Raw genomic sequence first — 56,358 nt, 5'->3', positions numbered from 1 at the left:
CTTGGCCATCGCCACGACCATCTTGCGCACGGTCTCCGACTGGGCCGCGTCGCCGAACTGCACCTTGTCCAGCTTGGTGACGCCGTCGACCAGCATCGCGATTTCGGGACCGAACTCCGCCTTCAGGTCGGCGAGCGTGTACTCGGTGTCTTCGACCGTGTCGTGCAGCAGGGCGGCAGCCAGCGTGGTGCCGGTCATGCCCAGTTCCGCAAGGATCGTGGCCACGGCGACCGGGTGCGTGATGTACGGGTCGCCGCTCTTGCGTTTCTGCCCGCGGTGGCTGCGCTCGGCCACCACGAAGGCGCGGTGGATCAGGTCGAAGTCCTCGCGCGGGTTGTTGGCGCGGACGGTGCGCAGCAGCGGCTCCAGGATGGGCGAATAGCTGGTGCCGCCCCGTCCGGCCAGCCGGGCCAGCCGGGACATCGTCCGTTCCCGGCGGCCCGGGAAGGCATGGCGGACCGGTGCGGTACCGGGGACTTCGGCGGCCGCGGGCACGACGGAAGGACCAGGATCCGGTGTCACGCCGGCATCACTGGCCTGGTCCGTCGACCTAAGGTGTTCGGCCAACCTTTCCCGCCTTCCCGATTGGTCCTGGAACCGACGCTACAGCCTCTTGAGCCGCCGGCGGGCGGCGCACGGCCCAGCACTGTTCCGGAAAAACCATTCTATGCCCGTCCGGCGGCCCCGGCGCCCCGCTGCAGCGTCATACGGCGGGGGCGGCCTCGGTGCGGCGCCGTTCTTCCACCTTCTTGGCCTGCTTGAGCAGCGCCGGTTCCTTGGCCCGGAGCCGCGCGTACATCGGCGCCGCAATGAAGATGGTCGTGGCGGTGCCGATGATGATGCCGATGAACAGCGCCAGCGAGACGTCCTTCAACGTGCCGGCGCCGAGCAGGAAAGCGCCGATGAACAAGATCGCGGCGACCGGCAGGACGGCGACCACGGAGGTGTTGATGGACCGGACCAGGGTCTGGTTCACGGCGAGATTGACCTCTTCCGCGAAGGTCCTCTTGGTGGACTTGTCCAGGTCCTCCGTGTTCTCGCGGATCTTGTCGAAGACCACCACCGTGTCGTACAGCGAGTACCCCAAAATGGTCAGGAAGCCGATGATGGCCGAGGGCGTCACCTCGAAGTCGCTCAGCGAATAGATGCCGGCGGTCACAATGAGCACCACCACCAGGCCGCTGAGCGCGGCGACGGACATCTTCCAGGTCCGGAAGTACAGCGCCATCATGATCGCCGCCAGCACAACGAACACCACGAGGCCCCAGATCGCCTGCCGGGTCACGTCGGCACCCCAGGTAGGACCGACGAACGAGGACGTCACCTGGTCGGTATTGACGTCGTAGGCTTCGACCAGGGCGTCGCGCAGTTCCAGGGTCTGGTCGTCGTCCAGCCGCTCGGTCTGGATCCGCATGGTCCCCGGGGCGATGTTGGTCACGCGGGGATCTGCATCCGCCGCGACCTGGGCCACGGCAGCCTCGCCGGGACCGACGTCCGTGTTTTCCACGTTGGAAACGGTGAACTCGGAACCGCCGCGGAAATCGATGCCCAGGTTGAACCCGCCCTTGACGAACGGCACCACGATGGACAGGAGGATCGCGGCGGCGGCAATGCCGAACCAGAGCCTGTACTTGGAGACAAAGTCGTAGGAGCGCTTGCCCGTGTAGAGATCGTTGCCCCACTTAGCAAAGTTGGCCATTTAGTTGCTCTCCTTGTCGGACCCGCGGCCCGCGCCGCTGGTGGCGCGCTGCTTCTCGGCCGCCCGGCGTTCGGCGATGGTCTGGCGGCGGTCGGCTTCGGCAGCCGCCGCGGCGTTCTTGGCCCGCACAGGCACCTTGCGTTCGCCGGGCTGGCGGATCCGCCCTGCCCCGCGGTACAGCGGCACTGCATCCAGCAAGCGCGGATCCAGGCCGGAGAACCGGTGGCCCTCGCCGAAGAACTTGGTGCGCGCCAGCAGCTGCATGGTCGGGTGCGTGAACATGAAGACCACCAGGAGGTCGGCCACCGCGGTCAGGCCCAGCGTGAACGCAAAACCGCGCACGTTGCCCACCGCCACGAAGTAGAGCACGACGGCGGCCAGCAAGTTGACTGCCTTGGAAGCCAGCACGGTTTGCCGTGCACGCTTCCAGCCGTTATCCACGGCCGAGACCAGGCCCCGGCCCTCGCGCAGTTCGTCGCGGATACGTTCGAAGTAGACGATGAACGAGTCGGCCGTCTGGCCGATCGCCACGATCAGGCCGGCGACGCCGGCCAACGACAGCCGGTAGTTTTCGGTCCAACCCAGGATTGCAATCGCCAGGTAGGTGATGATGCCGGCCACCACCAGTGACGCGATGGTCACGAGGCCGAGCATGCGGTACTGGAAGATCGAGTAGGCGGCGACCAGCACCAGGCCGATGAGTCCGGCGAACAGGCCCATCCGCAACTGGTCGGCGCCCAAGGTGGCGGAGATCTGCTGTTCGCTCTGGATCTCGAAGCTGATCGGCAGCGCGCCGTACTTCAGCTGTTCGGAGAGGACACGGGCAGATTCTTCCGTGAAGTTGCCGGTGATCTGCGGCTTGCCGTCCGGGATGACAGCGTTGGTTGTCGGGGCGGAAATTACCTCGCCGTCCAACACGATGGCGAACTGGTTTTGGGCGCCGGGGAGCCCGAACAGCCGCTCGGTCACGGCCTTGAAGGTTTCGGTCCCCTCGCCGTTGAACTCGATGTTCACTGCCCACTGGTTCAGCGTCTGTCCCTGGGTGCCGCGCACCTGGCCAAAGCTGGAGTCGACGATATCCGTGCCGGGCACCTCCACCGGGCCCAGGATGTACTTCATGCCGGTGTCCGGTTCGCAGGCGACCATCGGCTTGGCCGGGTCGGCAGGCCCGGTCTCCTCGTCCGCTGCAGCCGGATCCAGGCATTCGAGCGCCTCGAACTCCTGGTAGAGCTCCGGGGTGATCCAGTTCATGTCGCTGGCGTTCTCCGGGGCGGCAGCCGGTTCCGGAAGGTCAGCTTCCGGCGTCCGCTCTTCTTCCGGGACGGCGGAACCGGGCGCAACGGTGAGTACCGGCCGGAATTCCATGGCGGCCGAAGCCTGGATCAGTTCGCGGGTCCGCTGGTCCGGGACACCGGGCAGGCTGACCACCACGTTGCGGCCGGACTGGGTGGTGATCTCCGCTTCCGCCACGCCGGAACCGTCGACGCGCTGGCGGATGATCTCCACGGCCTGGTTGAGTTGCTCGGCGGTGATCTCGCCCCCGCCGCCCTGGACCTGCGGAGCCAGGATCATCTGGGTGCCGCCCTCGAGGTCGAGCGCCAGCTTGGGCGCCCAGCTCGCCTGGCCGGTGAACACACCGCTGCCCAGGATGACGGTGCCGGCGGCAAGGAGCACACCGAGCCAGATAAGTGTCCGCCGCGCGATGCTGGTGGAACCGGTTCGTGCCATGGAAGATCTTTCTCTCATCGGCTCAGTCGGCCGGCGGTACCGGCCGGTACATGGCGAAGTGGCGGGGCATGCCCCGCCACTGCACGCCTATACGGCTAAGCCGTCGCTGGCCTACTTGGTGTCTTTGTTCTGCTCTTCGTTCAGCCGCTTGAGGGTGTCCTCGGCGGATTCCTCCGGGCGGGTGGCGCTTTCCGCGGTGAGGGACGAGGCGTCGTCGGGAACCTCGGGGGTCTCCGGGGTCACCACTTCGTTCACCGCCTGGGTGTGCACAGTGGCGGTGTTGCCCGGCGACAGTTCAAGGACCACCTTGTTGTTGTCGGGGTCGAGGGAAACGACGGTGCCGAAGAGACCGAACTGCGTCATCACCTCGGTGCCCGGCACCATCTGCTCCTTGATGCGCTCAGCCTTCTCGCGCATCTGGGCCTGGACCTTCTTCTGCTTGCGGAACATGAAAAAGATCAACAGCGCGAAAACGGCGAACAGGCCGATCGTCATCACGTCGATGCCGCCCGACTGCTGCTGGGGAGTGGTGCCGGTGAAGAGATTTACGAACACAGGAAAGTTCCGTCCTAGAAGTCTGGAGCGGACCGGTAGGAAAATCCGGACCGTGTACGCAGCCTGCCGCGTCCCGCGAGGAACGGCGCACTCCGCACGTTCCTACCATTCTACGCGGTGACGGCCCTTACACGGTCAAGCTTCAGTTTTCGGCGAAACCCGTGTCCGGCTCCAGCAGTTCCGAGAGCAGGTCTTCGGTCTGTCCTGCGGCCAGATGATCCGGCACCGCCAGCCCCAGGTGTTGCCAGGCGGCGGCGGTGGCGATCCGTCCGCGCGGCGTCCTGCCCAGCAGCCCTTCGCGGACCAGGTAGGGCTCGGCCACCGTCTCCACCGTCTCGGTTTCCTCGCCGACGGCGATGGCCAGGGTGGACAGGCCGACGGGCCCGCCGCCGAACTTGGTAATCAGGGCGGTCAGCACCGCCCGGTCCAGGCGGTCCAGTCCCCGTTCGTCGACTTCGTACATATCCAGCGCAGCCGCCGCCGCACGCGCATCAATCTCCTCGATCTTGTGCACGAGAGCCCAGTCCCGCACGCGGCGCAGCAAACGATTGGCGATGCGGGGAGTGCCGCGGGAGCGTCCGGCGATCTCGGCGAAGCCCGCCGAACTCACCTTGAGGTCCAGCAGCATGGCCGAGCGGCGGAGCACCAGTTCAAGCTCCGCGACGGCGTAGAACTCCAGGTGCCCGGTGAAGCCGAAACGGTCACGCAGCGGACCCGGCAGCAGCCCGGCCCGGGTCGTGGCCCCGACGAGGGTGAACGGCGGCAGGTCAAGCGGGATGGCGGTGGCGCCGGCGCCCTTGCCCACCACGATGTCCACCCGGAAGTCCTCCATCGCCATGTAGAGCATTTCCTCCGCCGGCCGCGACATCCGGTGGATCTCATCCAGGAAAAAGATCTCCCCTTCGGTCAGCGACGACAGGATCGCTGCCAGGTCGCCCGCGTGCTGAATCGCCGGTCCGGAGCTGATCCGCAGCGGCGCGTTCATTTCCGCGGCGATGATCATGGCCAGCGTGGTCTTGCCCAGCCCGGGCGGGCCGGACAGCAGGACGTGGTCGGCCGTGCGTTCGCGGATCCGGGAAGCTTCCAGCACCAGCGACAGCTGTTGGCGGACCCTGGCCTGGCCCACGAAATCGTCCAGGTTCTTGGGCCGCAGCGCCGATTCGATCGCCCTTTCTTCGGTTTCCGACGTGTTGGCGACCAGCCGGTTGTTCTCGGAATCCTCTGCCACGCTAGTTCACTCCCGCGGTCCGCCGGGCCGAGCCAGTCCGGGCACCGTCCTGGCCCAGCCTGCGCAGGGTCAGCCGCAGCAAGTCGCCCACATTGCCCGCCGCTGCCGCCTCCGGATTTTCCTCCGCGGTGGTGTCCACGGCCGCGGCGGCGTCCTTCTCCGACCAGCCCAGGCCCGCCAGGGCCTCCTGCACCTGTCCCTTCCAGCCGCCCGCCTGTTGGGGGGCCTGCTCGCCGGTGGGGATCAGCTTCCCGGCCAGCTCCAGCACGATCCGGCCGGCGAGCTTCGGCCCGATACCCGGAACCTTGGTGAATGCCTTGCTGTCCCCCTCCGCGGCGGCAACCCTCAGGGCCTCGGGCGAGTGCACCGACAGCGCCGCCAGGCCGAGCCTCGGACCGACCCCGCTGACCGAGATGAGGGTTTCGAAGACTTCCCGTTGCGCCGCGTCCTCGAAGCCGAACAGCGTCATGGAGTCTTCGCGGACAATCATGGTGGTGGCCAGTTCGGCCTCCCGCCCCACGAACAGCGTGCCCAGGGTCTGCGGCGTCGCCTGGACGAGCATGCCGAATCCGTTGACCTCGATCACGGCCGATTGCAATCCCACGTGGGCGACGACGCCGCGCAACGAGCTAATCATGAACTCAACTCCCAATTCCGGCACTGCGGCCCGGAGTCCACCCGCAGCAGCACGGCGGGCGGATTGTCCGAACATATCTACGAATAGCTTACGGGGCAGCGCAGACATTACCGGCGACCGCCACACCGTGGCACCGTTTGCCTTCAGCCGCCGGCGGCGGGTCAGCGGCGCGTCCGCTTGGCCTTTGCTTCGGCCTCCGCCCAGAGCCTCTGGGCCGTCGTCATCCCGCCGCCGGCAGCCGGTTTCGCTGCTCCGCCGCGCCAGGCATGGGTGATTGCCAACGCCAAGGCGTCAGCGGCGTCGGCCGGGCGCGGCGGGGTGTCCAGCCGCAGGATCCGGGTCACCATCTTGGTCACCGCGGCTTTGTCCGCCTGCCCGTTGCCGGTGACCGCCGCTTTCACTTCGGTAGGGGTGTGCAGCGCGACGGCGATCCCCCGCCGTGCTGCCGCCGCGATGACCACGCCGGACGCCTGGGCCGTGCCCATCACCGTGCTGACATTGGTCTGGCTGAAAACGCGTTCGACGGCGAGCACGTCGGGCGTGTGCGCGTCGAGCCATTCGTCGATGGCGTCGGCGATCTTGAGCAGGCGCAGCTCCAGCGGCATGTCCGGGGTGGTCCCGACCACCCCGACGTCCACCAGCGAGGAGCGGCGGTTTGGTTCAATATCGACCACACCCAGGCCGCAGCGGGTCAGGCCCGGGTCCACTCCCAGCACGCGCATGGCTGGTGCCGACGGCCGGACCGGTGTCAGTCGTTCTCGATTTCGGCGAGGACATCCGCGCTGATGTCGGCGTTGGAGTAGACGTTCTGGACGTCGTCCAGGTCCTCGAGCGCATCCACCAGTTTCATAAACTTCCGGGCTGCGTCCGCGTCGAGTTCCACGGCCATCGAGGAGACGAACTCGATCTCATCGGTTTCGTACTCGATGCCGGCCTCTTCCAGCGCGGCGACGACGGCGCGAAGGTCCGCGGGATCGGTGTGGACCTCGAAGTTGTCGCCCTGCTCCTTGACTTCCTCAGCGCCGGCTTCCAGCACCGCCATCAGGAGGTCGTCTTCCGTGAGCCCGTTGGCGGGCAGGGACACCACGCCCTTGCGGGAGAACATGTAGGACACCGACCCCGGGTCGGCCACGGTGCCGCCGTTGCGGGTGATCGCCAAACGAACCTCGGAGGCGGCCCGGTTCTTGTTGTCGGTGAGGCACTCGATCAGCACGGCGGAGCCCTGCGGGCCACGGGCCTCGTAGATGATTTCGCTGTAGTCCACCGTTTCGCCGGTCAGGCCGGCGCCGCGCTTGACCGCGCGGTCAATGTTGTCGTTGGGGACCGACGTCTTCTTGGCCTTTTGGACGGCCAGCTCCAGCGCGGGGTTGCCGGACATGTCCGCTCCCCCGTTGCGGGCCGCCACTTCGATGTTCTTGATCAGCTTCGCGAACGACTTGGCACGCCTGGCGTCGATCACGGCCTTCTTGTGCTTGGTGGTTGCCCACTTGGAGTGTCCGGCCATGCTTACGCCTCTCCTCTGACGATGCGGATGAAAAGTTCGTGGATGCGGCGCTCCCCCGTAATCTCCGGGTGGAAGGATGTCGCCAGCAAATGCCGCGAACGCACTGCCACTATTCTAGCTGTCCCGTGCAAAGTATCGGTGTGGGAGGCCGCCTCCGGCTCGACGATGGCAAGGACCTCCACGTCCTTGCCCACGCGTTCCACCCAGGGCGCCCGGATGAACACGGCGTGCACCGGCGCCGGGTCCTGGCCGGGAGACGCCGCACTGAACTCCAGGCCCTGGAAGTCCAGGTTTGACTCGAACGATTCGCGCTGCCGGCCGAAGGCGTTCCGCCGCACCGTAATGTCCAGGCCGCCCAGCGTCTGCTGGGGCTCGCCCTTCAGGTCCGTGGCCGGATCCGCAATCTCACGGGCCAGCATGATCATGCCCGCGCAGGAACCGTAGACCGGCATGCCCGCCTCGATCCGCCTCTTGAGCGGCTCGGCCAGCTCGAAAATGCGGGTGAGCTTGTCGATCGTGGTGGATTCACCGCCGGGGATGACCAGGCCGTCCACGGCATCCAATTCCCGCGGCCGGCGCACCGGCACCGCCTTGGCACCGCTGTGTTCCAGGACGGATAGATGTTCGCGGACATCGCCCTGCAGGGCAAGCACACCAATCGTGACCACGGTGACGGTTCCTCGGAGTTCGGCATCGGGCCGCCCGACGTGGCGACCGTACGGAAAAACAGTAGTGCCATCCGGTCCGGCAGTGTTAAACGGTGCCCGCCGGCACTGTGGGACCCGACACCATTCACGCGGAGCCGACGGTGCCCCGACCCCGTCGGCTTGTATAGTCTCTACTCATGCGACACCTCCTTGCGACCGTTGCCGGAAAGGCCGTAAAGGCGGTAGCCAGGCTCCGCGGCGGCGGTTCCGCACTGCCCGGCCTGGTGGCCGAAAAAATCGATCCGCAGTTCCTGCCGCGCACGCTCGGCACGCTGCCGCGCGGCGTCGTGGTGATCAGCGGAACGAACGGCAAAACCACCACCACCAAGATGGTGGTGGAGCTGCTCCAGGGCCAGGGCCTGAAGGTGTTCACGAACCGCACGGGCAGCAACTTCACCCGCGGCGTGGTTGCGTCCGTGCTGGGCGACTCGGACGCCCGGGGCCGGCTGGATGCGGACATCGCCGTGTTGGAGCTGGACGAGGCCCACGCGGTTCACTTCGTCAAACTGGTGGCCCCGCGCTACAGCCTGCTGCTCAACGTCATGCGCGACCAGTTGGACCGCTTCGGCGAAATCGAAACGACTGCGGGATTCCTCCGGCAGATCGCGGCCGCCACGACCGAGGCGGTGGTACTGAACCGTGAGGACCCGCGCATTGCGGCCCTGGCCGGCGCCGTGGCGGCGCCGCGGATTGAATACTTCGGCCTGGCACCGCAGCTGCGCCACATGTTCCCGCACGACGACGAAATGCGGACCGCGTCTGCCGGCCCCTCCGCCGACACCGCCGCCGAAGCCGACCGGCCGAGCGCCGACGTCGTGCTGTCGGCCTGTGAAGGGGCCGCCGCAACCTTCCAGCTGGACGGACGCGCGATCGAGCTCGAGCTGAAGCTGACCGGCGTCTACAACGTGTTCAATGCCGCCGCGGCGATGGTGCTGGCGCGGACCGTGTTGGGCCCCGCCGTGGACGAGCCGGCGCTGCTGGCCTCGCTGGAGAACGTCACCCCGGCTTTCGGCCGAGGCGAATCGCTGACCGTCAACGGCCAGCCGCTGGACCTGGTGCTGGTGAAGAACCCGTCCGGCTTCCGGCTGGCACTGAAGTCCTTCCCCGCCGCCGGCTTCCGGACCATGATCGCCATTAACGACAACTACGCCGACGGGCGGGACATGTCCTGGCTGTGGGACGTCGACTTCGATTCGCTGCGGGACACCGGCGTGGCCGAGGTCTCCGGGGTCCGGGCGCACGACATGGGCCTGCGCCTCTTCTATGAGGACGTTCCGGTGGGCCGGGTGGACACGGACCTGAATGCCTCGCTGCAACGGTTTATCGCGGGCGGTCCGGATACGCCGAAGCGCATCTACTGCACCTACACCGCCATGCTGGCGCTGCGCCGCGAGCTGGGCAAACTGACCGAAGTGGAAGTGGTCTCCTGATGGACGCGCCTGTTATCGACCTGCTCCAGCTGTACCCGCGGGACATGAACATCTACGGCGACTGGGGCAATGTCCTGGTGCTGCGCAGGCGCCTTCAGCTGCGCGGCTACGACGTCCGGCTGCATGAGTACAACCCCGGCGACACGTTCCCGGAGCAGGTGGACCTGATCGTGGGCGGCGGCGGCCAGGACTCCGGCCAGAACAAGATCCAGACCGACCTGCTGGCCCAGGGCAGCCGCCTGCGGGAGCTGGCCGAGGACGGCCTGCCGATGCTGGCCGTCTGCGGCCTGTACCAACTGTTCGGCCACCGGTTCACCACCCACACCGGCGAGGTCATCACCGGCATCGAGCTGCTGGATGCCGAAACCGTGGGCGGGCCCGTCCGGCTGATCGGCAACACCGTGCTCGAAAGCGGCGAGTTCGGCACCATCATCGGGTACGAGAACCACAGCGGCCTGACCACCCTCGGCAGCGATGTCCGGCCGTTCGGACGGGTGGCCAAGGGCCAGGGCAACAACGGCACCGACGGCACCGAAGGAGCCCGCTACCACAACGTCATTGCCACCTACCTGCATGGTTCGCTGCTGCCCAAGAACCCGGCCGTGGCCGACTACCTGATCCGCCACGCCGTCGAGCGGCGCTACGGCAGCTTCAACGACGTGGCGCTGGACATCCCGCACGAGGCCGAAGCCCGCGCCGACGCAGCGGCCCGCCCGCGCTGACGCAGCCGGTCGGCGCCACGGCGGTTCAGCCGCCGGGGGGCGGCGTCATTCGCCGCTGAGCAGCCACTCACGGGCGATGTCCGTCGGGGCACCCATCGACTCGACGGTCGCCTTGGTCCGGTGCCGGCTGGCCGCGTCCGCCTGTTCGGACACGCACCATTCGCCGGTCTTCGCGGCCGCTGCCAGCGCATCCGCCGCCACCGGGCACCAGCGGTGCCCGGGTCCGTCGAACGTGGCCGGCAGCCAGTCCAGCCGCGCCACGTCCCAGGCACCGCCGTCGTCGGCCTGGCTGAACTGGGCCCGGACCATCAAGCCCTCGGTGTTGAGGATGTTCGGCGTTGCATGCGCGGCGATGGTGTTGCCCAGCCCGTAGACGATCCACGTGCCGTTGTGGCGCTCCATCGGCTGGACCGAGTGGCTGTGGTGCCCGTACACCAGGGAGAACTCGCCGCTGTCGGCCAGCGCGTGTGCGGCCTCCTGCTGTTGCGGGCTGGCGTAGTCGGTGTATTCGTCTCCGGCATGGACCGCTCCCAGGACGATGTCCGCGCCCTGCGCCCGGGCCTTCCTGGCCTTGGCGATCATGGCCGCCGGATCCAGCATGTCCACCTGCCACGGCCGGTCCGGCACCAGCCCGTTCAGGGAGAACGTGCCGGTGATGACCGCGATCCGTGCGGCCGGGGTGTCCAGGACCAGCACGTCCTCCGCCTCCGCCGCGCTGCGGTAGGAGCCGGTGTGTTCCAGGCCGCGCGCGTCCAGCGCGTCCAGGGTCCGTTCCAGGCCGGCGGTGCCGTGGTCGAACGCGTGATTGCTGGCCGTGGTGCAGGCGTCGTAGCCCACGGCGGTGGCGGCGTCGAGGATCTGCGGCGGCGCATTGAACGCCGGGTAGCCGGAGTACGGTCCGTCGGCCCCGGCCAGCGGGGTTTCCAGCTGGCAGACGGCGAGGTCCGCGGTGTCCAGGTACTGCTCCTGGGCGGCCAGCATCGGCTCGAAGTCCAAGGACCCTTTCCCGGTCTGCCGGGCGTCCGCGCCCGCCTGCTCCCAGAGCGGCTCATGCAGCAGCAGGTCGCCGGTGAGGGCCACGGTCGCGCAGCGGATTCCCGGACAGTCCGGGCCCGCTCCGGCTGTCACCGCCGGCGCCGGGGCGGGCTTCGGCGTGGAGGACGACGGCGGAGCCTCTCCCGCGCCACCGCTCCCCGGCAGGCCGGAGACGGAGGGCACCGCAGCCGGCGCGGTTCCGGGCGGGCCGCCGGCCTCCGGTCCCGGGCTGCAGCCGGCCAGGAGCAGGGCCGCGATGGCCACTGCCGCCGCCGCCGTGACGGGCGCCCTCGTCCCGGCTGGGCGATGTTCCCGCGGGTACGGTGCCCGGCGCCCTTCGCGCGGGCCGGTTTGCGCCGACGGCATGCCGGCCACGCTAGTGGTCCTGTTCCCGGCTGATCAGCAGTTCGTGGGCGCCGTGCCCGGCAGCGCCCATCGATTCCACCGTGGTCTTGGTTCGTTCACGCGACGCTGCATCCGCACCCTGGGATGCACAGACGCCCTGCGGCCTGTCCGCGGCCACCGAGCACCAGCGCAACGGGCTGGCGGTGATCAGGCTGGGCGCCCACGCCAGGTCGCTGACCAGCCATCCGCCGTCGATGCCTTCACTGAACTGGGCGCGCAGCACCAAACCTTCGTTGTTCACCTCGTACCACGGCGACAGTTCGGTGACGCCATTGCCCAGGCCATAGGCGATCCACGTGCCGCGGTACTTCTCGATCGGCAGCACCGAGTGGGTGTGGTGGCCGTAGATGAGGGTGAACTCGCCGCTGTCCGCCAGGGCGTGGGCCACCTCTTCCTGCTGCGCACTGGGGACGGACGCATACTCGTCCCCGGCATGCATGGCGCCCAGCACGATGTCTGCGCCGCGCCCGCGGGCTTCCCTGGCCTTGCCGATCATCGCGTCGGCGTCCAGCTTGTCCACCTGCCAGGGATGTTCGGGCGCCAGCCCGTTGTGCCCGTACGTGCCGGTGATCACGGCGATGTCCGCGCCGCCGGCCGCCAGGATCAGCGGCTCGCCCGCATCCGACCGGTTTCGGTAGGACCCGGTGTGCGCCAGCCCCCGGTCGTCCAGGGCCTCCAGCGTGCGCTCCAGCCCGGCCGTTCCCTGGTCGAGGGTGTGGTTGCTGGCCGTGGTGCAGGCGTCGTATCCCACCGCCTTGGCGGCATCCAGGATGTGCGGCGGCACGTTAAAGGACGGATAGCCGGAGTACGGCCCGTTCTCGTGGGCGACCGGTGTCTCCAGGTGGCAGACCGCCAGATCGCTGCGTTCGAGGTAGGCGCGCTGTCCCTCGAGCAGGGGTTCGAAGTCCATCGGCCCGTTGCCGGTCTCCGCCGCGTCGGCCGCGGCCTGTTCCCACAGTCCCACGTGCACCAGCATGTCCCCGGTCACCAGCACCGACGCGCAGCGCAGCGTGGGGCAGCCGGCCACGGCGCCGTGGGTCGGTTCCTCCGCGGGTGTCGCGGTGGCGGTGGCGGGCCTGCCGGCAGCGTCCCGCGACGGACCCGGCGCGCCCCGGCCGGAGGGCGTGGACTGGCCGGAGGGCACCCCGGACCGGCCCGCGCCGTCGGCCACTACCCCGCAGCCGGTGGCCAGCGCGAGGACCGCGGTTGCCGCCCCCAGCGCAACCGCGGCCCGCCTGGTCCGCACCGGGAGCCCCGTCCCCTCGGGCGGCTGCCTGTTCATGCCGCAAGTGTAAGTCCGGATGTGGCGTGGCTCACGGCGGCGCGTCGGCGTGCCCTCGGCCAATACGGCAAAGACGCCGGGCACCCGTGGCACAGTGGTGGCATGGCCAACCCCTTCCTGGAACCCAGTCTCCTCCCCTATGAGCTGCCCGATTTCGCCGCGATCCGCCCGGAACACTATCCGGCGGCGTTCGAGGCCGGCTTCCGCGAGCAGCTGGCGGAAATCGAGGCGATCGCGGCCAACCCGGCACCGGCAACCTTCGAGAACACCGCCGTCGCCTTCGAGCGGTCCGGCCGCACGCTGTACCGGGTGAGCGCCGTGCTGGACAACTTCGCCGCCGCGGACGCCACCGACGACGTGATGGAGCTGCAGCGGCAGATGGCCCCGCAGCGGGCCGCCCACCGGGACAACATCTACCTGCATGCGTCTCTCTACCGGCGGGTCTCGGCGGTCGACGAAACCGCAGAAGGCCTCGAGGGCGAAGACCTGCGCCTGCTCACGGAGCTGCGCAAGAAGTTCCGCCGGGCCGGCGCCCAGCTTCCGCCGGCGGACCAGGAGCGGCTGCGGGTGATGAACGTGGAACTGTCGGAACTGGACGCGGCGTACTCGCGGGAGCTGCTCGCCGCAGGCAATGCCGCCGCGGTGCATGTCACCGACCCCGGGCAACTGGCCGGGCTCGCCGACGACGACCTGGCCGCCGCGGAGCTGGCGGCGCGGGACGCCGGTTACGGGGACGGATGGCTGCTGGCGCTGACCCTGCCGACCGCCCAGCCGTCGCTGGAAACGCTCACCGACCGCGGCACCCGCCGTCGCCTGCACGAGGCATCGGTGGGCCGCAGCGAAGCCGGCAACAGGACGCTGGAGCTGGCGGCCCGCACGGCGGAGCTGCGGGCCGAGCGGGCCGCACTGCTGAGCTATGCCAATCACGCCGAGTATGTGCTGGACGGGCAGACGGCGCCCTCGCTCGCGGCGGTGCAGGACATGCTGGCGCGCTTGGTCCCGCCCGCCGTCGCCAACGCCCGCGCCGAGGCGGAGATCCTCGCCGAGGCGGCCGGCCACCCCCTCGAACCGTGGGACTGGGCCTTCTATTCGGAGGCGGTGCGCCGCCGCGACTACAGCGTGGACCTGGCCGGGCTGCGGCAGTACTTCGAGCTCGAACACGTGCTCGCCGACGGCGTCTTCTTCGCCGCGAACCGGCTGTACGGACTGCGGTTCGAAGCACGCCCGGACCTCACCGCCTACCATGAGCAGGCGCGGATCTGGGAAGTGCTGGACGACGACGGCGCCCGGCTGGGCCTGTTCATCGGCGACTTCCATACCCGGGACACGAAGAACGGCGGAGCCTGGATGGATTCGCTGGTCGAGCAGTCCCGCTTGCTGGGACAGCGGGCCGTGGTCATGAACAACCTGAACATCCCGCAGCCCGCTCCCGGCGAGCCGGCCCTGCTCAGCTACGACAACGTGGTGACGCTTTTCCACGAATTCGGCCATGCGCTGCACGGCCTGCTGTCCCGCGTGAAGTACCCCAGCCTCTCGGGCACCAACGTGCCCAGGGACTTCGTGGAGTACCCGTCGCAGGTCAACGAGATGTGGATGCTGGAACCGGAGGTTGTCGGCAACTACGCCAGGCACCACCTGACCGGCGAGCCGCTGCCGCGGGAGGTAGTGGACCGCATCAAGGCGGCGCAGCTGTGGGGCGAAGGCTTTGCCACCACCGAGTACCTGGCCGCGTGCGTGCTCGACCTGGCCTGGCACAGCCTGGCCGCCGGGCAGCGGGTCGAGGATCCGCTGGCCTTCGAACGCCGGGCCCTGGCCGACGCCGGAATCGACCTGCCCCTGGTCCCGCCGCGCTACCGCACCGGCTACTTCAAGCACATCTTCGCCGGCGGCTACGCGGCGGGCTACTACTCCTACATCTGGAGTGAAATCCTGGACGCCGACACCGTGGCCTGGTTCGCGGAAAACGGCGGGCTGCAGCGCAGCAACGGGGACCGCTTCCGCCGCGCATTGCTCTCGCGGGGCAACAGCATCGATCCGCTGCAGGCCTTCCGGAGCTTCCGCGGCCGGAACGCCGACCTGGCACCGCTGCTGGCCCGGCGCGGGCTCGATCGGGAGAGCAGCTCCCCGGCCGGCCGCGGGGGCGCCCGGTAACGGGGCGGGGACGTCCGTTAACGGCGAACGCCCGGCGCCGCACTTTCGTACGGGACCGGGCGTTCGCCGTCGTCGGTGTTTACCAGCCGCGCTCGGCGAGGCGGTGCGGCTCAGGAATCTCGTCCACGTTGATGCCGACCATGGCCTCGCCCAGGCCGCGCGAGACCTTGGCGATGACGTCGGGGTCGTCGTGGAAGGTGGTGGCCTTGACGATCGCGGCCGCGCGCTCGGCCGGGTTGCCGGACTTGAAGATGCCCGAGCCGACGAACACGCCGTCGGCGCCCAGCTGCATCATCATCGCGGCGTCGGCCGGGGTGGCGATGCCGCCGGCGGTGAACAAGACCACCGGCAGCTTGCCGGTCGCGGCGATTTCCTTGACCAGTTCGTACGGGGCCTGCAGTTCCTTCGCTGCCACGTACAGCTCGTCTTCGGGCATCGCCGACAGGCGCTTGATCTCGGCGCGGATCTGGCGCATGTGGGTGGTGGCGTTGGAGACGTCGCCGGTGCCGGCTTCGCCCTTGGAACGGATCATGGCCGCACCCTCGTTGATGCGGCGCAGGGCCTCGCCCAGGTTGGTGGCGCCGCAGACGAAGGGAACGGTGAAGTTCCACTTGTCGATGTGGTTGGTGTAGTCGGCCGGGGTCAGCACCTCGGACTCGTCGATGTAGTCCACGCCGAGGGACTGCAGCACCTGCGCCTCGACGAAGTGGCCGATGCGGGCCTTGGCCATCACCGGGATGGAGACGGCTTCGATGATGCCGTCCACCATGTCCGGATCGCTCATCCGGGACACGCCGCCCTGGGCGCGGATATCCGCCGGAACGCGCTCAAGGGCCATCACGGCCACGGCACCGGCGTCTTCGGCGATGCGGGCCTGTTCGGGGGTCACGACGTCCATGATGACGCCGCCCTTCAACATCTCGGCCATGCCCCGCTTGACCCGGCTGCTGCCGGTTACGGGGGCGTGAGTCGAAGTTTCTTCACTGCTGGACACTAAAAGCCCCTAGGAGTCGGTAGGAAACGTACATCTCATCATACGTCCGGCCCGGCGCGCAGGGTCACCGATGACGTAACCTTCCTGGCCGTCCGGTGCGGGCCGCCGTCCGCCGGGACCGCGGCGGGCCGGGCGGCCGGCGGCCCCGGGCGGATCAGGCCGTTTGCTGGGTCTGCCGGTAGACGGCCAGGATCCGCTGGGCCACGGTCAGCAGGCTGGCGGCGGCCAGCAGCACCAGGACCACCAGCAGGACCACTTCCGGCAGGCCCAGCCCGGTCAGTCCGGTGAAGACCAGGACGGACACCAGGCGTTCGGAGCGTTCGGCCAGGCCCACGGCGGCCGTACAGCCAAGCGATTCCGCCTTGGCCCGAGCGTAGGAGACCAGCGAGCCCAGCAGCAGGCAGACGAGGGCGGAGACGGCGATGGCCAGGTTGTCCCCGCCGGTGAAGAACCAGATGGCCACACCGGCGAACACCGCGCCGTCGGCCAGCCGGTCGAGGGTGGAGTCCAGGAAGTTACCCCAGCGGCTGTTGCGTTCCAGCATGCGGGCCATCAGGCCGTCCACCATGTCGGAGAAGACGAACGCCGTGATGAAGACCGTTCCCCAGAACAGCTCCCCGAGCGGGTAGAACACGAGCGCCCCCACGGAGACCCCGAGGGTGCCCACGATGGTGACGGCGTCGGGCGAGACGCCCATCCGGATCAGGGCACGGGCCAGCGGCGTGAACAGTTTTCCGAAGAATCCGCGCGCGTACTTGTTGAGCATCGCCGCGCTACCGTGCCGGCCAGGCTTGGGCTACCTGCTTGCGGACCTCGTCCAGGGTCTCGGTGATCGCCTTGGTCTGCGCGATGATCGGGAAGAAATTCCCGTCGCCGCCCCACCTGGGCACCACGTGCTGGTGCAGGTGCGCCGCGACCCCGGCGCCCCCGGCCGCACCCTGGTTCATCCCCAGGTTGAAGCCGCTGGGGTTTGCCACCTTCCGCAGGACCCGCATCGCCGTCTGGGTCAGCTCGGCGAACTCTGCTGTCTCCTCCGCGGTGATGTCCGTGTAGTCGGGCACGTGGCGGTACGGGCAGACCAGCAGGTGCCCGGGGTTGTACGGAAACAGGTTGAGCACCACGTAGGCGAACTCGCCGCGGTGGACGATCAGCGATTCCTCGTCCGGGCGGGCCGGAGCCATGCAGAACGGGCACTCGTCCTTGTTCTTGAACTGGCCCTGGCCGCCCTTGACGTAGGCCATGCGGTGCGGCGTCCAGAGCCGCTGGAAGGCATCCGGCACGCCGGGCAGCTCAAAGCCGTCCGTCACCTCATCGCCGGTCCGGTCGGTCATGGCTTCGGTCGTCTCGGCCATCGTCAGTTGCCGCGCCTGGCTGCGGCCTGCACGATGCGGGACACTGCCTCGTCCACCGGGATGCCGTTGTCCTGGCTGCCGTCGCGGAAGCGGAAGGAGACGGCTCCGGCTTCGGCGTCCTCCCCGCCGGCGATCAGCACGAACGGAACCTTGTCCTTGCTGGCGGTGCGGATCTTCTTCGGGAAGCGGTCCGAGCCCAGGTCCGCTTCGGCGCGGATGCCCTGGGCCTTCAGCTTGGCCACGATCTCCAGCATGTAGTCGTTGAACGCCTCCGCCACCGGGATGCCGACCACCTGGACCGGGGCCAGCCAGGCCGGGAAGGCGCCGGCGTAGTGTTCGATCAGCAGGCCCATGAAGCGCTCCACCGAGCCGAACAGGGCGCGGTGGATCATCACCGGGCGCTGGCGGCTGCCGTCGGCTGCCTGGTATTCGAGTTCAAACCGTTCGGGCAGGTTGAAGTCCAGCTGGATGGTGGACATCTGCCAGCTTCGCCCGATCGCGTCGCGGGCCTGCACCGAAATCTTGGGGCCGTAGAAGGCCGCCCCGCCCGGGTCCGGCACCAGTTCCAGGCCGGACGCCTCGGCGACCTCGGCCAGGGTGCGGGTGGCCTCGTCCCACACGTCATCGGAGCCCACGTACTTCTCCGGGTCCTTGGTGGAGAGCTCCAGGAAGAAGTCGTCGAGCCCATAGTCCTTGAGCAGGTCCAGCACGAAGTTGAGCGTGGTGGTCAGCTCGTCCTTCATCTGCTCGCGGGTGCAGTAAATATGCGCGTCGTCCTGGGTCATGCCGCGCACGCGGGTCAGGCCGTGGACAACCCCGGACTTTTCGTAGCGGTAGACGGAACCGAACTCGAACAACCGGAGCGGCAGCTCGCGGTAGGACCGGCCGCGCGAGCGGAAAATCAGGTTGTGCATCGGGCAGTTCATCGGCTTCAGGTAGTAGTCCTGGCCGGGCTTGACGACCTCGTTGGTTTCGGGATCGCGGGTCTCGTCCACATGCATGGGAGGGAACATCCCGTCCCGGTACCAGTCCAGGTGGCCGGAGACCTCATACAGGTTGCTCTTGGTGATGTGCGGGGTGTAGACGAATTCGTAGCCCGCCTCGGTGTGCCGCTGCCGCGAGTAATCCTCCATCGCCTTGCGCACGATCCCGCCCTTCGGGTGGAAGACCGGCAGGCCGGAGCCCAGTTCATCCGGGAAGGAGAACAGGTCCAGTTCGGCGCCCACCCGGCGGTGGTCGCGGCGCTCCGCCTCGGCCAGCCGCTCCTGGTAGGCCTTCAGGTCTTCCTTGGTGGGCCAGGCGGTGCCATAGATGCGCTGCAGCTGCTTGTTCTTTTCGTTGCCCCGCCAGTAGGCGGCGGCCGAGCGGGTCAGCGCATAGGCGTTGGAGATCAGCTTGGTGTTGGGCAGGTGCGGCCCGCGGCAGAGGTCCTTCCAGACCACTTCGCCGCTCTTGGCGTCCACGTTGTCGTAGATGGTCAGTTCGCCGGCACCCACTTCGATGCTGGCTCCCTCGCCGGCCTCGTCGGAGTGGCCCTTGAGCCCGATCAGCTCTTCCTTGTACGGCTCCCCCGCCATCTCGGCGAGCGCGTCGGTCTCGGAGACGGCGCGGCGGACGAAGCGCTGGTTGGAGTTGACGATCTTGAGCATCATCTTCTCCAGCTGCTTCAGGTCCTCCGGGGTGAAGGGCTCATCGACGTCGAAATCGAAGTAGAAACCGTCGGTGATGTACGGGCCGATCCCGAGCTTGGAGTCCTTGCGCAGCTGCTGCACGGCCTGGGCCATCACGTGCGCGGTGGAGTGGCGCAGCACGTTCAGTCCGTCCGGGGAGTCGATGGTCACGGCTTCGACCTTGGCGCCGGCCGGGATCGGCTGATCCAGGTCCTTCAGCTCGCCGTCGACGCGGACGACGACGACCTCCCGTCGGGCGCCGTAAAGGTCGGCCCCCGTCGTGCCCTCGGTCACCTGGTTCTCTTCGCCGTCGACGATGAGGGTGATGTTCTGGGGCGCTGACACAGAGGTCTCCTTATGGTGGATGTAAGCCGTTACAGCAGCGACATACTTGGGCGCTGCAAGCCTCTACGATCGTATCCGCTGTCGAGTTGCCCGACCAACACCGGCGCGGCAGGGGCGGCGCGCCCGCGAAGGCCGGCCGGCCGCTTCCGGCCGGCGGGATCACCCTGCCGGTTCCCGCTGCTTCCGGCCGGCGGCGTCACCCTACCCGGTTCCCGTGGCTTCCCGCCGGCGGTGGGTGGTGCATCACCGTGGCTTCCGGCCGGCGGCGTCACCCTGCCCGGTTCCCGTGGCTTCCGGCCAGCCAGGGTTCGGCCGGAACGCGGTGATCCAGTCCTTCCGCGGCCATGCGGCGGGCAAGTTCGCCAGTTCCCGGCTCTTCCTGGCGGTCGGCGCCCCTGCCTTGTGCCGGTGTTGCGGGCGCACGGCCCGCTCCAGGCCCGGAAGGGACAGGGTTGCCCGGCAGCGGCAGGCCGGCGGTGTCCGAAAGGTCCCACGCCTCCAGCGCCTGCAGCCCGATCCCCCTGGGTCCGGTCCGCCGGGTGAGGCCGCGGATGAGCAGCATCTCGGTGCCGAACAGCAGCGGGCCGGAGCGTTCCTGGGCTTCCTGGAAGAAGGTGGCGTCCACGCAGCCGGTGCCGTCGTCCACGCTGATGAAAACCACCCGCCGGCCGCCGCGCATGGGCGGGGTCTGGGTGGCAACACGGATACCGGCCACCATCACTTCGCTCCCGTTGCGCAGGTGCAGCAGGTCCTTGGCCTGGGTGACGCCGAGCTGGGCCAGCAGCGGCGCGTAGCTCTCCATCAGGTGGGAGCTGGCGTCGATCGAGAGCAGGTCCAGTTCGGTGCGCACCTTGTCCACCGTGGTAGGTTCCGGGAAAACCGGGACGAGATGGCGCAGCTCCAGATCCCCCAGCGGCAGGGACAGCTGGCCCTCGGTGGGCTGGTAGCGCTGGGGAACCGGGCGTGCGTCCGGCTGGTCCAGATGGTAGACCAGATCCGTCCGGCTGGCCGCCCGGCCGCCGCGTTGGCCGGTCCTGCGGTTCAGTTCGTCGAAGGCCCCCAGCTGGGCCAGGCGTTTCAGCGCGGGTTTGCCGACCTTGGCCCGCGCCCGCAGGTCGGCCAGCGATTCGTACGGCTGGCCGGCAACGATGCGTTTGAGCTCGGCCGCCGAGAGCCCGTAGATGCCGGTCAGGCTAAGCCGGATCCCCAGCTTTTCCCCGGTGCCGGAAGGAACGCGTTCCACCTGGTAGCGGTCCGTGCTGCAGTTGATGTCCAGCGGCAGGATCGGGATGCCCAACCGCCGTGCTTCGGCCACCAGCAGGCGCAGCGGGTACATTCCCGGATCATGCTGCCATAACCCGGCCAGGAAGGCCTCGGGGTGGTGGGCCTTCAGCCAGGCCGTCTGGTAGGTGGGCACGGCGAAGGCGGCCCCGTGGGCTTTGCAGAATCCGAAGCTGCCGAAGGACTTCAGCGTGCCCCACACCGCGTCGACCACCTCCGGCGGATACCCGCGGTCCAGCGAGGCGTTGCGGAAGTATTCCTCCACCGCCGGTTCGGCTTCCTCGTTGCCCAGCAGCCGGCGGAATTCGTCCGCCTTGGCCAGTCCGCAGCCGGTGAATACGTCGAAGGTCCGCAGGACCTGTTCGTGAAAGATCGTGACGCCGTGGGTTTCCTTCAGCACCGGAATCAAATCAGGGTGCGGGAAGCGCTCCGGCGCCCAGCCATGGCGGTGCTCTAGGAACGGCCGGACCATATCCGATTGCATCGGGCCCGGCCGGAACAGCGAAATGTCGATAATCAGGTCGTTGAAGTCCCGCGGGGCCATCTTGCCCACCAGCTCGCGCTGCCCCGGTGATTCGATCTGGAAGCATCCCAGGGTGTGGGTGCTGCGGATCAGCTCGTAGGTCGGTTCATCGTCCAGCGGGACCCGTTCCAGGTTGATGGTCCCGTCCGCGGCAATGTAGTCGGGCCCGGTCCCGTCCTCGCCCACCGGGTGCCGGCCGGCTGCCGTCACGGCGTCCTTGTCCGGATGGATGCGGGCTATTTCCTTCAGCGCGTAGGCGATGGAACTCTGCATCCGCACGCCCAGCACGTCCAGCTTGAGCATGCCCATCGGGTCCATGTCGTGTTTGTCGAACTGGCTCATCGGCAGCCCCAGCCCGCTGGGCTGGGTAGGGGTGCGGTCCAACAGCGAGGTGTCGCCCAGGATCACCCCGCAGGGGTGCATGGAGATGTGCCGGGGCAGCCGGTCCAGCCGTTCGGTCAAATCCACCAGCAGGTCCAGCTGCTGGTTCTGCTCCACCTGCGCGGAAAACGCGCGCAGCTCCGGCTTCTCTGCCATCGCCTCACGGAACTGGCGCGCGGAGAACCGCCACAGCTGTTTGGCGATGCCCGAAATCTCCTCCTCCGGCAGCCCCAGCGCCAAGCCGGCGTCGCGGACCGCCCCGCGGGCACGGTAACCGTTCTGCATGCTCATCAGGGTTACCCGCTGGCTGCCGAAACGGTCGAAGATCCTTTGGTAGACGTTGTGCCGCTCTGCGCTTTCCACATCGATGTCGATGTCCGGCAAGGTGGAACGGTCCTGGGAGAGGAAGCGCTCGAAGATCAGCCCGTGGTCCAGGGGGTTCACGTGGCTGATGTAGAGCAGATAGTTCACCAGGCTTGAGGCGCCCGACCCCCGGGCCGCGGCGCGCACGCCCATCCCGGTGATCATGCGCGACACTTCGGCCACCGTCAGGAAGTAGGAGGCGAAGCCCAGCCGCGAGATGATGCCCAGCTCATGGGCCAGCCGGTCCCGCAGTTCCTTCTCGGCCCGTCCGGAGATTCCGCCGAACCGTTCGGCGATGCCGGTTTCGCAGCGCTGCACCAGCTCGGCCACGGGATCCCCGTCGATCCCGATGACAGAGGCTTCGGGGACCACCGGGCGCTTGAAGCCCATGTCTTGGTAAGGATCCATGCGGCACCGGTCGGCCACCGCTTCCGTCGTGGCCAGCAGGCGGATGACGTCCTTGCTTCCGCCGCCGGCTGCCTGCACGATTTCCCGCGCCAAGGCTTGCATCCGGTCGGGGGATTTCAACCAGCCCTGGGCGCTCGGCTGCAGATCCGGCAGCTTGGACAAGGCTGTCAGCGCCCTCGCCGAGTCCAGCACATCGGCGGTGGCGGCTCCGTCCTCTTCGCAGTAGCGCACGGCATTGGTCAGCACTGCCGGCAGATTCAGCTCCCCGGCCAGGTTAAGCATCCGCACCGCGTGGGCGGTACTGAGATTCTCCCCCGGGGCACTCAGGTGGGAGACGATTTCCACCACCAGCGACCCGCCCGGCAGACCGCTGCGCCAGCGTCCGGCCAACCGGCGGGCTTCGGCGTAGCTGCGGCGGCGCAGCGCCTGTCCGACGTCCGAAAAAGGGCCCAGCAGCACCGTCAGGGCCGGTTCGCGGTCCGGAACACCGGCATGCCGGGCGAGTTGATCCACCGTCACGCCGGGCGTCCGGCGGCTGGCCGAGCGCCCGCGGGCAGCTGTGCCGGCATGGGCTTCCGATACCAGGCGGCAGAGCGCATGGTAGCCGCTGCCCTGGTTTCCGCCATGGGCCAGCACCACAACGCGGCCGGTGTCCCGGCCGCCGCCGTCCTGGACGGCCAGGTCCACGCCGACTATCGGATCCATCCCCGTCGCCAGGCACGCCTTAAGGTGCTTGACCGTGCCGTAGAGGCCGTCCCGGTCGGTGCAGGCCAAGGCGTCGGCTCCGAAGGAAGCGGCCGCTGCGGCCAGTTCCTCCGGCCAGGAGACACCGTAGTGCGCACTGAACGCCGTGGATACATGCAGGTGGGTAAAGCTCATGGACATTCCAAACAACGGTTGGGGCACAGGATGGGTATCCGGCGGACTGCCGCGGGGAACCGGGTGCTGGATAAAAGCCGGCGGGAACCGGGGTGCCGTCAGGCGCTCAGCTCCCGGACGGCATCATGGACGCGGATCAGGCGCCAGCGCCCGGTATCCACCTGATGGGAGAGGTCCAGGGTGCGGATTTGTGACCGGCCATTCAGCCGCGCCTGCACCCGCCAGATCTCATGGTCCACCAGCCCTGCGCCCCTGCCCCGTTCCGCGCGCAGTTCCTCCGCCCACCATTTGCGGCGTTCGTACCAACGCACCGGTTCCGCGACGATCCGGTAGCTCCTGCCCTGCCAGCGCAGCCGGAGCGGCTGTCCGGCAGGGGAACACACAACGTCAACTGCTTCACTGAAAACACCCATGTCCCAGTCGCCTTTCATCTGGACAACGGGTCATAATCCCCGGCGAGCGCCCCTGCCAACACGCCCGCCGAAGAACTTGACCCTCTTATTCTATTCGAATATGTGTTCGAATCCAAGGTCAAGCGTAGGTACGGGCACTGACAAAATCGGGGCCGCAGGCCGACGGCGGTAAGCGCGCAGCGGTTCGGCGGCCGGGGGCCTGCCTAGCCGTCGTGCTCGGCGAGGTATTTCACGTCGCCGACCAGCTTGTCCCACATCAGCTTGGAGTGTTCCGCCGCTTCGGCGGTGTCGTTGTTGTCCTGCGACAGCGTGAACTCTGTCCCGCCCGGGACTTCCTCCAGCGTCCAGACGAGACGGTGGTAGTTCTCGGGTAAGTCCTCCCGGCCGGACAGCGGACTAAAGTGCGTGACGACCAGCCGCCGTCCGGGTTCGAACTCCAGCACCTGGCCCTTGTCCTCGTACGCCTCGCCCTCCCACTCACCCCGCCATCGAATGGGCCCGCCGACGCTCCAATCGGTCTGCACGTCGGTGCCGAACATAAACCCCCTGATGGCTTCGGGGTCCGTGATCACCGACCAGACACGGTCCGGCGGCGCCGCGATGGTTGCCGTCGAGCTGGCCACGTACTTTCCAGGCATTGGATCCTCCCCTGAGCCCCGCTTCGGCGGCGCGGGTCCGGCTACTCCGTCCCAGCTTCCAGCAGCCGGGGCCGGCGCACAATGACCGCGGGGATGCGAACGATGGGGCGCACCTCGTTTCCCGGCCGCCGGCCGGCTCTCATGCCGCCTCGTCGATGAGGTCGGGCCCGTTGTTGCGCACGTTGTTGACCTTCGAACTAACCCGCCGCGGGACAAGATGCGGTTCGGGCATGGCCTCCAGCAGCTGCTGCACGTCGGCTTCGGATGTCGTTTCCGGATCCAGCCAGTCCGCATAGAGGCCGGGCGGAACGATCAGCGGTGTCCGGTCATGGATATGCCCGAGCGCATCGGCCGCCTGGGTGGTGATGATGGTGCAGGTCCGCAGCCACTTCTCCGGGTGGTCTTCGGGCAGGGCAGGGTCCGGCCAGTTCTCGAACAAAGCGGCGAAAGCCAGCGTCTCTTCGTGTTCGCCGTGAAGGTAGGTCGGAATCTTGCCCTCGTCGGTCTTTTGCCATTCAAAATACCCGTCGGCAACGAGCAACCCGCGTTTCCTGGCCGCCGCCTTGCGGAACGAGGGTTTCTCCGTCACGGTCTCCATGCGTGCATTGATCAGGCGCGCGCCGGACCGGGGGTCCTTGGCCCACGGGGGCACGAGACCCCACCTGGCCAGGATGAGTTTTCTCGATATTCCCTCACCGCCGGGTCCCTTGCGGTCGATGATCAGGGGGACGTCGTCGGTCGGTGCCACGTTGTAGGAGGGCTGGATCTCTTCAACGTAGGACTCGTCGACGTCGAACGAGGCCACCAGGTCGCCGGTGCTCCGGGCCATGACGTATCTGCCGCACATGCCTCCATTATGGTCCAGTTCCGCGGCGGAACCCCGGCGCGGGCCCGAAAAGCCGCGGCCGCCCGAGTCGGGATCTCCCGCCCGGCCGCCGCCACCGCCGGCGCCGGGAATGACCGGGCCGGGCGGGACGTTGATATGATCACAAGCTTTCACCGAAAAGGAGCCATCTTGGACTACACACCCGCTGACGGAACCGTCACCATGTTCTCCACCACCTGGTGCGGATACTGCCGCCGCCTGAAGACCCAGCTCGATGCCCAGGGCATCGGCTACACGGAAATCAACATCGAAGAGGTCCCGGGCACCGCCGAACTGGTCGAGAAGATCAACGGCGGCAACCAGACGGTACCCACCCTGCTCTTCCCGGATGGCAGCAGCGCCACCAACCCGCCGCTGGCGCTGGTCAAGGAGCGCCTGGCCGTCTAGCCAGCGCACGCTCCGCCGGTCGTCTTCGAACCGCGGGCCCAAGGGGCGCCGCAGTTTCCATAACAATCGTTTTGGAAATTGTGGCGCCCCTGTTTTCTTCCTAGGATGGGCAGGACGGCCGACGACGGCCTCGCCAGACTTCGCTAGGAAGGAATCACTCCCGCATGGTTCACAAGGTTCGGGCAGTAGTGGCCCTGGAAAAGAATGCTCCGGTCTCCATCGAAACCATCCTGGTCCCCGATCCGGGCCCGGGCGAGGCGCTGGTGGACATCCTCACCTGCGGCGTCTGCCATACCGATCTGCACTACAAGCAGGGCGGGATCAACGACGACTTCCCCTTCCTGCTCGGCCACGAAGCCACCGGCGTGGTCAGCGCCGTCGGCCCCGACGTGACCAACCTGGCCCCCGGCGACCGCGTCATCCTGAACTGGCGCGCAGTGTGCGGCGAGTGCCGGGCCTGCCGGCGCGGTGAGGCGCAGTACTGCTTCAACACCCACAACGCCACGCAGAAGATGACCCTCGAGGACGGGACCGAGCTCTCCCCCGCCCTGGGCATCGGCGCCTTTGCCGAGAAGACCCTGGTGGCCGCCGGCCAGTGCACCAAGGTGGACGACGACGTCGACCCGGCCGCGGTGGGGCTGCTCGGCTGCGGCGTGATGGCAGGCATTGGCGCGGCGATCAACACCGGCGAGGTCAAGCGCGGCGAATCCGTGGCCGTGATCGGTTGCGGCGGCGTGGGCATCGCTGCCATCGCCGGCGCGAAGCTGGCCGGCGCCACCACGATCATCGCCGTCGACATCGACGACAACAAGGTGGAGCTGGCCAAGTCGCTGGGTGCCACGCACGGCATCAACTCCAAGGAACAGGATCCGGTGGAAGCCATACAGGCGCTCACCGGCGGCAACGGCGCCGACGTTGTGATTGAAGCCGTCGGCCGGCCGGAAACCTACAAGCAGGCCTTCTACGCCCGCGACCTCGCCGGGCGCGTGGTCCTGGTGGGAGTGCCCACGCCGGACATGAAGATTGAACTGCCGCTGCTGGACGTGTTCGGCCGCGGCGGCTCGCTGAAGTCCTCCTGGTACGGCGACTGCCTGCCGTCCCGCGACTTCCCCATGCTGGTCAGCCACTACAAGCAGGGCAACCTGGACCTGGATGCCTTCGTGAGCGAGCGCATCGGGCTGGACCAAGTGGAAGAGGCCTTCCAGAAGATGCACGAAGGCAAGGTCCTGCGTTCGGTGGTGGAAGTAGCATGAGCGTGGCAATCGAAAACCTGGTCACCTCGGGCACGTTCTCGCTGGACGGCGGCACCTGGGACGTGGACAACAACGTCTGGATCGTCGGTGACGGCGACGAGGTCGTCGTCATCGACCCGGCACACGATCCGCAGGCCATTGCCAATGCCGTCGGCTCCCGGACGGTGAAGGCCATCCTGCTCACGCACGGTCACGACGACCATATCCGCGCCGTCGGTGAATTCCGGGACCTGGTGAAGGCACCGGTCTACCTGCACGACGCAGACCGGATGCTCTGGGACGCCGTCTTCCCGGACAGCGCACCCGACCACGCAATCGAGGACGGCGATACCTTCGAGATCGCGGGGGCGCGGCTGCAGGCCCTCCACACCCCCGGCCACTCCCCCGGCTCGGTCTGCTTCCACCTGGCATCGGAGAACGTGCTGTTCAGCGGCGATACGTTGTTCAACGGCGGTCCGGGAGCCACCGGCCGCAGCTACTCCAGCTTCGAGACGATCATCGAGTCGATCAAGGGCAGGCTGCTGACGCTGCCGGCCGAGACTACGGTGAACACCGGCCACGGCGATGCCACCAGCATCGGCGCCGAAGCTCCGCAGCTCGACGAATGGATTGCCCGCGGCCACTGAGTAGGTCCGTGCACAGTCCACCTGCACCGCCCGTGCCCCGCCGGATTCCGGTTCGGGTGCGGGCGGTGTGCTGTCCGGGGTCTGCTCCGGCCGCCGGCGGCGGCGCGATCCGCGCGCGACGACGGTGCGGCCATCCGATCAGCCGCCAATGTAGTGCATCTCTACCCTTTGCCCGGGCCAGCCGGTGGCCGGGGGCGCCTCGCGCGGCCCTCGACCGGTCCCGCCTTCGGCTGCGACGCCCTTGGTGGCCGCGCTGCGCAGTTCGGAGTAGCGGTCCGAGCGGCCCCGCCAGGCGCCGGACAGCACGCGCCCCAGTTCGTCGTCGTCCGCGCCGCCGCGCAGCAGGGCGCGCAGATCTGTTCCGCCGGTGCCGAACAGGCAGGTGAACAGCTTCCCGTCGGTACTCAGCCGGGCGCGGGTGCAGCCGTGGCAGAACGCCTGCGTGACGCTGGAGATGGTCCCGATTTCGCCGCCGCCATCGCGGTACCTGAAGCGTGTGGCCGTCTCTCCGGCGTAGCGGGGTGCCAGCGGTTCCAGGGGAAGGTCGGCATCGATCCGCCGCACAATCTCGGCCGACGGGACCACCTGCTCCAGGTTCCAGCCGTTGGTCGAGCCCACATCCATGTACTCGATGAACCTGACGATGTGGGGTGTCCCGTGGAAGTGGCGCGCCATAGCCAGGACGCCGCCGTCGTTCTGGCCGCGCTTGACCACCACGTTGACCTTGACCGGGCCCAGCCCGACGGCGCCCGCGGCCTCGATGGCCTCGAGCACGGCGGCGACGGGATAGTCGACGTCGTTCATGGCGCGGAAGGTGGCGTCGTCAACCGAATCCAGCGAGACGGTCACCCGGGACAGCCCCGCCGCCTTGAGCGCCTCCGCCTTACCGGCGAGCGCCGAGCCGTTGGTCGTCATCGCCAGGTCCAGCGGACGGCCTTCGGGCGTGCGGAGTTCGGCCAGCCCGGCGATCAGGTCTTCGATCCCCCGCCGCAGCAGCGGTTCGCCGCCGGTCAGCCGGAGCTTTTCCACTCCTTCCGCGGCCGCGATCCGGGCCACCCGGACGATCTCGTCGAAGGTCAGCAGCTGGTCCTTGGGCAGGAACACGAAGTCGCGTCCGAATACTTCCTTGGGCATGCAGTAGACGCAGCGGAAGTTGCACCGGTCAGTGACGGAGATCCGCAGATCCCGCAGGGGCCGGCCCAGTGCGTCGTTGAGGGTGTGCGGACCGTGCTGCGCTGGCCCGTCCATGGTGTGCCTCCGCTGCCGGGACTCGAGGTCCCCTCCAGACTAGGCTGGCCGGGCGTCGACTACAACGGGGCCGGTTCCGGGACCCGCAGGCGCGCCAGCAGGTCGGGAAACGCTCCGTCCGCCACGTCTGCGTAGCCGGCGTACGCGGCCCGCAGCGCCTGCTCCACCGGGTCCACGCCGAGGCCGGGCAGCAGGTCCTCGGCCGCGCCGGCCGTCGCCGGATCCCATTCCAGGCCGAGTGCGTCATAACTGGCCGTGAGCACCTCGCGCAGCGGCGCCGAGTCCTCCACCACCACGACGGAGGAAAACAGCCAGGCACCGGCGACGACCCGCTGCGCGGTGCCCACCAGCTTGATCCGGCGCAGGGGATCAACCGGGAACGCGCCGTGGATACTGAACTCTCCCGGGCAGTACTCCCCCGGGATTTCGCCGACGCCGGCCTGCAGCCCGGTCGCGCGCAAACCGCCGGCGATGAGCTCACCGAACCGGCCGAAACGCTGCTTCGCGCCGGCAATGGCGTCGGCCAGCGGCTCCACATGGTCCAGCACCAGGCAGCCGTGGTGGTACGCCGCGGCACGGCCGCCCGCCTTGCGCACCAGCGGTTCGAATCCAAGGTCGCGGCAGCGGCGGGCTGCCTCCTGGAAGCCGGGCAGGTGTGCGTCCCGCTGCCCGAACGCCACCGTGGGTGCCGGGCGGTAGACGCGCACGGTAGCGCCGAGCCGTCCCTGCTTGGCCGCGGCCAGCAGCTCCAGTCCAAACTGCAGGTCCGCCTCCGCGCCGAAAGAATCCGGCTGGCGGACCCAGTCAAGCCCGCCAAGGCCCTGCGCTGACTGCTCCAAAGTGATGCCTGCTTCCTGAACCTGCTGATCCGCGCCGCCGGTCCCGGCGGATGCCCCTGCCATTTTACGGTCCGGGACCGTAAAGTGCCGTCCGCGCCGAGTCCGGGCATTCGAGGACCTTGCCACGGTGCCGGACACGGAATAATAGCCCTGTGACTTCTCCCCAAACCCCGCTCGTGCTGCTCGGCGGCGTCTCCGGTTCCGGTAAGTCCTACCTGGCAGCGCGGTTCGGCCGTCCGCATGTGGAGCTCGACGCGTTCTATCGGGAGATCAGCGAGCACACCGGCGCGTCCCCCATGCCGCTGACCCCGTACGGGGAAATCGACTGGGACCATGCCGACACCTGGAACAGCAGCGCCGCGGCCGGCGCCATGATGGAACTGCTGGAGACCGGCAGCACCCGGATCCCCAACTATTCCATCGCCACCTCCAGCTACAGCGGGCACCGCACCGTGGAACTCGCGGAGGGGCCGGTGATTGCCGAGGGCATCTTCGCCGACGCCGTGCTCGGTCGGCTGCGCGGCCTCGGGGCGGAGGTGGACCCCGTTTTCATCAGGGTCTCCCCCCTCACGACGGCGGTGCGCCGCCTCGTGCGCGACCTGCGGGAGCACCGCAAACCGCTGCCGTTCCTGCTCAAGCGGGGCTGGGCGATCTTCCGTTCCGAGCGCGCCGTGCGCGACCGTTATGTGGCGGCGGGTTTTCGCCCTGTCGCCAAGCGGCAGGTGAAGAGGGAGCTGGCCGCCCTGCGCCGGACACCGGCCGCCCAGCGGAAGTAGCGCGGCAACCTACTGAAGCAGCGCCCCTGACTATTCGGTCACATCCCACATCCGGCGCCACCATGGCCGCTTGGGCTCGGGCTCCGGTACCTCGCGTGCCGCCGCGGCTGCCCTGGCTGCCCGGCGTTCGCGCCAGCGTTCCAGTTCATACTCCACGTCCCGCGTTTTGGTGATCACCGGCGGACCGCCCTGCAGCTGGCGCCGCGCGTTGACCACCCTGGCGTTGAAGTCCTCCAGGATTTCGCGCACCCGCCGGTCCGATATCTGCTGGTCCAGCCGTCCGTCCAACTCGGCGTCCTCGGTACGCAGCAGCAGGGCTTCGGGGCCCAGCCCCGTGAGGTTCTCGCGCTCGATCAGCCCCTTGAGCCACCAGTCGGGGTCGTACCCGTTGCCCAGGTTGGGGATCGGCTTGCCGGCGTATTTCAGATCGTCGAACTCCCCGCGGGCCATGGCCTCCCGGATCAGGTAGTCCGCGCGCCGGGAGGTGTCCAGCTCCCGGATTTTCCGGTGCTTCTCCTCTTCGGCCTCGGCCCGCTCCTCTTCCTCCGCGTCGGCCTCCGCGTCGGCCGGCCCGCGCTCCCGTGAAGCCCGCAACTCCGCGGCGCGTTCCATCCGCCGGCCGTTGTCACCCGCTGCCCTGCTATTCACCCGTCCGACACCGCCTCCAGTACGACCTGCCCGGATGCTCAGCCACCGGGCCGTTCCTGACATTTTCCCAGCCCGGTTACCGGGCAGCAATGCGTCCCCGCCCTTCATGCGGCCGTTCGACGGGTCTGCGGCCGCTCCGGGTGTGGCCACTCCGCGCCACTCCGCGCCGGTCCACGCCGCTCCGCGCCACTCCGCGGCGGCCCGCGCCAGCCCCCTTCCCAACGGTGGCCGCCGGAGCCTTCGCAATGGCAGACTCGGCGGCATGCGCGAATTTGTTGTCTTGGGCACCGCCTCCCAGGTTCCGACCCGGACCCGCAACCACAACGGCTACCTGCTGCGGTGGGACGGCGAGGGCATGCCGTTCGACCCGGGTGAGGGAACGCAGCGGCAGATGATCCTGGCCGGGGTTTCGGCCAGCCGGATCACACGCATCTGCCTCACGCATGTGCACGGCGACCACTGCTACGGACTGCCCGGCGTGCTCTCGCGAATGGTTTTGGACGGCGTGGAGCATCCGGTCCACCTGCACTATCCGGCCTCCGGCGGGGACGTGGTCCGGGGTCTGATCTCGCTTGCCTCCCCGGGACTTGACCTGCGCCTGCACCCGCACGGCGGCGCCGGGGCCATAGCCGACGGCCTCGAGGTGCGCCCGCTGGACCACCGGATCGAGGCCTACGGATACCGGCTGGTCGAACCCGACGACCGCACCCTGCTGCCCGACCGGCTGGCTGCGGCCGGGGTTTTCGGCCCCGACGTCGGCCGCCTGCAGCGGGAAGGAGTCTTGAATGGGGTGCGGCTGGAGGAGGTCAGCGTGCCCCGGCCGGGACAGCGTTTCGCCTTCGTGATGGACACCGCGCTCTGCGCCGGGGCGGAGGAACTCGCCGATGGCGCTGACCTGCTCGTGGCGGAGTCCACCTTCAGCGACGACGACGGAGCCCTGGCAGTTCGGCACCGCCACCTCACCGCTGGACAGGCGGGTGAACTCGCTGCCGGCGGCGGCGTGGGCACTCTGGTGCTCACCCATTTCTCCTCGCGCTACGCCGACCTGGTCCCGCTCGAGGCCCAGGCGAAGGCCCGCGCTGGAGGGGCAGAGGTGGTTGCGGCCAAGGACCTAGACCTGATCCCGTTTCCCCAACGCCGGCGGACTGGTCCTCGGTGATAACCCACCGATGTGCCCCGTTTCGGGCTGGCGGCCTGTTTCCCTGTCGGCTCGAACGGGTTACGGTGGCAACCTAGGCGCAAACTGGATCACCGATCGAAGGAGGCTGCTATGAGCGAGCAGAACCGTCCGGAAGACGAACAGAACCTGCCGGATCCCGAACTGAACATTCAGGGTGAAGACCCGGTCATCCCGGATGAGGGCGCCGACGCGGTCCCGCCGGAACTTGTTGACGCCGGGATCGATACGGACTCCGAACGTCCCGTGGACGAGACTCTGTCCGACCCGCTCGAAGGCGGGATGGCGGACGACCGGCTGGGAGCCCCACTGGAGGATTTCGACCCGGATGAATCGCCGAGCCAGTAGGCGCAAACGAAGCCCCGCAGATTTACTGCGGGGCTTCACTTATCCCGTACGGTTTCGGCTACGTGGTTCGGTCGCTGGCTGGCTCTTCCACTGTTGACTTGTCGAGGAAGGCAATCACTTCGGAGTCATCAGTCTTCGTCCAGGTTTCGCGCCCGGTGTCCTTGTCTTCGCGGCGGGTTTCCGGCGTGTTCGCGGCTTCCTTGCGGAAGCCCCAGCGGGAATCCTTATTCGAGGCGTAGCACATCACGAACCTCCTTCGTGTCGGTCCTTTAATCGTCCTCCCCTCAGCGGCGGATGCCAAGGGCCGCTCGCGCGCGGATTCATGCACAGTGAGGGTCCGCCCTTCGTCTAGGGCCGCGACGATGGTGACAGGAGTCCCTGAAAGACTAGAGTCTCGTCCATGGCGGCGGAGCAGAAGACAGCGCTCAATAACCGTGTGTGGATAGATCGGCTCGGTTACGGCACGGCCAGGATTCCGCCGCCGGAGACAGCCGGGCATTGCTATCGCGCTCTGGAGGCCGGTTTCCGCCATATCGATACCGCGGCCCTGTATGGCAACGAGCAGGGGGTAGGTGAGGCAGTCCGCAAATACACGGCCGGCGGGCTCGCCTCCCGCGAGGAAATCTTCGTTACCACCAAGGTCTACAACCATAACCACGGCTATAACCAGGCGCTCCGGGCCTTTGAAGATTCTGCCCGGCTGCTGGGGCTCGACTACATCGACCTGTATTTGATCCACTGGCCCCAGCCCAAGCGTGGTCTGTTTGTGGAAACCTACAAGGCGCTTGAGCGCCTCTACCGTGAGGGGCGCGTTCGGGCGGTGGGCGTTTCGAACTTCCTCCCAAAACATCTCGAACAGCTGCTTCAACACACCGAAATCGTCCCGGCGGTCAACCAGATCGAGTTGCACCCGTGGTTCCAACAAGCGGAACTGCGGGAATTTAACGCGGCGCACGGCATCCGCACCGTGGCCTGGAGTCCCCTGGCCCGGGGAGCAGCGCTGAAGGATCCTATCGTGGTGGACCTGGCCCGCGATCTGGGCAAAACCCCTGCACAGGTGGTCCTGCGCTGGCACCTCCAGCTGGACAATATTGCCATCCCCAAAGCCACCGGTCCCCGGATTCCGGAGAACTTCGATGTCTGGGACTTCACGCTGGACAACGCCGCCATGGAGCGCCTGGCCAGCCTCGACCGCCGGGACGGCCGGATCGGTTCCCACCCTGATCAGATCAACTGAGACGAGGAGTTGCTGTCGGCGCGCGGGAACGAGACCGCGTCCGTCTCGGCTCATCGGAGCCGGTAGGCCATGTCCGCGGTTGGGTACCGGCTCATCGACCGGCAGTTGCAGCGGTCAGCGCACACTCAGCAATTCGACAATGACGTCGAGGGCTTTGGTGAGCTGAAGACCGCTGGGGGCGCCGTAACCGATGACGAGGGAGAAGACCCAGGAGGCGGCCACACCCGGTGGAGAGCCGATGCTTGCCAGGGACGTTTAGGGCAGACTGGTGGCGTGAGCGGAATCCCGTGGGTGCTGCACGTCGATCTCGACCAGTTCATCGCTGCGGTCGAAGTGCTCAGGCGGCCGGAGCTTGCGGGCAAGCCGATCATTGTCGGCGGTCGGGGCGACCCCACGGAACGGGCTGTGGTCTCGACCGCATCCTACGAAGCCAGGGCGTTCGGCGTGGGTTCCGGAATGCCCTTACGCACGGCGGCCCGGAAAGTGCCCGATGCCGTCATCCTCCCCGTTGATCACGAGGCGTACCTCGCGGCGTCCGAAACGGTGATGACTACGCTGCGCGCGCAGCCCGGCGCCACCGTGCAGGTGCTGGGCTGGGATGAAGCATTTGTCGGCGTCGAAACAGAGAATCCGGAAGCCTACGCCCGGCAGGTGCAGGCCGCTGTACTGGAGCGAACGCAGCTGCATTGCAGCGTGGGCATCGGCGACACTTTGGTCCGCGCCAAGGTCGCCACCGGTTTCGGCAAGCCGGCCGGCGTCTTCCGTCTCACTGCCGGGAACTGGCTCGACGTCATGGGCGGGCGGCCCACCAAGGACCTGTGGGGCGTCGGCACCAAAGTGTCCGGCCGGCTGGCCAAGCTCGGCATCAACACCGTCGCCGAGCTCGCCGCGTCCGACCCTCAGGACCTGGTCCCGGAGTTCGGCCCCAAGATGGGTCCTTGGTACGCGGAGCTCGGACGCGGGGACGGCGCCAACGTTGTGGACGACACCCCGTGGGTTGCCCGCGGGCACAGCCGGGAGACCACCTTCCAGCGGGACCTGACCGAGCCCGCCCAAGTGGACGAGGCCGTCAGGGAGCTGACAACGCGTGTCCTTGAGGATGTTGTGGCCGAAGGACGGCCCGTCGTCGGGCTGACCCTCAAGGTTCGGTACGCACCGTTCTTCACCAAAACCCATGCGAGGAAGATTCCCGAGACATTCGACCGGCACGAAATCCTTGCGCGGGCCCTGGACCTCGCAGCCGGAATCGAAGCGGGCCGTCCCATCCGACTCCTAGGCCTGCGGGCCGAAATGGCAATGCCCGACGACGCCCGAAAGGGACACACGCCGACGCGCGGCGGTTGGTGACGCCGGCGCTCGCCTTGTTGGCGACTATTTAGGCGTGAAGACGGCAGCCGTTGCAGCCTCTGGGCTTAGCGACCCCGTTCGAAGCGATCACCGTACTGCCGACAACGATGCAGACGTCCTCGTCAGGCCGGGACGCATTGACCCCGTTCCCGGGGTGCTGCCAAACTTGTGCGCATTGCACGTCTGGTTCAAAGGAGACCCTCATGGCACCCATGATCCGCAAGAGTCTAAACGAGCCCGAAGAAACCCGGCCTTTCGAGGACGGCAAAGGAAAGCTGGATTTGATCAATCTCGAGGCAGGCGCCGTCGGGCGGGCGGTTTTCGAGCCCGGTTGGCAGTGGTCCAAGCACGTGAAACCCATTGCTAAGACGGACAGCTGTCAGGTGGCCCATACCGGCTATGTGTTGTCCGGACGACTCAAGATCGTCATGGACGACGGGGAGGAAAACGAGTTCACCGTCGGCGACTATATGTCCGTCCCGCCAGGTCACGATGCATGGGTCGTAGGAGATGAGCAATGCGTGGTCGTTGATTGGCAAGGATTCAGCGACTACGCCAAGCGACAGGACTAAGAGCGTCATCTCCAGTCGCCGCACCTGGCACGACTGACGGCCCCTCTGGGGTCGCCTCTTTCCGTCGACCACCAGAAGCACAAGACAGGCTAAATCCCCCGAATACAGGCGTCCTGGGCTCGCCGCCGCCAAGACACGGTTGAACCTCGGCGTCCTCCTACCCAAAGTCCGGAGAGGAGGACGTGTTACTTCTCGGCCGCCTCATCCAGCATTTCGCACACATCGTGAACGTGCCGAGTGGTGTTCATCACGATATCCACCGAAATTGGCTCCATCACCTCCGGATCCTCAGAGAGTTGAATATGGAAGGCCAGCCACCCCCGCTCGAAGTACAAGAATTCGGGTAGGCCTTCTTCTTCCAGCGCCGCGGCATCAGCGGGGCTTATGGGGTAAATGATCGAGGCACCCTTGAGCGAGTCGACGATGGTTAACTGATCGGCCGAGAAGTATTGGAAGCCCGGTCCGGAGACGTCGAGTTCGTCGATGAAGGCACCGTCCGAGGCGCGCGTCAGGTCCACGGTGGCATCGCCCCGGAACTTCACCAGTGTTGACCCGTTCTGCCTAACCCGGGCTTTGTAGTGGACTTCCCGAACGTCTCCGGATTCCAGGGTGACGGTCGTGCCGCATGCCTCGATCTCTATTGGAGCGTAGTAATCGTCGGGGACCGGTAGATAGTGCCCCCCCGTGTCCTCGGGCGGCCACTGGGTGGGGGTTTCCTCTTGGGGCGTTGCAATGGCCGGCGCGGTCCCCGCGACGAGGGCGAGAGCAATGAAAATGGGCAGGCGCAGTGTTTTCTTGATGGTCATGATGAGACTCCTGGCGTGGCAGGAGGGCTGGTCGCTCGTCCTGCGCGGATATCCGTTGGTTGCCGTAGTGGCGACAGGTCCGTTGAGAGAACCACGGTCCCTGCGTTCCTTCCCCCAGCCAGGCGCACAGTGCCCCCAACGTACGTCTGCGGTTTCCGACTGTCAACGGGTTCTGGCGCAGTCCCACTACCCTCTTGAATAGAGGGTGTATTGAACCCGTTGAAGATGAAATGTACCGCTTCTCCCAGTTTCGAATGGGATATCAGGAGGCAGGCGAAAACGTCACACCTACGGGTGGGAATAGGGGCGGAAGCAATGTCGATGCTCAGATTAAGGTTATTTCCCGCACCAAATTCCTCCAGTGCTTGCCCAAGGCGCCAATCGTTGACGGAACGAACCCGCGACTTACCTCTGCCCTCGTCTTTACTTCGCAGATGCATGTCATTCTTCCAACCAGGTCCGGATCGCACAACGGCCTCTAAGAAACGACCCATATGAGCGATGCTCAAATGCGGCGATTTATGCTCAGGCAGCTCAAAATTCCCCAAAGGAGGATGGCCAAGCGTACCAAGACAGTCAAAGTGAACTAGCGTCCAACTAGCAAGCAAATGTGGCTCTTCGCAGTTGAGGGTGTAATCGCTGGCTGGATGTTGGCTGTCGCGTCGGTCCCAAGGCAGCGATGCGCAAACGCAGCCGGAGGCCCGATCTTGTGTCACCGTTCGCAGTGGACTTCTTCGCGTACCCGCTCAGATAGGTCAACGGCGCACCCGATAGCGCAGGTGAAGCACTCGGTTGCCCTGAATCACCACGTCGGGATCCTCCAACAGGTGCTGTGCGTGGACCGACCCGAAGTAGCGCTTGCCGTACCCAAACACGACGGGTACGACGTCCATGCGCACCTCATCGACCAGGCCCGCGGCAAGCACCTGGCCACCGACGTCGCCAGCGGCGACCTCGACGATGCGGTCACCCGCGAGCTCCTGCGCCCTGGCCACGGCTGCCTCGACGCCGTCGATAAAGTGAAACGGTGCCTCGGGGTCCCAGCCCTCAGGCTTCGACCGGTGCGTCACGACGACCACGTGGTCGACCCCGCTCGGAGGCTTCCCGTCCCAGCCGTCCGTCATGTCGAAGACGTGGCGGCCGACGATTGTCGCCCCGATCTGGTCCCAGTACGGCCGGGTGTAGTCGTAGGACGTCTGCGACACCTTCACCTCGCCGCTCTCGTCTAACGGGACGTCACCGCTGGACAACCAGTCGAACAGGGGTCCGGGCTGGTCGTTCTCGTCCGCGACGAAGCCGTCCACCGACACCGAGCCGTACATGACCACCTTGCCCACGGGCTCTCCTTTGCTTTACGCCAACTCCGGCACCCACTTCTCTCATCCTCTGCGTCTCAGTCAGGCCGCCCGTCAGCGATCTCATCCCCTGGAGGGAGTGCCGTGCCGACGGAATTCCCTGACGCGATCTGCCGCTTGATCTGCTCGAGCTCATCTTTGAGCAGGTCAACGGTGGCACGGTATTTTTCGAAGTCCGCCTTTCGGCGCTTGGCTACGGCGTAACTGATGCCGGCGGCGAGAATGGCAAGCGGGAACGACACCAGCAGGGCCCATCCGGACACGGCAAGGAAGTCCAGCGCTACGGGAAGTGCCTGCTTGAATGCCAGGAACTCGTTCACCCCACCGACCACTCCGTTCAGAGCGGAGTCCAGCGGGCCCAGAAACTGCCCCACGACAGGCGTCCCGGAAAACGACGGAGCGGTCAGCGGCGGCTCTCCCCCTGCGGACCAGCGCGAATCACCGAAGTGGTTCAGGACGTAGATCCCGGCGCCCGCGTTGAGGGCCGCGAAGAGCAGGACGGAACCAAGCGCAGTCCAATGAGGCCTGCGCGGACGCCAGACGCCGGCCGCAAGCGCAAAGACGGTGGCCGCAACCCAACAAAAGATGCGGAGTTCGTCGCGGCTCATGCCGCCCCACAGATCCAAGGAATCCCCGCCCCTTACAGTTGGATTCGATGCTGGTTTCGGTCCCACGCGAGCTTATCCCAGTCGTTCCGGGCATGCTGCTGACACTTCGGAGCTATAGCGACCATTCAGGGAACTGGTCCATTAAGCTCGACTGTCTCGCTGTTTCGCGCCGAAAAAATTCTAGTGCAGCTGAATGCCCGAGCAAGTGCCCGCTGAGTGATGGTCGTGTGGGACGGGTCACTCAGCTAGGCCGGTGGCGGAACGGTGCGGTGCGCCGAGGCGACTGACTCAACCTTGTCTGAAGGCAGCTGCTGTAGCCGCCAGGCGATTATTTCGCGGATGAGCTCGGTCGGGAAGGGGGCATCATGGCGCAGCTGGATAGAGTGCTCTGTGGTCCCATATGCGGCCAGCTCTGTCGAGAAATGCGCGATCACGTCTGAAGTCGGATAGAACCCAATGTGGCGCTTTGTTCCGGTGAAGAAGAACAACGGCTCGGTGCCGAGTTTGAAGGTTGGCATACGCCAACTGATCGATTCAACCGCTTCATCGGGCACGGCCGACCGGATCAGTTCGTACACGGTCAGCAGCCGATCCCGTACATCACCGTCGTGCCGGTCGATGTACTCGATGATCGAACTCGCTGTCATGGTGGTCTCCCTTTCGCCGAAGTCAGGGCGGGCGACGGTCGCATCTTGAGCGATCGTGTTCGCCCGGTCGTAGTACAGCTGCACTCATAGATTGCCGCCGCCAAATATCACCGACCGATCCATCACTTTCTGTACGTTGTCCGGCCGGGGGGTCCTCATGCCTCTCGACTGCCGTCGGTCGGCGTCGCGCTGCTCGGCGGCCAGGGCTTAACGCCTTCAAATCCATGCTGGCGGTGTCGCAATACCCCTGGTCCCCGACCCAACACGCGTCGACTATATCGGGCATCTCGTAGCCGGGTCTGTTGCGAGGACAAATCCCGGCGGCCGCTGGGTCATGCCCTTGAAAAGTGGCGGATCGAAGTGGGTTCGTAGACCGTGACTGAGCTCATCATCGGTCCCCTGCAGGTCAGCTGACACGGCGGAGTACGGTGTGCCTGCAGTTCGACCTCAATACTCCCTGCATGTGGCGGCCGGCCGGTGATGCGAATCCGCCAGTGATCGCCGTCGCGGACAGCGTCAGTGATCGTGTAGTCATGACGGCTGGCGGGGCCGAAACATTTCAGCGCGGCCGCGACAGCGGCTTGCTGTGGTTGGGCGAGATCTGTGTATCCGCGCAGATGCTTTGCGTGGATACGGCCGGCGAGGTGTTCTTCAATTGTCGCAACGGATGATTTCGCATCTAGACCGCCGTAGTAGACGCCGTCGGGCGCAACGATGACGTTGGCGGCGAACCTGTCACCGCCTACGTGCGTGCATTCCCACACCAGCTCCGGCCAGCGTTCACTCAGTCTTCGTGCCACGGGCCGTCCGCGCGAAGCGCAGCAGGGGTCGTGCCGACCGTGGGTGCACACCAGAATGACGGGCTGCAGGCCGGGCTCACCGGGGGTTTTGAGGGCTAGGGCGATCTGCGCCAGATCCTCATCACGGGTCCACATTCCCCATTGCTGGCGATGGGCACCGGAGTTCTCGTGGCGCAGCACAGCCCAGCGGCCGGGACCCTTGCGGCTTCTGCGGCCGTGCCGTCGTACCAGCAGCACCCGGGCCCGCGCCGCCTGCGCAGCGGAAAATACGAGTGCTTTGGTTTCGGGTTCGAGATCGAGGTCGCTGAAGCCGTTAGTCGGCCACCCGCCTCGGTATTCGATGAGGACCCAGATGAAGCCGCGGGGTGCTGTGCCTGCCAGCGGGTCGCCGCGTGTCCGGGCGCCTTCGGCGCAGAAGAAGCGTTCGGTGGCAGGCATCGTGGTGTCATCACTGTTTCGCAGGAACGACGACGCCGGCTCGCAAGAGCCTTTCGACGAGTTCGACGCCGAGATCGTTCGCAGTGTGAACCTTGCCGTTGAGCAGCCGGGTCACAGACGGCAAGTCCTTTTCGGGGAAGTCGAGCCAACCCACGCGCGTGGTCAGGCGTGAATCCTCCAACCGTGGTTGCAGTGCATCACGCAGCCGCACTTGGGACTCGGGGCCGAGGTGATCGACGGCCGCTAGCTGGTCCAGCAGTCCTAGCGGGGCCGGGCGTCCCTGTCCTCGTCGCGTGCGGTGGAACTGGGGAGTGGAATCGGCCTCAGTGACGGCTACGGCGAGGCGTTCGCGGACGATGTCGAGCTCGCCAGTGGGGCCGTCGACACCTAGTGGCAACGACTTGCGCATCTCTGGATCGTCGCGAAGCAGTTCAAGCGCCGCCTGAGCCAGCTGTTCGGCCAACGCATAGCGGGTCCAGTTGTGGACTCCGAGTGTAAGGTGAATGGATACCTCGCCCTGCGCCTTGGCGGCATGCAACCAGCCGCGCGGCAGATAAAGGGAATCGCCGGGCTTGAGCACCGCGTCGATGTACGCTTCGCCTTTCGCCGCCTCAGCAACTGTGGAGCGGTGATCGGTCCAGGGCTGGTCACGCAGCGGGTCGGGGTGGACGGGTTCGTGGATGATCCAGCGCTTGGTTCCCTCGATTTGCAGGACGAAGACGTCGTGGACGTCGTAATGATCGTCGAATCCTTGGTTCTGGGGTGGGGTGATGTAGGCATTGGCCTGAACCGGGTGTCCTAGCTCCGAGCTCAGCTTGGTGCAGAAGTCTGCCACCGGCTCCCACGTGCGGTGCAGCGCCTGCAGGACGAGTGTGGCACCGTCGGCGAGCCTTCGCCAAAGCATGGTGTCGTCGAGTTGGTCAGAGATGGTCGCGCCAGCCCCGGCGGAAGAAGTGAATGCTGAGTCGGGTAGTGTCGAGCCGTCCTTGGCGACACGGAGGAAGGGTGTGCGCAGTCCCCGCCGCGAAGTCAGTTCGTCGACTGCCCCGGCAGAGAACAAATCCGAGAAGTCGCTGGCGTTGCGCGTAAGCAGCGCCGTTCGTCCCCATGCGTGGTGGGCAAACTGTTCGCGTCCTCCGCCAATGAGGCGGGTCTCCAGGATCCCGGGCCTTGGCGTGGCGCCGGGATCCTGAAGGTTAGTTCGAGCGCTACTCAAGAGCGGCTGTCCGACTCTTCGGCACCACCGCCAAGTGCTCCGCCGTCAGCACCACCGTCGGCACCACCGTCAGCACCGCCATCAGCACCACCGTCAGCACCACCGTCGGCCCCGCCATCAGCACCACTGTCAGCACCACCGTCGGCCCCGCCATCAGCACCACCGTCGTGAACGCCGGGAACACCGGCTGCGCCGCCATCCGCCGGGCCTTCCTGCTCCTCCGGATCCTTCTGGGGGTCAGTCATGCTTCCTCCTGGAATCGAATAGCTGAGATCAGTACCCGTTATCTGTGACTGATCGTTGGGCCGTGCGATCCCTCCTTGCACCGCCCGCGATCAACATATCGGCACAGGTTGAGTTTGGGAACATCCGCGTTGAGGCAACTGATCCAGCACCGGCAACCCGATTCGACCAGTTTCCAGCGCCCGACCGCAACGAGCCAGGTCAGCAGGAGATTCGCGGCGACCGGGTATCCGAGTCTCTCCAGATCGATGGCTGAGAAGCGAACGGTCCGGACCCCGCCTGCAGCAATGTCGAGCAGCACCCACTAGGCTCACTCCCCCGACGAGGAAAGCAACCGCCACCGACCTCACAGTGATGATGAGGCTGTGCTACACCGTGCGAACCGCAGTCCATCAAGGCTGTAGCGGCGTGCAGGTGTACCCGGCTGCGGTACGGTCTGCTCCGAGCTTTTGCCCGTGGTGTATGGGAGGGAGAGTGCGAAGGGAAAAGCTGAGAGTCGTCACAAAGTCTAGTGCCAACCCTGAGGGCTCTCACGATTCGCGAAGCCGTCCATGCTCGTCGCGAAGGTCGCCGGTTGCCGGGTGAAGACGGTCCGGCCACTGTGCACCGAGCACAGCACATCGGCCTGGTGCCGGACCGCTTCCTTGTCGGTGGCGCAGTCGAGGGCGATGCAGTTGGCGGGCTTGCCCTCCTCGATGCCGTAGCGGTCCGAGATGCCGAGGTTCTTCGCGCCGTGGGAGGTGATGAAATCGAGCGCGTTGGCGAGGTAGGGGCCGTAGAGCATGTGCCCAACGTGCAGACCCACATCCAGGATCCGCAGCATGTTGCCCTCCCCCAGGGAGTAAACGGGGGTCGGACATGGAGTCCTGCCCGAACGCGACGTTGAGCCTGGCCTCGGTCAACCGCTTAATCGGTGCGACCCCGCGGGGCACCGGCACCATTTTCCAGCCTTGGAGCGCGAGGTTCTCGGTGGGGCAAATGGCGAAGTTGAGGTCCGCGGCCTGCAGATTGGAGGTGATCTTCGCCGTATACGAGTTGTTGTAGTACGCCATTGCTACCACATGGCTGGCGGTGACGGGGGCGCCGATAGCGGATCTCCTGGCGAACGCTGCCATCTCTTCGATGAACGTTGACTGCTCGTCGTCGATCTCGTCGCAGTGGACGTCGACAGGGACGCCGTACTTCTCAGCGAGATCGAAAATGATCTTTAACGAGACCCCGTCCTCACGGGTCGCCTCGTTGTGCGGGATCCCCCCTATGGCGTCTGCTCCCATCTTCAGGGCCTCCTCAAGCAGTTCCGGCCCCCGGGGGAAGGAGAGCACGGTGTTCTGCGGGAAGGCGACGATCTGTATCTCCATCCAGTCCTCGACGTCCTCGCTCAACTGGAGGATGGCCTTCAGAGCTATCAGGTCCGGGTCGGTGACGTCGACCTGCGAGCGGATAAAACCGGTGCCGTGGGCAGCCCCCGACCGGGCGGCAGCGAGAGCATTACGGTAGATCTCGTCGAAGCTGTTAAGGCCCTTCTCCTTGCGTTCGGCCATGATGTCAAAGGGGTCACCCTATTGAAGGCATCCTGGCGGAACAGGCAGCAGCACTGGTGCGCCGCTGGAACGGTATTTGTCGGACTTTGAGGCCAGTGGGAGTTAGGCGGCTGTTTCTTCCGTTTCAGCCGGTTGGTTGATCCAGGCGACGTTGGCCGAGCGCGAAGATCTTGGGATCGGTGGTTCCTGCGAACCGTTCGGCGTTCTTCTTCCGAGCCGTAGTGAACGTCCGCTGCGGCATGAAGGCCGATCCGGTGTGGCCATTGCTCGTGGTTGTAATTCTCGCCCTACATCATCAACTTGCCATGAGTGGGCTGGCCTCAAACAACCCTGACACGTGGGGGACAGAGTTCCAGCTATTAACAACCCCACCCTGCGGTGGGATGATGAGCTACGGATCCTGAAAGGTCCTCACGCCAGCGGATCCCCGATGGCGGGATCAATCGGGCAGGGGCGTGGTTGTGGTCGATGTCCTAAGTTCCCTGGCCAATATCATCGTTCTCTTCTTCGGTGCCATCGCCGAGAGGGAGTCCGGACAGTTTCGGCCGCGTGTCCTTGCGGGCCCTGCTGCCTAGCGGAGGATGGCGAGGGTAATGGTGCGCTTCTTGTTGTTGGTGGCGGTGAATCTGCTCGGGGCGGCGGCCGCCCTGCTGATCGCTAACTGGCTGGTCGACGGCGTCCGCCTTGAGCCCGCGGGTTTCCTGCTGGCCATCGGAATCTTCACGGCGGCCCAGGCGATCCTGGCACCGATCGTCTTCAAGCTGGCCCGCAGGTATGCTTCGGCCGTGCTCGGGGCGATCGGGCTGCTCTCCACGTTGCTCGCTCTGTGGGTGGCCACGCTTTTTCCGGGCGGGCTGCGGATCGAGGGGGTCGTTGCGTGGATCGCCGCGACTGTGCTGGTCTGGCTGGTGACCGCGCTTGGCGGCTGGCTCCTGACCACCCTGGTGATCGACCGATGGTGGGATCGTCGGGCGGACCGTCGATCCCGTGCCGGTTAGAGAGGTTTAAATCGGCGGGGGTGAGCGGCTGCGGCGGGGTGCGGCATGCCGGATGCATAGGTATCCCGTGTTGCCGTCGTCCGGAGATATGGCGGCCACGTGGCCTTCCCCGCTCCCCAAACGAACCCCGGATCCCCGCACCCTCATCCACTACCGCATTGGAGGGGCGAATGAGCGATAAATTGAAGGCCCTTGTCCAGGTGGACATTGAGGGCTCACAGGCCCGGATCGGGATCAGGGGTGAGGTGAACACCCAAAATGTCAAAGCCCTCTACATTGTGACCAGACGGGCCAATTCCCTCGCACCCGGTCTGGACATTACCCTTGACCTGAAAGGGGCAACCGTCCAACCCGAAGCCATGGACCAACTCCTGGAGTGCTCCCAGGGACGGCATCTGCCGCGCCGAGTTGAACCGTGCTGGGTTTCGTAGAGGCTCGGGATTCACGCACTCAGGGGTTCCCGGGTGCGGTTCAGGTGGCAATGGTGTTCGTACTCTATCGGGGTCTGGTAGCCGATGGATGAATGGAGACGCTGATGGTTGAACCAGTGCACCCACTCGGCGGTTGCGGTCTCAACGGCTTGCCGCGACGTCCACGTGCGAGTCGGATCGGCATCGATCAACTCGGTCTTGTAGAGACCGATGGTCGACTCCATCAGCGCGTTGTCGAGGGCGTCTCCCACGGTTCCGATGGAACCGGCGATCCCTGCCTCGGCCAGTTTCTCGGTCAACGCGATGGACGCGTACTGCGAGCCTGCGTCGGAGTGGTGGATCAGTCCGTTGGACGTGAACCGGACCTTGCCGCGGCGGCGGGCGAACAGCGCCTGGGCCAGCGCATCGGTCACCAGCGACGCTTCCTTCGACATGGATGCTTTCCAGCCCAGGATCATCCGGGAGGCCACATCGGTGATGAACGAGACGTAGCAGAATCCCGCATACGTCCACACGTAGGTGAAGGTCGCGACCCCTACGGTGTTCGGCACGGTGATGTCCCAGCCGCGGTTGACCCGGTCCGGGCGCCGGGGCGCTTCCCGGTCCCGGTGGGGGTTACGGTGCGGTGGCGTCCCCTGACGGCGCCGGACAGGCCTGCCTGGCGCCTCAGCCGGCCCACCCGATCGCGCCCGATCCGGTGACCCTGCCGGTTCAGCGCGTGCCACATCTTGAGCACTCCGTAGCAGCCGTAATTCTGCTTATGGACAGTGGTGATCACTTCGGTCATCACCAGATCCGACGCGGCGCGGGCGGAAAGCGGGCGGGATTTATACGCGTAGTAGGTGCACGGGGCGATCTTTATTCCGGCGTTCCGGGTCAGAACGCGGCAGATCGGCTCGACCCCGGAGCGGTGCCTGAAAGCATCGATGTACTCAACGATTATTGCCGTGGGCGGTCGAGCTCCGCTGCGAAAAAAGCCGATGCGGTTGTCAGGATTTCGTTGGCCCGCTTCAGCTCCGCGTTCTCCCGCCGCAACCGGCGCAGGTCAGCGGCGATATCGCTGCTCACCCCGGGACGGTCCCCGGCGTCGACCTCGGCCTTCCGCGACCAGGTCCGCAATGTGTCATCCGGAATCCCGACGATCTTGGCCACGTGCCTAATCGTGGCCGTCTTGGACTCCTCCTGGTGCTCCGCGCGCCGCTCCATATACAAGCGCACGGCGCGGTCCTTGAATTCCTGTTCGTACTTGATTCCGCTGGTCATGATTCATTCTCCGGTGAGGAAAGAGTCTCTACCAGACCCAGTACGGTTCAACGAACTAACGCAACCGGAGGCACCCTGACATGATGCAACAGGTCCCCTCCCGTAGCGGGGTGAACCTATCAAACTGGGCTGAGTGGCTTTGCGTCGCATTCGAGGGGTCGGAGAAAGGGAAGGATGACGATGGGTGAGGCGAGCACCGTGGATCGGGAGCGTCCGGTCCTCGACGTGGTGTCCGTGTTCCTGCTCTCGATCACTGCTGTGCTCACCGCATGGTGTGGCTTCCAGGCGTCGATCTGGGGTGGCGAGATGTCGATCGCGTCCGGTCAGGCCGCGAACGCGCGTGCGCAGTCGGCTGTGGCTGAGGGGATGGCGCGCGACGCCCGCCTGTATGACGTGGGGATCTACACGGAGTGGATTCTCGCGGTCGCCGATGGCAGAGACGACCTGCGAGAGTTCATCGAGGCGCATTTCACCCCGCACTTCCATGTCGCGTTCGATGCGTGGGACGCCGGTGGCCGGACGGAGCCGAGTCCGTTCGCTCTCGACGAGTACGTTCCACCGGGCACCATCGAGGCCGCTGAACTGTCCGCTCAAGCCGACGCAAAGTTTCAGCAAGCGCTGGCGAACAATCAGCGGGTAGGTAACTACTCCTTGTTGACCGTGCTGTTCGCGTTGGTGCTGTTCTTGACCGCGATGTCGCAACGAGAACTCGCGCCCTGGATGCGTCTGATGCTGCTTGGGCTTGCCGGCGTTGTGGCGATCGGTAGCATCATCGTGATGTTCACCTTCCCCATCAAACTCTGATGCGACAGGGCGTGCTGATCGCCTCGAGAAGTTGGAATGAGATCGCCTGGGGTGAGCTTCTGGCGCGCGCGGATTGTTCCGAGCCAGACAGGGTATCGGGCATAATGCTGCAGAGCCGTTCAAGCGGCCCTCGGAACAATCCGAGAATCGGAACAAGACTAACTGACGGACTCAGCGCGCGGTAAGCCGAGTCCTTCAGTCGAGCGAACCAGCAGCGGAGTCGAATGCATGAATGGGTCATGCTGCGGAGGCGTCTGGCTTTTTCCCACCCGCGCGGGCCTGCAGGTCGCTGTCGATCTCCTCGAAGTCGCGGCCCTTGGTCTCGGGCACGTAGCGGTAAACGAACGCCAACGCGAGCAGGCACACGACCGCGAAAATCAAGAACACCACACCCGTTCCAATCACCCCGGCCAGCGGCAGGAAAGCCGCGGACACGACGAAGTTCGAAAGCCAGCTCGCGGCCGAGCCCGCCCCCGAGCCCTCAGCCTGCTGCTGGGACGGGAAGATCTCCCCCAGGATTACCCAGAGCACCGGGCCCATCCCCACGGCAAACGAAGACACGAAAACCAGCATGCACACGAGCAGGATCACCGAGCCGAGATCTGCGAGGAACGCGGCTCCCAGCACGGCCACCGAGATGCCCATGCCGATCAGCGAGACCAGCAGCAGCGGCCGGCGGCCGATGCGGTCGATCAATTTCAGAGAAACGATCGTCATCACCAGGTTGACGACGCCGATGATGACCGCGTACACGATCGAGTTCGAGGCACTCAAACCCGTCTGCTCCATGATTGTCGGCGCGTAATAGAGCACCGTGTTGATCCCGACGAACTGCTGCAGAACGGCAAGCCCGAGCGCCACGATCAACGCCGGGCGGACTCGGGGAGCCAGCAGCGCACGCCACCCCTTCTTCTCGTCGGGACTGCGATCCCGCTCCCGCTGCTGCCGGCGCTGCTCGCCTTCGTGGCGGTAGCGCTCGATCACCTCGTCGGCACCGTCAGAACCGGCGACTGACCCGAGCATCTTCTTTGCAGCGTCGATTCGTCCTCTCGCGATCAGCCAGGCCGGCGACTCGGGGAGGCGCACCGCAATCACCGCGAGCAGGACTGCCGGTACCGCGCCCACCCAGAACATCGCCTGCCAGTTGCCGCTGGCGCTAAAGATGAGGTTCACGACGTAGGCGGCGAGCATCCCGACGGTCTGCAGCAGCTGGTTGAGCGTGAGCATCCTACCCCGGATCTGCGCTGGCGAGATTTCACCCAAGTAAGTAGGCACGAGGGCCGACGCGATGCCGACCCCGAGTCCCATGACCAGGCGGCCCAGCATCAACAGCGCGAAGCCCGTGGCCAGCGCCGAGACCGCGAACCCCACCGCGAACAGCACCCCAGCAACCCCGAGTATCGTCCTGCGGCCAAAGCGGTCGGCCAGCCTGCCGGTGAAAATCGCCGCCACCATCGCACCGAGTAGCAAGATGCTCGTGACAAGGCCCTGCTGGGTCTCATCGAGATCGAGGTCACCGCGGATGTAAAGCAGCGCCCCGGCGATCACGCCGGTGGCGTAGCCGATCAAGAACGTGGCGAGGTTGATCCACAACCCCCAGCGCCGTACCTTGCGCAGGCCCTTGCCGGAGATATTGTCCAACGGACTCGATGCACCGGTGCCGGCCGCCATGTCACGTCCTTCCTGCGGGAAGTCCGTTAAGGGGCCAGCCGCCGGGGCCGGTGCTGCCTGCCTCGTACTCCTGCAGCTGTACCTGGTTCTCACGCCAGGCCTTGCGCACCGGCTCGATAATTTTCCAACACTGCACCGCCATGTCACCCCGCACAGAGAGCGGCGGCGCGCCCTCTAGAATCCCCTTCAGCACCTCGCCGTAGGGCGGCAGCTCGCCGGCAGCGAAGTTACCTGCCAGGGTGACTGGATCGATTCCGAACGGATCGTCACGGCCGCTGATGTTCACGTCGAGGCCAAGCACATTGGCGTTCAAGGGGATGCCGATGTGAAGCCGATTGGGGTGAGCGTAACCGCTCATGCCGGCAGGTACCTGCTGCGGCGGCTTGAAGGTGACAGTGACCTCCGTGCGCGGCGAGCCCAGGGCCTTGCCCGAGCGCACCCGGAACGGTACGCCCGCCCACCGCCAGGTGTCCACGGCCAGCACGATCTCGGCGAAGGTCTCGGTCTCACGTGAGCTATCAATGCCCTCCTCGTCCACGTAGGAGGGCACCTTGCGTCCGTCGATCTCGCCCGCGCTGTAACGCGCCCGGCGGCTGTAGGTGACCGGGTCATCATTCCAGATCCGGGTGGCGCGCAAAACCTGCGCCTTGGCATCGCGCACGTCCTCTGCCTCCAGCGTCGGTACGGGCTCCATGGCGAACAGCGACATGACTTCGAGCATGTGGCTCTGGATCATGTCCTCCAAGGCGCCGGTGCTGTCATAAAAGCCGGCCCGGCCCTCCAACGCCAAACTCTCGTCGAAGACCACATCCACGCTCTCAACATGCTGGCTGTTCAGTACGGGCTCGATCAGGCGGTTGGCAAACCGCACGCCCAGGATATTGAGCACCGCGGGCATGGCGACGAAATGATCCACCCGATGCACATGGTCCTCGGGCACGAGCCGGGTCACCAGATCGTTGAGGGCCGCAGCGCTGTCGGCATCGCTGCCGAACGGCTTCTCCATGACCAGCCGGGTGCCCTCGGGCACCCCGATGCCGCCCAGCACCTGACACGCCTTCTGTGTGATCGCGGGAGGCAAAGCGAAGTAGAGGATCAGCTGTCCGCGGCATTCCTCCAGCAACGCGCGCAGCTGGTCCTGGTCTGTCACGTCCGACTGGAGATAGCGGGCGTTCCTGATGACCGCTTCCACCTGCTCTCCGCTCGCGTCCGCCGCCGCGAAGGACTCAGCGACCTGTGAGCGCCAGCGCTCCTCATCCCAATCGGCCCCTGCGCTGCCGATGAGCTGGAGGCGCTCCACGCTGCCGGTAGCCAGCAGCGCGCCCAGTCCCGGCAGCAGCAGCCGTGCGGTTAAGTCGCCGCTCGCGCCCAAAATCAGAAGGGTTTGATGGTCGGCCAGAACCATAGTTTGACCCCGTCTCATCGACCGAAACTGCTGGCCTAAATATGCACGACAATTTAGCACCGCGGATGTCGTCCTGATACCCCGCGGCCCCCCCGTTACAGCGTATTATTACGCGAGAAACGTGACGAGAGAGCTGCAGTCGCCGTATCAGCCATGCTGAGAGCGGACGAGGAGTTAGTTTCATGCGTGCGGAACAGCGCACCGATCCCATCGCCCACCACGCGGAAGGTCCGGTTTGGTCCACCTCGTGGGGCGGTCTGCGCTGGGTGGATATGTTCGCCGGCGACATCCTGTCCTTGACGACCGGCGGTGAGATAACACGGCGTCACGTCGCCGCGATTGCTGCAGCAGTAAGACCGCGACAGGGCGGCGGCGCGGTGATCGGCGTCGATCGCGGGTTCTGTCTCGAAGATCCGGAGGGAACTCTCACACACTTGGACGATGCGTGGACCGATACCGGCATCCGGATGAATGAGGGTGCTTGCGATCCCGACGGCCGTTTCTACTGCGGTTCAATGGCATACGATCAGCAGCCCGGCGCTGGCGCGCTCTTTCGGCTGGATCCCGATCTTTCGGTTCACCCGGTATTGCACGGAGTAACCATTTCGAACGGCTTGGACTGGAGTCCGGACGGGTCACTCGCCTATTACAACGACACGGCAACCCACAGCATTGCCGTCTTCGACTACGACCGTAACGCGGGACTGACCCGGCGACGCACTTTCGTGGCGATGCCCGACCACGAACACCCCGATGGGCTCACCGTAGACGCAGAGGGTGCCGTGTGGGCGGCAATCAACGGTGCGGGAGAGGTGCGGCGGTATACCCCGGAGGGCCACCTCGACGAAGTGGTGCAGGTTGCCGCCCGCCAAGTCACCGCCTGCACGTTCGGCGGACCGGCCCTGAACCAGCTGTTCATAACCACCTCACGGGAGCATCTCGAACCCGAGGACGATCCCCTCGCCGGATCCCTTTTTAGCGCAGACGTGCAAGTAGCCGGTGTCCCGGCACGCGAGTTCGCCGGCTGAGAGTTACGCCAGTGTCGCCAGCGCCTTGTTAAGGTGTCGGCCCCGTGGGATTATGTCGACATGGGAAAGGCCGGCACCACCGCCAGATCGTGAAGCCGGGCGCTGTGCGGCGCCACGTGGAGATCCCTGATCGTGGGATACCCTGTGAATGCATTTGTCTACTGTGCACCTCAGCCGGATGAAGCCGCCCACAGCGATCGTCCCCTCGATGTGACGGTGCTGCTGAACTCAAGGGCAGGGCGTTACGCGTCCAGTTCGTCACTATGACCCAGATCAGTATTGGTGGGGTTCACCCGTGAGCACCGACGTCGCTGAGTCTGCGTGGAGCGAGCGGTTGGCCGCTGCTGGCCGTCGCGCATGGCAGCGGGTGCGGAGCGATGCATGGCCGATAGTGCAACGAGCGGTGGCCGCTACCATCGCCTGGCTGCTTGCGCAGTTGATCGGGGATCATCCGGACCCCTTCTTCGCGCCGATCGCCGCGGTCGTTGCTCTCAACGCGCCGTTCGGCAGCCGCGGGCTGAACGCGCTGCGGCTGCTGCTGGGGGTGATCGTCGGGATCCTGGCCGGCGAGATTACGCTCTTACTCATGGGTGAAGGCTTCGGCAGCCTTGCGGTGGCGACCTTCGCGGCGATGATCATCTCTCGTGGCCTCGGTGGCGCACCGCTCGTAATAGCACAAGCGGCGTCGGCCGCCATCCTCACGATAGCCGTCGCAGACGGTGAGGTCGGCCCCGACCGGATGGTCGACGCGGTCATCGGTGCCGGCGTCGCGCTGGTATTCAGTCAGATCCTGTTTACGCCCGAGCCCGTCCGGCTACTGCGCCGGGCCGAGTCGGCCGCATTGAACGGCATGGCGGACGGACTCCGCCTGACCGCTCGCGCTTTGGCCCAGGCTGATAGGGAGGCTGGCGAGCAGGCCTTGCGCCGGTTGCGGGCCCTGCCCGAGCTGCTGCTCGGGCTGAGCAAGACGCGCGGTGCCAGCGGGCGGATTGCCCGGCATTCCCTGGTGGGACGCTCGCGAATCACACCGGTCGTGAAAGAACAGGAGAGCGCCGAGCACCTCGACCTGCTGGGAGTCAGCTGCCTCATGCTTGTCAGGACCGCGCTGGCCAGCGGCCCAGGAGACAATGGCACTCTCAGCAACGCCATGGACCGGGTCGCAGGGCTCTTGGCAGAGTTGGCCGGCTCACCTGGCGATACTACAGTGCGCCAGGCCGTCGTCGACCGCGTCCCAGCTTTACTCAAGGACATCAGCACCCCAGACGGGTCTCCCGGCCCATTCCCGGTCGCTTTAAACGTCGCACTCCGGGTGGTCGTAGCCGACATGATGATCTTCGCCGGTGCGGACGCGGAGGACGCGATCACAGCGGTCAGCGCCGGTGCCGCGCGGCTTCGAACTCCCCCTCCTACTCGTACTGCAAGGATCCCTCGGTTATCCAAATCCTTGCCCAAGCTGCGGCCGTCGAACTGGCGGCGGAATCGAAATCGCCGAAGGTGATTCGGCGATGCTCCGTGAAGCCGCCCACTGGGTCAGCTTCAGCCGATCACCGCCAAGGCTCTGGGCACCGCCGACTCCACGACTACGTCCGTTGCGGCGCCGACGGCCATGATTCGCCGTCAATTTGGATGGGGATGCTTTCCGTGGTTCTGAACGTAGGCACCGTGACGCATATCCGGTCCGGCGGCGGCAGCGGTCGCAGCGGGTCAGTGCAGCCCTGAAAAAAGAGGAAACCCCTGGCCAACGGGCGACGGGCCGTCGTAACTGCGGGAGCGGGTGGACGCACTGGCGGCTAGAAAAGGCGTTCGCCGCCGACGGGAGCGTGTACACATCTGTGACATCAACGGGCAGGACGGCGGCCCCGGGCCGCCCACGCCGACGGGTAACCCCTCGGATGCGCCCTGGCGTCCCTCCCGGACCTGGCGGGAATGGGAAAATCATGCAGGAACAATCCGGTCCCACAAGACCGCCTCAGGCTCCGCGGGGACTGGGGGCCGTGTTCTTGGTGCGCTCCGGGCCCCGGCGCTGGCCTGCCGGTCTGCGAACGGCCGCCTCCATGGGCATTCCGGTGCTCATCGGATGGCTGGCCGACGACCTTTCCCTGGGGCTGACGGCCGCGCTGGGCGGATTCACTGCGCTCTACGGCTACGGGCGGCCCTATCGCAATCGTGCTGTGCTGCTTGCCGTGATCGCGCTCGGCCTCAGCGCCGCCGTCGGTCTGGGCGTCGCAGCCGCGTCTGTCACCTGGCTCGGAATCCTTACCATCGTCGCGATCGCCGTCCTGGCGACACTGGCCTGCAATGCCTTTGACGTCGGTCCTCCCGGAGCGTATCAGTTCGTCCTGGTATGCGCTGTCGGCACGAGCCTGAACGGGCCGCAACAGGATCCTGGTCGCGCCGCACTGCTGGTGCTGGCCGGCGGGGCATTTGCATGGCTGACCCACATGGCCGGAGCGCTCTTCCGCCCGCACGGGCCGGAGGAGTCCGCCGTGGCCGCCGCGGAAACCGCGGTCACCGCTTACATCGATGCGGCCGGCACCGTCGGCCGGGACGCCGCCCGGCACAGTGCGGCGAGGGCGCTGCACGATGCCTGGACCGTGCTTATCAACCGCGAACCCTCATACTCTCTTCCTCACAGCAGCGTGCGGGAGCTGCAGAAGCGGGCACGTCGACTCAACCTGATCTTCGCCGATGCCATGACGGGCACGCGCACCCGTTTCGCCGACCCTCCGACGGACCCGGCAGCTGCCCGCACTCACGCCCGTCAGGCGTCGGAGTGGTCGATCGCCGGCGAACTTCCTCCGCCACGCCGGCCGGCGTCAGGCCGCCCCGGAGCCTGGGTGCGGCTCACGGAAAGCCTGAAGCCCCGTTCCACGTCCCTGCTGGTCATCATCCGGGTCGGCACAGCAGCCGCACTGGCCGGGACGATCAGCGGATTCCTCGGGTTGGAACATGCCTACTGGGCAATGTCGACCGCGGTACTGATCCTGCATCAGGGACTCAACCGACGCCGCACCAGCCAGCGCGGATTGGAGTATTTTATCGGGACGGCGCTTGGGATCGGACTGGCGGCAGCACTTATCCTCGTCCCGCCGCACGCCCTCGGGCTTGTCGCCGCCATCATGATCCTGACTTTCCTGATCGAGGTGACGATGGCGCGCAACTTCGTACTGGCCGTGGTCTTCATTACCGCCGTAGCATTGCTGATCGCCACCGGAGGCCAGGGTGGCATGGATCCCGGGGGCTGCTGCTCGCCCGCGGCCTGGACGCCGCGGTCGGATGCGCCGTCGCCCTCGCCGTATTCGTGCTGATCGTTCCCTCGGGCCCGAGGACCGGGCTGCCGTCCGTGATCGCTGACACGATCGACGCGGCCGCCACTGCCGTCGCCGCACTCAGCTTCGCAGAAACCAACCCGCTCCCACTCCGGGCGGCCCGGAGGAATCTCGAGCGGGCAGTCCTGCGGCTAGCACAAACTTTCGACGGGGCCGTCAACGGCTCAGCCGACCAACGTGCGACCGGGTACAGAGCGTGGCCAACAGTGGCTGCGACGCAGCAGCTTGCCTACCGTACACTCGCAGCATGCTGGCAGTTCGAGCACGGCAAGCAGCAGGGCGAGCCCACAACGCTGCAGCCATCGGAAACGGCCGTGCTGCACCGGCTACTTGGGGCCATGGCCGCGGCCCTGCGTACCGGTGAAAGACTCCAACCTCCCGATACTTTGCCCGGCCTGCTCTGCGAGGAAGTGCAGGACCTCTACCACGTGCTCCGCCTAGCTGAACCAGCGGGCGAATGATTCGTCGTTTCCTTTCAACAAAAGAACTGCTCGTGCTGCTGTTCGGAGCACCGAAACTGCCGGGCGTGGCCCGCAGTTTGGGCCAGTCGATGCGCATCTTCAAGGCCGAGGTCAAGGAGCCTTCACGTAGATCTGACACCTCGATAAAATCACCCCCTGCCGCTCAGGCGGGCTTTGGTCGTGGGAAAATCGAGCCCCGCGTAGCGCCATCAGGCGCTTCCATGCAGCCGGTACGCGGGTGTGCTTCATCATTGCGTAAAAACCGGCCTAAACGAACAAAGTTCAAAGAGGCCGGTTTTCGCTTGAAATCCCTGCTTAGGAATCGCGGTCGTGCAGGGGGTCTTTCCTCCGTCGCGGCAAGGCGATGCCCTGCAAAACCTGCACCTGAGCTTGTCTCATCCCCTTCAAAGCCTCAAGGGGCGGGTGGTGGTGTTACTTCCAGGCCGCCTCATCGAGCATTTCGCACACATCGTGCACGTGCTTGGTAGTGTTCAGCACGATATCCGAAGCGATTGGCTCCATCACCTCTGGGTCTTCAGAGAATTGGCTGTAGAAACCCAACCACCCCCGTGTGTAGTAGGCAAACTCCGGCAAACCTTCTGCGGCCATCATTTCGGCTTCTTCGGGGCTCGCTGCTGCCACGATGGAGCGCCCACTGAGGAGTTCCACAACGGTCAGCTCATCGGCTGAGATGTATTGATAGGCAGTTCCGGAAATGTCGAGTTCGTCGATAAAGGCGCCATCCGAGGCACGGGTTAGGTCCACGGTGGCATCCCCTTTGAACTTCAGCATCGTTGATCCGTTCTGCTTCACCCGGGACTTGTAATAAACATCCCGGACGTCTCCGGCTTCCATGGTGACGGTGGTGCCGCACGCCTTGATCTCAATCGGGTCGTAATATTCTTCCGGAACGGGCAGGTACTGGCCTCCCGTGTCCGGGGGAGGCCAGGTGACGGGGGCTTCCTCCGCAGGCGTCGCAACGGTCGGCGCGGCCCCCACGGCGAGGAAGAATGCAACGAAAACGGGCAGGCGCAGTGCTTTTTTGAGGTTCATGATGGGAACTCCTGGGCAGCAGGAGGGCTGGTCGCTCATCCTGCACGATTATGCGTAAATGCCATAAAGGCGACAGGTCCGTGGAGAGAACGACGGTTCCTGCGTCCCCCCAACCGGGCGCATAGTGGCCTCAACATAAGCCCGCGGTTTTCGGGCTGTCAACGGGTTCCGGCGCAATATCTCTACCCTTTGGAAAAAAGGGGAGGGCCGCAGCCTACAGAAAAAACGACCTATCCCGGCAAATTGCCCGGATAGGTCGTTTCAGCTTTCTGCTCCGCACCCGGTCAGAGCACGAAGTTATGTTTATAAGATTTCGGAGATGTGAGGTCGGAGGCTGGTTGGCGGTTAGCGCCAGATGCGAATCACCGTGTTTCCGCGGTTTCGGTGGACTACTGCCCATGTCGGCTGACTGACCTACTTGGCGAAACTGATGGGCAATGCGAAGTATCACCCTGTTCATAGCTGAAAGGTACACATCTTCGTGGCCACGTCAGCCGAAAGTTTGGCCTGAACCGAAACTGAGCAATGCCTAGATGCGGCGAACCAGCTCAGGTCATCCATCGCCGGGTTGAACGGCACGGCCAGGC

The 56,358-nt window shown here is 66.3% G+C and carries 53 protein-coding genes, 3 pseudogenes and 1 other annotated feature (1 of these 57 only partly in view); of the genes and pseudogenes, 20 read left to right on the top strand and 36 right to left on the bottom strand.

The features are described 5' to 3' along the window. From AC5RVS_RS16145 to pdxT, 9 genes are all read right to left on the bottom strand, one after another. Positions 1 to 423, bottom strand: partial view of a RelA/SpoT family protein gene (locus tag AC5RVS_RS16145; protein ID WP_493987529.1) — the beginning only. The gene continues 1,788 nt to the left of window position 1, outside the view; the window shows 423 of its 2,211 coding nt (coding positions 1-423); it begins with the start codon at positions 421 to 423; its stop codon lies off the left edge, out of view. Between the two features lie 280 nt (positions 424 to 703). Further along, positions 704 to 1,699, bottom strand: coding sequence for a protein translocase subunit SecF (gene secF / locus AC5RVS_RS16140; protein ID WP_494108891.1), 996 nt, complete (start codon positions 1,697 to 1,699; stop codon positions 704 to 706). Continuing rightward, a complete protein-coding gene (gene secD / locus AC5RVS_RS16135) occupies positions 1,700 to 3,427 on the bottom strand; it encodes a protein translocase subunit SecD (RefSeq protein WP_493987109.1) in 1,728 nt (575 codons plus the stop codon). It abuts the gene before it with no gap. A 111-nt stretch (positions 3,428 to 3,538) separates the two neighbouring features. Beyond that, positions 3,539 to 3,982 carry a preprotein translocase subunit YajC gene (locus tag AC5RVS_RS16130; protein ID WP_493987108.1) on the bottom strand — a complete coding sequence of 148 codons (444 nt, stop codon included), beginning with the start codon at positions 3,980 to 3,982 and terminating at the stop codon, positions 3,539 to 3,541. A 142-nt stretch (positions 3,983 to 4,124) separates the two neighbouring features. Beyond that, on the bottom strand, positions 4,125 to 5,210 hold the full coding sequence (gene ruvB / locus AC5RVS_RS16125; protein WP_494108890.1) for a Holliday junction branch migration DNA helicase RuvB: 1,086 nt from the start codon (positions 5,208 to 5,210) through the stop codon (positions 4,125 to 4,127). A gap of 1 nt (position 5,211) precedes the next feature. Further along, positions 5,212 to 5,847 (bottom strand): Holliday junction branch migration protein RuvA, encoded by a 636-nt coding sequence (gene ruvA, locus AC5RVS_RS16120; RefSeq protein WP_494108889.1) that lies wholly within the window; start codon positions 5,845 to 5,847, stop codon positions 5,212 to 5,214. A gap of 161 nt (positions 5,848 to 6,008) precedes the next feature. Next, entirely contained in the window at positions 6,009 to 6,569 is a 561-nt protein-coding gene (ruvC, locus tag AC5RVS_RS16115; RefSeq protein WP_494108888.1) for a crossover junction endodeoxyribonuclease RuvC, read from the bottom strand. 26 nt (positions 6,570 to 6,595) lie between these two features. Next, on the bottom strand, positions 6,596 to 7,351 hold the full coding sequence (locus tag AC5RVS_RS16110) for a YebC/PmpR family DNA-binding transcriptional regulator (RefSeq protein ID WP_493987104.1): 756 nt from the start codon (positions 7,349 to 7,351) through the stop codon (positions 6,596 to 6,598). Positions 7,352 to 7,353: 2 nt separating this feature from the next. Next, positions 7,354 to 8,019, bottom strand: coding sequence for a pyridoxal 5'-phosphate synthase glutaminase subunit PdxT (gene pdxT / locus AC5RVS_RS16105; RefSeq protein WP_494108887.1), 666 nt, complete (start codon positions 8,017 to 8,019; stop codon positions 7,354 to 7,356). A gap of 176 nt (positions 8,020 to 8,195) precedes the next feature. On the opposite strand from pdxT, the gene AC5RVS_RS16100 reads away from it, so the two are divergent. Next, positions 8,196 to 9,488: a MurT ligase domain-containing protein gene (locus AC5RVS_RS16100; protein WP_493987102.1), complete on the top strand. Its 1,293-nt coding sequence runs from the start codon at positions 8,196 to 8,198 to the stop codon at positions 9,486 to 9,488. Then, positions 9,488 to 10,210, top strand: coding sequence for a type 1 glutamine amidotransferase (locus AC5RVS_RS16095; protein ID WP_494108886.1), 723 nt, complete (start codon positions 9,488 to 9,490; stop codon positions 10,208 to 10,210). The genes AC5RVS_RS16100 and AC5RVS_RS16095 overlap by 1 nt, the downstream gene beginning before the upstream one ends. A 45-nt stretch (positions 10,211 to 10,255) precedes the next feature. On the opposite strand, the gene AC5RVS_RS16090 is transcribed toward AC5RVS_RS16095, so the two are convergent. Together AC5RVS_RS16090 and AC5RVS_RS16085 are read right to left on the bottom strand one after the other, a co-directional pair. Further along, on the bottom strand, positions 10,256 to 11,611 hold the full coding sequence (locus AC5RVS_RS16090) for a CapA family protein (protein WP_494108885.1): 1,356 nt from the start codon (positions 11,609 to 11,611) through the stop codon (positions 10,256 to 10,258). Positions 11,612 to 11,621: 10 nt separating this feature from the next. Further along, entirely contained in the window at positions 11,622 to 12,932 is a 1,311-nt protein-coding gene (locus AC5RVS_RS16085; protein WP_494108884.1) for a CapA family protein, read from the bottom strand. 102 nt (positions 12,933 to 13,034) lie between these two features. Here AC5RVS_RS16085 and AC5RVS_RS16080 point away from each other — a divergent pair, with 102 nt between their 5' ends. Continuing rightward, positions 13,035 to 15,083, top strand: a complete 2,049-nt coding sequence (locus AC5RVS_RS16080) for a M3 family metallopeptidase (RefSeq protein WP_494108883.1) — start codon at positions 13,035 to 13,037, stop codon at positions 15,081 to 15,083. 79 nt (positions 15,084 to 15,162) lie between these two features. Here AC5RVS_RS16080 and pdxS read toward each other — a convergent pair whose 3' ends face one another. The 8 genes from pdxS to AC5RVS_RS16040 all read right to left on the bottom strand — a co-directional run bounded on the left by pdxS (position 15,163) and on the right by AC5RVS_RS16040 (position 25,177). After that, positions 15,163 to 16,077, bottom strand: coding sequence for a pyridoxal 5'-phosphate synthase lyase subunit PdxS (gene pdxS / locus AC5RVS_RS16075; RefSeq protein WP_493987097.1), 915 nt, complete (start codon positions 16,075 to 16,077; stop codon positions 15,163 to 15,165). Between the two features lie 154 nt (positions 16,078 to 16,231). Further along, on the bottom strand, positions 16,232 to 16,843 hold the full coding sequence (gene pgsA / locus AC5RVS_RS16070; RefSeq protein WP_493987096.1) for a phosphatidylinositol phosphate synthase: 612 nt from the start codon (positions 16,841 to 16,843) through the stop codon (positions 16,232 to 16,234). Positions 16,844 to 16,850: 7 nt separating this feature from the next. Further along, a complete protein-coding gene (locus AC5RVS_RS16065) occupies positions 16,851 to 17,429 on the bottom strand; it encodes an HIT family protein (protein ID WP_494108882.1) in 579 nt (192 codons plus the stop codon). 2 nt (positions 17,430 to 17,431) lie between these two features. After that, positions 17,432 to 19,444: a threonine--tRNA ligase gene (gene thrS, locus AC5RVS_RS16060; RefSeq protein ID WP_494108881.1), complete on the bottom strand. Its 2,013-nt coding sequence runs from the start codon at positions 19,442 to 19,444 to the stop codon at positions 17,432 to 17,434. Between the two features lie 268 nt (positions 19,445 to 19,712). Continuing rightward, a complete protein-coding gene (locus AC5RVS_RS16055) occupies positions 19,713 to 23,279 on the bottom strand; it encodes a DNA polymerase III subunit alpha (protein ID WP_494108880.1) in 3,567 nt (1,188 codons plus the stop codon). Between the two features lie 98 nt (positions 23,280 to 23,377). After that, complete coding sequence (locus tag AC5RVS_RS16050; protein ID WP_493977563.1) at positions 23,378 to 23,692, bottom strand: DUF6504 family protein; 315 nt, start codon at positions 23,690 to 23,692, stop codon at positions 23,378 to 23,380. Between the two features lie 203 nt (positions 23,693 to 23,895). Beyond that, entirely contained in the window at positions 23,896 to 24,330 is a 435-nt protein-coding gene (locus tag AC5RVS_RS16045; protein WP_493987092.1) for an SRPBCC family protein, read from the bottom strand. A 139-nt stretch (positions 24,331 to 24,469) separates the two neighbouring features. Next, on the bottom strand, positions 24,470 to 25,177 hold the full coding sequence (locus AC5RVS_RS16040) for an SOS response-associated peptidase (protein ID WP_493987091.1): 708 nt from the start codon (positions 25,175 to 25,177) through the stop codon (positions 24,470 to 24,472). Positions 25,178 to 25,345: 168 nt separating this feature from the next. Here AC5RVS_RS16040 and AC5RVS_RS16035 point away from each other — a divergent pair, with 168 nt between their 5' ends. From AC5RVS_RS16035 to AC5RVS_RS16025, 3 genes are all read left to right on the top strand, one after another. Then, a complete protein-coding gene (locus AC5RVS_RS16035) occupies positions 25,346 to 25,603 on the top strand; it encodes a mycoredoxin (protein ID WP_493987090.1) in 258 nt (85 codons plus the stop codon). 164 nt (positions 25,604 to 25,767) lie between these two features. Continuing rightward, entirely contained in the window at positions 25,768 to 26,856 is a 1,089-nt protein-coding gene (locus AC5RVS_RS16030; RefSeq protein ID WP_493987089.1) for an S-(hydroxymethyl)mycothiol dehydrogenase, read from the top strand. Next, entirely contained in the window at positions 26,853 to 27,482 is a 630-nt protein-coding gene (locus tag AC5RVS_RS16025; protein ID WP_493987088.1) for an MBL fold metallo-hydrolase, read from the top strand. Before AC5RVS_RS16030 ends, AC5RVS_RS16025 begins: the two co-directional genes overlap by 4 nt. A gap of 138 nt (positions 27,483 to 27,620) precedes the next feature. Here the strand turns inward: AC5RVS_RS16025 and moaA are convergent, their stop codons facing one another. Next, a complete protein-coding gene (moaA, locus tag AC5RVS_RS16020; protein ID WP_494108879.1) occupies positions 27,621 to 28,730 on the bottom strand; it encodes a GTP 3',8-cyclase MoaA in 1,110 nt (369 codons plus the stop codon). A gap of 59 nt (positions 28,731 to 28,789) precedes the next feature. Next, a complete protein-coding gene (locus tag AC5RVS_RS16015) occupies positions 28,790 to 29,569 on the bottom strand; it encodes a lipoate--protein ligase family protein (RefSeq protein WP_494108996.1) in 780 nt (259 codons plus the stop codon). Positions 29,570 to 29,721: 152 nt separating this feature from the next. Here AC5RVS_RS16015 and AC5RVS_RS16010 point away from each other — a divergent pair, with 152 nt between their 5' ends. Continuing rightward, positions 29,722 to 30,345: a uridine kinase family protein gene (locus AC5RVS_RS16010; protein WP_494108878.1), complete on the top strand. Its 624-nt coding sequence runs from the start codon at positions 29,722 to 29,724 to the stop codon at positions 30,343 to 30,345. A gap of 30 nt (positions 30,346 to 30,375) precedes the next feature. On the opposite strand, the gene AC5RVS_RS16005 is transcribed toward AC5RVS_RS16010, so the two are convergent. Next, positions 30,376 to 30,957, bottom strand: coding sequence for a DnaJ family domain-containing protein (locus AC5RVS_RS16005; protein ID WP_494108995.1), 582 nt, complete (start codon positions 30,955 to 30,957; stop codon positions 30,376 to 30,378). Between the two features lie 298 nt (positions 30,958 to 31,255). On the opposite strand from AC5RVS_RS16005, the gene AC5RVS_RS16000 reads away from it, so the two are divergent. Continuing rightward, the gene (locus AC5RVS_RS16000) at positions 31,256 to 32,152 is read left to right on the top strand and encodes a ribonuclease Z (protein ID WP_494108877.1); all 897 of its coding nucleotides are present in this window, start codon (positions 31,256 to 31,258) and stop codon (positions 32,150 to 32,152) included. 111 nt (positions 32,153 to 32,263) lie between these two features. Beyond that, on the top strand, positions 32,264 to 32,518 hold the full coding sequence (locus AC5RVS_RS15995) for a hypothetical protein (protein ID WP_493987083.1): 255 nt from the start codon (positions 32,264 to 32,266) through the stop codon (positions 32,516 to 32,518). Between the two features lie 58 nt (positions 32,519 to 32,576). On the opposite strand, the gene AC5RVS_RS15990 is transcribed toward AC5RVS_RS15995, so the two are convergent. Continuing rightward, entirely contained in the window at positions 32,577 to 32,765 is a 189-nt protein-coding gene (locus AC5RVS_RS15990) for a hypothetical protein (protein ID WP_494108876.1), read from the bottom strand. Between the two features lie 153 nt (positions 32,766 to 32,918). On the opposite strand from AC5RVS_RS15990, the gene AC5RVS_RS15985 reads away from it, so the two are divergent. The 3 genes from AC5RVS_RS15985 to AC5RVS_RS15975 all read left to right on the top strand — a co-directional run bounded on the left by AC5RVS_RS15985 (position 32,919) and on the right by AC5RVS_RS15975 (position 35,674). Further along, positions 32,919 to 33,755, top strand: a complete 837-nt coding sequence (locus AC5RVS_RS15985; protein ID WP_494108875.1) for an aldo/keto reductase — start codon at positions 32,919 to 32,921, stop codon at positions 33,753 to 33,755. A 273-nt stretch (positions 33,756 to 34,028) separates the two neighbouring features. Continuing rightward, a complete protein-coding gene (locus tag AC5RVS_RS15980; protein ID WP_494108874.1) occupies positions 34,029 to 35,102 on the top strand; it encodes a DNA polymerase IV in 1,074 nt (357 codons plus the stop codon). 203 nt (positions 35,103 to 35,305) lie between these two features. Next, a complete protein-coding gene (locus AC5RVS_RS15975) occupies positions 35,306 to 35,674 on the top strand; it encodes a cupin domain-containing protein (RefSeq protein WP_493987076.1) in 369 nt (122 codons plus the stop codon). A 185-nt stretch (positions 35,675 to 35,859) separates the two neighbouring features. On the opposite strand, the gene AC5RVS_RS15970 is transcribed toward AC5RVS_RS15975, so the two are convergent. The 9 genes and pseudogenes from AC5RVS_RS15970 to AC5RVS_RS15930 all read right to left on the bottom strand — a co-directional run. After that, on the bottom strand, positions 35,860 to 36,480 hold the full coding sequence (locus tag AC5RVS_RS15970; protein ID WP_494108873.1) for a hypothetical protein: 621 nt from the start codon (positions 36,478 to 36,480) through the stop codon (positions 35,860 to 35,862). Positions 36,481 to 37,235: 755 nt separating this feature from the next. After that, positions 37,236 to 37,817 (bottom strand): dihydrofolate reductase family protein, encoded by a 582-nt coding sequence (locus tag AC5RVS_RS15965; protein ID WP_494108872.1) that lies wholly within the window; start codon positions 37,815 to 37,817, stop codon positions 37,236 to 37,238. A gap of 56 nt (positions 37,818 to 37,873) precedes the next feature. Continuing rightward, entirely contained in the window at positions 37,874 to 38,443 is a 570-nt protein-coding gene (locus tag AC5RVS_RS15960) for a hypothetical protein (RefSeq protein ID WP_494108871.1), read from the bottom strand. Between the two features lie 245 nt (positions 38,444 to 38,688). Next, positions 38,689 to 39,174 (bottom strand): iron chaperone, encoded by a 486-nt coding sequence (locus AC5RVS_RS15955; protein ID WP_494108870.1) that lies wholly within the window; start codon positions 39,172 to 39,174, stop codon positions 38,689 to 38,691. A 248-nt stretch (positions 39,175 to 39,422) separates the two neighbouring features. Further along, positions 39,423 to 40,328 (bottom strand): ferredoxin family protein, encoded by a 906-nt coding sequence (locus AC5RVS_RS15950; protein WP_494108869.1) that lies wholly within the window; start codon positions 40,326 to 40,328, stop codon positions 39,423 to 39,425. A 10-nt stretch (positions 40,329 to 40,338) separates the two neighbouring features. Continuing rightward, on the bottom strand, positions 40,339 to 41,544 hold the full coding sequence (locus tag AC5RVS_RS15945; protein ID WP_494108868.1) for a cupin domain-containing protein: 1,206 nt from the start codon (positions 41,542 to 41,544) through the stop codon (positions 40,339 to 40,341). Continuing rightward, on the bottom strand, positions 41,537 to 41,743 hold the full coding sequence (locus tag AC5RVS_RS15940) for a hypothetical protein (RefSeq protein WP_494108867.1): 207 nt from the start codon (positions 41,741 to 41,743) through the stop codon (positions 41,537 to 41,539). The genes AC5RVS_RS15945 and AC5RVS_RS15940 overlap by 8 nt, the downstream gene beginning before the upstream one ends. A gap of 552 nt (positions 41,744 to 42,295) precedes the next feature. Beyond that, positions 42,296 to 42,610, bottom strand: a complete 315-nt coding sequence (locus AC5RVS_RS15935) for a hypothetical protein (RefSeq protein ID WP_494109001.1) — start codon at positions 42,608 to 42,610, stop codon at positions 42,296 to 42,298. A gap of 37 nt (positions 42,611 to 42,647) precedes the next feature. After that, positions 42,648 to 43,145: pseudogene (locus tag AC5RVS_RS15930) on the bottom strand (amidohydrolase family protein); the annotation flags it as partial. Positions 43,146 to 43,921: 776 nt separating this feature from the next. On the opposite strand from AC5RVS_RS15930, the gene AC5RVS_RS15925 reads away from it, so the two are divergent. Then, on the top strand, positions 43,922 to 44,326 hold the full coding sequence (locus AC5RVS_RS15925) for a phage holin family protein (RefSeq protein WP_493987067.1): 405 nt from the start codon (positions 43,922 to 43,924) through the stop codon (positions 44,324 to 44,326). Between the two features lie 170 nt (positions 44,327 to 44,496). Further along, positions 44,497 to 44,757, top strand: a complete 261-nt coding sequence (locus tag AC5RVS_RS15920) for a hypothetical protein (protein WP_494108866.1) — start codon at positions 44,497 to 44,499, stop codon at positions 44,755 to 44,757. Positions 44,758 to 44,768: 11 nt separating this feature from the next. On the opposite strand, the pseudogene AC5RVS_RS15915 reads toward AC5RVS_RS15920, so the two are convergent. Beyond that, positions 44,769 to 46,020, bottom strand: a pseudogene (locus AC5RVS_RS15915) (IS3 family transposase). Next, positions 45,605 to 45,736, bottom strand: a sequence feature (AL1L pseudoknot). Its footprint overlaps the pseudogene before it by 132 nt. A 180-nt stretch (positions 46,021 to 46,200) precedes the next feature. Between AC5RVS_RS15915 and AC5RVS_RS15910 the strand changes: the two are divergent. After that, the gene (locus AC5RVS_RS15910) at positions 46,201 to 46,824 is read left to right on the top strand and encodes a hypothetical protein (RefSeq protein WP_493987064.1); all 624 of its coding nucleotides are present in this window, start codon (positions 46,201 to 46,203) and stop codon (positions 46,822 to 46,824) included. A 237-nt stretch (positions 46,825 to 47,061) separates the two neighbouring features. Here AC5RVS_RS15910 and AC5RVS_RS15905 read toward each other — a convergent pair whose 3' ends face one another. Together AC5RVS_RS15905 and AC5RVS_RS15900 are read right to left on the bottom strand one after the other, a co-directional pair. Continuing rightward, the gene (locus AC5RVS_RS15905; protein ID WP_494108865.1) at positions 47,062 to 48,495 is read right to left on the bottom strand and encodes a sugar porter family MFS transporter; all 1,434 of its coding nucleotides are present in this window, start codon (positions 48,493 to 48,495) and stop codon (positions 47,062 to 47,064) included. Position 48,496: 1 nt separating this feature from the next. Then, a complete protein-coding gene (locus tag AC5RVS_RS15900; RefSeq protein ID WP_493987062.1) occupies positions 48,497 to 49,900 on the bottom strand; it encodes a glucose-6-phosphate dehydrogenase in 1,404 nt (467 codons plus the stop codon). Between the two features lie 182 nt (positions 49,901 to 50,082). On the opposite strand from AC5RVS_RS15900, the gene AC5RVS_RS15895 reads away from it, so the two are divergent. From AC5RVS_RS15895 to AC5RVS_RS15875, 5 genes and pseudogenes are all read left to right on the top strand, one after another. Continuing rightward, positions 50,083 to 50,928, top strand: a complete 846-nt coding sequence (locus tag AC5RVS_RS15895) for an SMP-30/gluconolactonase/LRE family protein (protein WP_494108864.1) — start codon at positions 50,083 to 50,085, stop codon at positions 50,926 to 50,928. Positions 50,929 to 51,331: 403 nt separating this feature from the next. After that, complete coding sequence (locus AC5RVS_RS15890; protein ID WP_494108863.1) at positions 51,332 to 52,426, top strand: FUSC family protein; 1,095 nt, start codon at positions 51,332 to 51,334, stop codon at positions 52,424 to 52,426. Between the two features lie 556 nt (positions 52,427 to 52,982). Then, entirely contained in the window at positions 52,983 to 54,236 is a 1,254-nt protein-coding gene (locus AC5RVS_RS15885) for an FUSC family protein (protein ID WP_494108862.1), read from the top strand. Positions 54,237 to 54,463: 227 nt separating this feature from the next. Next, entirely contained in the window at positions 54,464 to 54,718 is a 255-nt protein-coding gene (locus AC5RVS_RS15880; protein ID WP_493987058.1) for a hypothetical protein, read from the top strand. Next, positions 54,715 to 54,834, top strand: a pseudogene (locus tag AC5RVS_RS15875) (twin-arginine translocase TatA/TatE family subunit); the annotation flags it as partial. The gene AC5RVS_RS15880 and the pseudogene AC5RVS_RS15875, both read left to right, overlap by 4 nt. A gap of 316 nt (positions 54,835 to 55,150) precedes the next feature. On the opposite strand, the gene AC5RVS_RS15870 reads toward AC5RVS_RS15875, so the two are convergent. After that, positions 55,151 to 55,771: a hypothetical protein gene (locus AC5RVS_RS15870; RefSeq protein WP_493987057.1), complete on the bottom strand. Its 621-nt coding sequence runs from the start codon at positions 55,769 to 55,771 to the stop codon at positions 55,151 to 55,153. Positions 55,772 to 56,358: the final 587 nt, after the last annotated feature.

This window comes from Arthrobacter sp. Y3221048 (genome assembly GCF_059092685.1).
This window is presented reverse-complemented; position numbering and strand designations above follow the sequence as displayed.

Excerpts from the sequence above, each read along its gene's own strand:
- AC5RVS_RS16100 (WP_493987102.1), top strand. The coding sequence starts at position 8,196 with ATGCGACACCTCCTTGCGACCGTTGCCGGAAAGGCCGTAAAGGCGGTA.
- AC5RVS_RS15900 (WP_493987062.1), bottom strand. The coding sequence starts at position 49,900 with ATGGTTCTGGCCGACCATCAAACCCTTCTGATTTTGGGCGCGAGCGGC.
- AC5RVS_RS15940 (WP_494108867.1), bottom strand. The coding sequence starts at position 41,743 with ATGGCGGCGCAGCCGGTGTTCCCGGCGTTCACGACGGTGGTGCTGATG.
- AC5RVS_RS15995 (WP_493987083.1), top strand. The coding sequence starts at position 32,264 with ATGAGCGAGCAGAACCGTCCGGAAGACGAACAGAACCTGCCGGATCCC.
- ruvC (WP_494108888.1), bottom strand. The coding sequence starts at position 6,569 with ATGCGCGTGCTGGGAGTGGACCCGGGCCTGACCCGCTGCGGCCTGGGT.
- ruvA (WP_494108889.1), bottom strand. The coding sequence starts at position 5,847 with ATGATTAGCTCGTTGCGCGGCGTCGTCGCCCACGTGGGATTGCAATCG.
- AC5RVS_RS15960 (WP_494108871.1), bottom strand. The coding sequence starts at position 38,443 with ATGAGCCGCGACGAACTCCGCATCTTTTGTTGGGTTGCGGCCACCGTC.
- secD (WP_493987109.1), bottom strand. The coding sequence starts at position 3,427 with ATGGCACGAACCGGTTCCACCAGCATCGCGCGGCGGACACTTATCTGG.
- AC5RVS_RS16000 (WP_494108877.1), top strand. The coding sequence starts at position 31,256 with ATGCGCGAATTTGTTGTCTTGGGCACCGCCTCCCAGGTTCCGACCCGG.
- AC5RVS_RS16095 (WP_494108886.1), top strand. The coding sequence starts at position 9,488 with ATGGACGCGCCTGTTATCGACCTGCTCCAGCTGTACCCGCGGGACATG.
- AC5RVS_RS15920 (WP_494108866.1), top strand. The coding sequence starts at position 44,497 with ATGAGCGATAAATTGAAGGCCCTTGTCCAGGTGGACATTGAGGGCTCA.
- pgsA (WP_493987096.1), bottom strand. The coding sequence starts at position 16,843 with ATGCTCAACAAGTACGCGCGCGGATTCTTCGGAAAACTGTTCACGCCG.
- AC5RVS_RS16030 (WP_493987089.1), top strand. The coding sequence starts at position 25,768 with ATGGTTCACAAGGTTCGGGCAGTAGTGGCCCTGGAAAAGAATGCTCCG.
- AC5RVS_RS15950 (WP_494108869.1), bottom strand. The coding sequence starts at position 40,328 with ATGCCTGCCACCGAACGCTTCTTCTGCGCCGAAGGCGCCCGGACACGC.
- AC5RVS_RS15975 (WP_493987076.1), top strand. The coding sequence starts at position 35,306 with ATGGCACCCATGATCCGCAAGAGTCTAAACGAGCCCGAAGAAACCCGG.
- secF (WP_494108891.1), bottom strand. The coding sequence starts at position 1,699 with ATGGCCAACTTTGCTAAGTGGGGCAACGATCTCTACACGGGCAAGCGC.
- AC5RVS_RS16025 (WP_493987088.1), top strand. The coding sequence starts at position 26,853 with ATGAGCGTGGCAATCGAAAACCTGGTCACCTCGGGCACGTTCTCGCTG.
- AC5RVS_RS15970 (WP_494108873.1), bottom strand. The coding sequence starts at position 36,480 with ATGACCATCAAGAAAACACTGCGCCTGCCCATTTTCATTGCTCTCGCC.
- AC5RVS_RS15895 (WP_494108864.1), top strand. The coding sequence starts at position 50,083 with ATGCGTGCGGAACAGCGCACCGATCCCATCGCCCACCACGCGGAAGGT.
- AC5RVS_RS15885 (WP_494108862.1), top strand. The coding sequence starts at position 52,983 with ATGGGCATTCCGGTGCTCATCGGATGGCTGGCCGACGACCTTTCCCTG.
- AC5RVS_RS15905 (WP_494108865.1), bottom strand. The coding sequence starts at position 48,495 with ATGGCGGCCGGCACCGGTGCATCGAGTCCGTTGGACAATATCTCCGGC.
- AC5RVS_RS15925 (WP_493987067.1), top strand. The coding sequence starts at position 43,922 with ATGGTGCGCTTCTTGTTGTTGGTGGCGGTGAATCTGCTCGGGGCGGCG.
- AC5RVS_RS16065 (WP_494108882.1), bottom strand. The coding sequence starts at position 17,429 with ATGGCCGAGACGACCGAAGCCATGACCGACCGGACCGGCGATGAGGTG.
- AC5RVS_RS16005 (WP_494108995.1), bottom strand. The coding sequence starts at position 30,957 with ATGGAACGCGCCGCGGAGTTGCGGGCTTCACGGGAGCGCGGGCCGGCC.
- AC5RVS_RS16090 (WP_494108885.1), bottom strand. The coding sequence starts at position 11,611 with ATGCCGTCGGCGCAAACCGGCCCGCGCGAAGGGCGCCGGGCACCGTAC.
- AC5RVS_RS16110 (WP_493987104.1), bottom strand. The coding sequence starts at position 7,351 with ATGGCCGGACACTCCAAGTGGGCAACCACCAAGCACAAGAAGGCCGTG.
- AC5RVS_RS16055 (WP_494108880.1), bottom strand. The coding sequence starts at position 23,279 with ATGAGCTTTACCCACCTGCATGTATCCACGGCGTTCAGTGCGCACTAC.
- AC5RVS_RS15935 (WP_494109001.1), bottom strand. The coding sequence starts at position 42,610 with ATGCTGCGGATCCTGGATGTGGGTCTGCACGTTGGGCACATGCTCTAC.
- AC5RVS_RS15870 (WP_493987057.1), bottom strand. The coding sequence starts at position 55,771 with ATGAACCTCAAAAAAGCACTGCGCCTGCCCGTTTTCGTTGCATTCTTC.
- AC5RVS_RS16080 (WP_494108883.1), top strand. The coding sequence starts at position 13,035 with ATGGCCAACCCCTTCCTGGAACCCAGTCTCCTCCCCTATGAGCTGCCC.
- AC5RVS_RS16050 (WP_493977563.1), bottom strand. The coding sequence starts at position 23,692 with ATGGGTGTTTTCAGTGAAGCAGTTGACGTTGTGTGTTCCCCTGCCGGA.
- AC5RVS_RS16045 (WP_493987092.1), bottom strand. The coding sequence starts at position 24,330 with ATGCCTGGAAAGTACGTGGCCAGCTCGACGGCAACCATCGCGGCGCCG.
- AC5RVS_RS16040 (WP_493987091.1), bottom strand. The coding sequence starts at position 25,177 with ATGTGCGGCAGATACGTCATGGCCCGGAGCACCGGCGACCTGGTGGCC.
- moaA (WP_494108879.1), bottom strand. The coding sequence starts at position 28,730 with ATGGACGGGCCAGCGCAGCACGGTCCGCACACCCTCAACGACGCACTG.
- AC5RVS_RS16085 (WP_494108884.1), bottom strand. The coding sequence starts at position 12,932 with ATGAACAGGCAGCCGCCCGAGGGGACGGGGCTCCCGGTGCGGACCAGG.
- AC5RVS_RS15910 (WP_493987064.1), top strand. The coding sequence starts at position 46,201 with ATGGGTGAGGCGAGCACCGTGGATCGGGAGCGTCCGGTCCTCGACGTG.
- AC5RVS_RS15985 (WP_494108875.1), top strand. The coding sequence starts at position 32,919 with ATGGCGGCGGAGCAGAAGACAGCGCTCAATAACCGTGTGTGGATAGAT.